The organism is Candidatus Omnitrophota bacterium (genome assembly GCA_040755155.1).
In the GTDB taxonomy this organism is placed as follows: Bacteria; Hinthialibacterota; Hinthialibacteria; order Hinthialibacterales; family Hinthialibacteraceae; genus JBFMBP01.
The window spans coordinates 1-52,161 of record JBFMBP010000027.1 but is presented as its reverse complement, the minus strand read 5'-3'; the positions used below and the strand labels follow the sequence as shown (position 1 = coordinate 52,161).

The window sequence follows — 52,161 nt, the reverse complement described above, 5'->3', positions numbered from 1 at the left end:
AACCTTCTTTCCTCTCGCCGATCCTTGCGCTTTGCTCGTCGTTCCTCGTCTTGCGTGGATGAGCTGCTTCGTTCGATCCATCCCTAATCAACTTTATTTGTTTAATTCAAGGGCAAAAACAAGCTTGCCCTTGCCACCCATCCATGCCGCCCTGCCACAAGGGATTGGTGGGCTACGCTTCACTTTGAGCCCACCCTACAAGTTAAAATCCCTCACCCTAACCCTCTCCCAGAGGGCGAGGGAATGGATTTGCGCAACATGAGTTCATCATTCATCATTCATCACTCATCATTTCAAATCACTCGCGGGAACTGATTGCCAAACCTCGCGGTTGGCCGCTGGTCATGGTGAAGGATTGGGATGGATTCTCCAGATTGATGAATCCCGTCAATTTGAATTCGAATTTATAGCAGTCTTCATCGATCTCGCCGTCGAAATCGTTATCGATGCCGTCTAGTTTCTCTTCGTCGATTCCCCACGATACCGCGCCATAGGAAATCCGCTGCGTCATACGCCGGTTTCTCTGATCGAGAGTATCGCCTAATTGGTAGGTGGATTGGGGATCGACGCGCGCCTTGGCGGAATCTCCATCGTTATCCTCGCCATCGCCTCCCCAGGAGATGACGATATCCACTCTGCGCCAATTCGGAAGCGGCGCCGCGATGCAATCTTCGTCCACCAATCCGTCAGACTGGGGCAATCCGGCGTAGTTCTTCAAGTAGGTCATCCCCTGCCGCCGATTGGACGCGATCGGGTAATCCAAATCCAAGCCGTCCGGCAATTCTTCATCGACCAGGCCATCGCCGTCGTTGTCGATGCCATCCCCCAAATCCGGCGAGCCGTCTCCGTTGACGTCTTCGATTCCATAACGGCCATTGTTGGGAATGCGGCCTACGAAAATCTGCCAGGAATAGCGGCTGAACGGGGCCGGGAATAGGGAAGGGCTGAACGGAAAGCGGGCGTTTTGACAGTCTTCGTCGATCAAACCATCCTTATCGTTATCGAAACCGTCCCAAATCTCTTCGTCGATGCCTTCGTCAATCATTCCATCGCCGTCATTATCGATCCCATCGGCAATGGCGGGCGTTCGCGGATCGTCGTCGTTATCTTCTCCATCGCCATCGTTATCCATTCCGTCTCCCGCCAGCAGAGGCAAAAGAACGTTCGTCCGCGAAATTCTCACCGACGCCAAACGGCAATCCTCGTCGATCAATCCGTCGCCATCGTCGTCTTTTCCGTTGCCAATCTCCTCATCGATATTGGGTTCGGGATCGTAATAATAATCTCCGTCCAACGCGCCGGATCGCAGATGGGCGAACGCCCGCCGCATCATCGTCGAAGAGCGGGAATAGCTGAAACTGTCGCCATTATCGTCCCCTGCGCCGTCGCCGTCGTCGTCGATTCCATTGGGCGGATTCGTCCGCAATCCCGCGCCGTCCTTTTCCGGCAGTCCGTCGAAATCCACGTCCGGCTTGCCGTTGTTGTTCAGATCGTAAGGATTGTTCCGCACCCGCCCCCTGTCGGCGTTGAACATCTCGTTATTGGTATCGTCGTCGTATCCGTTGCCCGGCATGGGAATCAATACGGAACTGGCGCCGGGCAGCAGTGGGAAATTGATGGGATCGCTCTTCATCCCCTCGAAAAGGTCCTGCGCCAGCAGCGTCGCCTGCGTCAAATCCTCCGCCCGGCGGGCCGCCTCAATGCCGTAAGGAAACACCTTCACGATCGACAACAGCCCCAAGCCCAAAATGGCGGCGGCGATGATGACTTCCAGCAATGTAAATCCTTCGTTCCTTTTCGCCCGATTCAGGCCAGGAATCGATTGTTTTATATTCATGACGTCCTCCCGGCTCCGCCGCCCGCTTATTTCGTTTCTTCCGGTTCGTCGAGCGGCCACGGATTCATCACGGCGAAATCGTAAAATCGCGTCTTTCCCGTCAATCGGACCACTTCCACCGTTTGGATTTTATACCGTTCGTTCTGGTCGTCGCCACCATCGAACAAAATGGCGGCGGAACCCGCCTGGCTCAACGCCCATTCGTAATCCCCGCTTTCTCCTTCGATGGCAAACGTTTCGTTGTCGCGGGTCAGGTGAATGACGGGCGCGATTTCGTTGTAATTCGTTTCCGCTTCTTTTCCTTGAAAATACACTTTGCTCACCGCGCCGCGGGGATTGAATTCGATATAGAAAATTTCCGCATTGCCGCCGTCGCCCGGTATCAGGCCGTCCACATCCGCGATGGACACTCCATCCGGAAGCGAATCGGGATCGCCGATCTCGTAGGCGTTGGGCACCGTAGAGGCGCTGGCCCGCTTCAATGGATTCTCGCATTGCGCCGGATCGCTGAAAAGATATTCCTGGCAGACTTTTCCTTCGATCCAGATCGTCGCCCGCCGGGTACGCCAATTTTTCGACTCTGTGTCGAACGCGCCTGCATCGATGGCCACCCGCCGGATCTGGCGTATGGCGATGGCCATCTGCCGCGCCTGCTGCAATTTCGCATTGATATACGATACGGCGGAATCGACGCGGCTTTGGTTCAATTGCTTCACGTATCCCACCGAGCCGATCGCCGCCAGGATGCCGATAATCCCGATCACGATCAGGATTTCCACCATCGTAAATCCTGAGGCCAATCGGCGATTCGCATCGCGTCCGGTTAGTCTTTGATCTTTCATGATGGCCGCCTTGTATTCCCTTTTCTGCCAGCGGATAACCGCTTGGAAGAAATTTCTTGTTTTTCCATTAACCATCGGCGCGGGATCGCATTTTCGCCTTTATTACGTACTTACAATATCGCGGCTCGAAAAAACGAGCGTATTTTAACTTTTCATCGCGAAATCGCATCGCCCGCACAGGCGAACTCGATGCGCATCCATCACGTCTCTAAAGTTTTGGGATTGTAACGTTCCCTGTTTTCATATGGCGAATTAACGTATTCCGGGCGCAATTCAACAACATAGGAGAAGAAGTTATCAGGTTTACATCATAACATCGCGCCCGCCGTCTCGTAACTCCCGCCAGCCGATCGAAATAAGAATGGCCGCGAGCCTACGCCGTTGCAGGGGTCCAACGACAAATAGCACAAGAATAACAACTTAGAAACGCATCTGCCTGCTTTCGAACATCATTATATCATGACGATTCAAAAACGTCACACAAAATGTTACATGATCCCATCAATCATGTCCCCCCCAGCGCCCTCCCGCCCTTTTTATCTCCTGCGTTTTCTTTTCCCCGAATTCATTACTCGTCATTTCCCAAGACGGGCGGCAAGGGCAGAGTTTTCCGCCCTTGAACAATCCATTGCCTAATCATCATATTCTGTTTTATACTCATCCTCGAAATGCGTTTATCGAAAAAAAAACGGCGAGGTGATGAAAGAATGAATTCCAACTATCTGTTATTATTGTTCTTAGGCATAGGCGCCCTGGCGTGGGGAGCGGCGGCGCAAATGAATGGCTTCCTGTTGAAAGACGGCGATTCCATCGTCTTTCTGGGCGACAGCATCACGCAGGCGGGCGGCGGTCCGGAAGGCTACGTCACGCTTTTTAAATTATTTTGCGACGTGAACGGTTACGAAGTCAAAACCGTCAACGCGGGAATCAGCGGCCATAAATCCAACCAAATGCTCGAACGCCTGCAAAAAGACGTTCTCGACCATAAGCCAACCTGGGTCAGCATCTCCTGCGGAGTCAACGACGTATGGCATCAATTCAATCCACAACTCCAAGGCGTTCTCCTGCCCGATTACAAGAAAAACATGATCGAAATGATCGACCGCTGTCAAAAAGCGGGGGCCAAAGTACTCCTCCTCACCGCTACTCCCATCTTAGAAAACCACACAAGCAAGGAAAACGAAACCCTGCGCCCCTATAACGAATTTCTACGCCAATTGGCTAAAGAGAAAAAGATCGTCCTATGCGATTTGAATAAAATTTTCGAGGATTGGTATCGAAAGAAACTGGACCAAGAAAACCTAATGACTACCGACGGAGTCCACATGAATCCAAGAGGCAACCGCGTTATGGCCGCATCCATAGCCAAAGCCCTAGGCGCCAAGCCCCGCGAAATCAACCAAGCCCAACAACGCTGGGAACTGGTTAATAATATGTGATTTAAGGTTTTTGCTGAATCAACGTATCCTCCATCAAATTTCAATCTTTACTCACCAATTCAATGAGGGAGGCCAAGGGCGTAAAACTTCGCCCTTGGCCGCCATTCATCATTCATCACTCCTCATTCATCACTATTTTCATCGCTTCCCGAACCATCGGCGCATAAACTTTACCCGCCATTTCGATTTCCGTAAAATACCACCGGCATCGCGCAATGGCTTCTTGTTCGGCTAACGATTCCCATCTCCAAAAACCGGGATGAGCGGCTTCCACCATGATCCTTTCCAAGGCGCTCTGCAACTCTTGGTAGAGGCGATAATCCTTTTCAATTTCAATTCGAAATGAAGGAATGGATGAGAGATCGTTCTTATGTAAACATTCCAACGCTTGCCGGGCGGTTTCGCCGCAATGTTCGATATGATCGGCGATGGCGGAGAGGCAGCGGCGGATAGCGGCGGCATCGCGTTGAGGTCTAGGAAGAGCGTATAAAACGGAATCGTCGATAGGTTGGATGCAATAACGATCCAACGCTTGCGCCAGCGTCATGATCTCCATCCCGGCGATCTTCGCCCCTCCTTCCGAAGCGTCGACGCAATGAACTCCCGATTGGGCGATCAACGATTCCAATAACCTCAATGCTTCGTAGAACGTGGACGTCGTTGGATATAGCGCGCCGTCGATTCCTTCCACTTCGATAGCCTCCACAGCGTCGCAAGCTTCGCCGCGCCGATAGAATAAACTTCCATCCTGCGGTGAATAATTCGTCTCCGAAACCAAGGCGGAACCGGAGGCGTGCGACGAGCCTTCCCCAACGGCGAAGCAAAGATCGAGGCCAACGAAAATAATCGGTTCGCAGCCCATGCAAACGGCGAGATTGAACGCCGCCAACGCCACGTTCGTACTCAGCGGCAAGAGATCGTCCGGCGTTAGTTCCAATCCTTTAATATGCGAATGCAACGCATGATTGCGGTTGGGCATCATAAGAAAGGCGCCGGGAAACATCGCCGGAATCGCGGGATCGATCTGGGGATCGAAGGCGAGGACGGGCGGATGCGATAAATCGACGCCTTGAAAATGGAGCAGATTGCGCTCCGTCGGGTCTTTAGTAACCACGATCTGGCAAGAGACGCCTCTCTGCTGCAATATGCTCAAGCTGGTATCGACGGCGAACAGCCAGGCTTTGCCTTGCGCCGACGGCAAAAGAGCGATGTTGCGGTCTAACGACGGTCCGGCGGCGATAATGACGGCGGGCTGCTTACGCGCCAGGTTCTTCACGTCGCGGGGCAGCCAGCTGCGGGCGGCGGCGGGCAGGTTGCGGATGATGTTGCGCTGGCAGAGGCCGCCCATCTCCGCCATGTGCCGCAGCATCACTTCCTTGGCGTACATAAGCCGCTGCATTTCCCCTCGCAGCGTATGCAAGAATTCCGGCGGGTAGATATCCGCGAATGGCGCAGAGATAACATAAAAACCGCCGGTGAGAATAAATTCCATTTGGCGCAGCAGCGCCTGATAAAGAGCGCCGCCTGATTCGCCAAGAACGATTTCTACTCGCGCCGCTTGAGCCAGCGGGCGCAGATCGGCGCATTGCAGCGAATGGAGAAACAGCGCAAGCTCCGGCTCGGCGATGACGACGGCCTGCATCTCCCCCCCATGCAAGCGCATCCATTCTAAGGCGTGATAACCCAATCCCCAGCCTAGAAACAGTACGACGGAATCCTGGCAAGCCGGCAATCCCGCCGCCCAGCGCCGCGCTTCGTTGACGGGATCGTAGCGGCTGTGCAAAAACCGCGGGCGGCCGCATCCCGTAACGCAGGCTGTAGCCGCTCCGCTTTTGCTTTCATGAAATTCGATGGAAAGCGAACCTTCTGGAATCGCGCCCGCCGCAATTTTTGAGCATAAATCCGGACATAATCGAGAGAGAATCTCCCAATTCGCTTTATAGCGGGGTTCACTCATCATTCCGCATTCATCATTCATCATTCCAAAATCGTTTTCTTCGCCGCCTCGATGGCCTTATTATCCGGTAAAACGCTGATTTCGACGAGATAGCGGCGCTCTTCGCCCGACTTCAAAAAGATGAGGGTTTTGTCTTCGCGGTCGTGGGCGCGGCCTTGCACGCTGCAATTGGCCGGTTCCAGCCCGCAGACGTAAGTCCCCGCTCCCATCATTTTCCATTGGGCGAAGCGATGCAGTTCCTTCTTGCGGTAGCGCACGCAAACGCCCAATCCTTGCCCATTGTTAAATTCGGGATTGACCAACGCGGCGCAGCCAAAGCCTTTCTTGTCCGGCTTAATGTCATGGTAATAAACCTTCTCCTTATATCCTGCTTTAGGCGCTTCAAAGCGGTCGTATTCTTCCTTGCCCGCTTCCGCCTCGGCGTCGCGGGGAGTAATGGCGGAATTCGCCAATAGCCGCGTAGTTTCATCGACGACGGGAAAGCCGATGTTGATGTGATAGAGCATCTGGTGCGGCGCAGGCGTAAAGCCTTCGTTGCGCACAAAATCTTCGATGCGGATCGTATGCGATCCCAATTCGATGGAAACAGTGCGGGTGGCAGCGATGTTGGGGCCAAAGAGATTGCACTCGCGGAACTCGCCGGAAATCCACAATCGGCGATTGTTTCCAACCCACTCATCGCCGATCTTCAATTGCCGGGCGGGCAGATGGGAATAACGGCCATGCAGCCCCAGCGCCTCGCCCCGATCGACGCAAGGCGCGCCCGCCCAAGTAAGACCGCACGTCGTCACCAAGCCGCTGAAGAAAGTCCGCAGCCAACCTAAACCTTGCGAATCGAAATAGGCGGGATGGGCTTCGCCCATCGGCGCGTCGAAGGAAAGCGAAGCGCCGCAAAACTTCGCCGAGGCGATATCCAATCCCCGGCTAGGAATGACGTTGAATGTCAACCCGTTGCCCGCGTCGAATTGGACGGCTTCCGTCCCTTCTTCCGGCCCCTCGGCGAAGCGCATCCGCCGAATTCCCCCCGCCTGCCATTTTGCGCCCGTATAGCGGCTCAATTGCTTCTCGTTCCAATTCTTGCCAAACAAATTCGCCACGTTTACTACTCCTTTATTTATCATTCATCACTCATGTTACGCGTGAAGAAAAAATAAAGGCGATATTGGGATCGTCGATTGAATCACGAAAACGCAAAGGGATAATGAAAAACACGAAAAAAATCATGCAATCAAATAAGCATTTGGATCACGCCATTAAAAGGATTCTTTGGTGAAGTCCCAAAAAATCCTTGATATCCGTGATGCAAAAAATTCGTGGAATTCGTGGAATTCGCGCCTTTTCGCGGTTTCGTGATTCGAAAACGCAACGAAAAATAAAACCCAAGCGCTGCGTTGGATCGGCTGCTCCTATCTGCGGGCGAGACGCCCGCGCTCCCAGGCTGCGTAATATGAGATTCATCAATCATCATTCATCATTCATCATTCAAAATAAAGGGACTTACCTCTTTCGCCACCCTTGTGATATGCTGAATTTTCCATTAACGCGATGATGATCTTGTTAAGGAGCGCCAAATGTCAGCACGAAAACTTCTATGGGGAATATCATTTTTCATTTTTATGTTGACGGCCATCGCAGGTTCCGCCGCAGCGGATCGCATTGCCGACGGTTTTCGATTGTTTCCTCCGAAAAAAATCGACGGCGTCTTCAACCGCAGCTATCAGCCGGAACGAACAGTCGATTGCGAGCATCTTACCCTGGAAATTAAGGTTTTCATGAAGGAGATGCGCATCGAAGCGACAGCTAAATATCAATTTCGCCCCCTCTATGATGGCGTTTCCAGCATTCGCTTCGACGCCAAAGATATGAAAATCGAAAAAGTCGAATGCGATGCGCCCGGCTCGATGGATTGGACCTACGCCGATAACGCGCTGCTTATTACCTTCTCCCAATCCCTGCCAATGGATCGCTCTTACAATATGAGCATCGCCTATTCCGCCGCTCCCAAAGAAGGGATGTATTTCAGCGACTCTCAACATGCCGCACCGGTCAATCCCGATCAACTATACACGCTCAACGAACCCAACCAGGCGAAAAATTGGTTTCCCTGCCTCGACTATCCCAACGACCGCATGGTGACGGAAATGATCGCTACGGTTCCCAAAGAATTCGTCACGCTTTCCAACGGTCTTCTCGTAGAATCGAAAGAGGAAGGTGAATGGCGCACGGACGTATGGAAGCAAAAGATTCCTCACGTCGTCTATCTCGTCAGTCTCGTCGTAGGCCATTTCGACATTGTGCGCGACGATTGGAAAGGGATTCCCGTCGAATATTACGTCGAAAAGGGCTTGGCCAAGGACGCCCGCCCCAGCATGGGCAAAACCCCCGCCATGATCGATTTCTTCAGCGATTTTTTCGGCTATCCCTATCCCTATGAAAAATACGCCCAAGCCGCCGTGCGCGACTTCCGCGCCGGAGGCATGGAGCATACTACGGCGACCACGCTGCACGAGTGGACCGTCATGGACGAAGAAGCGCGGCTGGACGCGGATCAAGACGGCCTCATCGCGCACGAATTATCCCATCAATGGTTCGGCGATTTAATAACCTGCAAATCCTGGCCGGAACTATGGCTCAACGAAGGCTTCGCCACCTATTCTGACGCCTTATGGTTTCAACATGCGGAGGGAGAAGACAGGTTTCTTGATGCGATGATGGGGAATATGGTGGAATATATCAACTCCAGCCGCAGTTACACGCGCCCTATCGTCGATAACCGCTTCGCTAATCCCGACGAGATGTTCGACTCCCACTCCTATCCCAAAGGCGCCTGCGTTCTCCACATGTTGCGCAACCAATTAGGCGATGACTTATACCGCAAAATCATGAAACGCTATTTGGAAAAATTCGCTCCCGGCTTAGTGGATACGGACGATTTTTTGGAAACGATTCAAGAAGTCAGCGGCCGGCCTATGGATCGCTTCTTCGAGCAGTGGATTTATACGCCCGGCCATCCCAAAATCAAAGCCTCGCACGAATGGCTGCCCAAATTGAAGCAAGTGCGGGTGCGGCTGCAACAAACGCAGGAAGCGGCGGACGGCGCTCCCGCCTATGCGTTCCCGCTGGAAATCGACGTCGCGACCAAATCGGGAATCCTCCATCATACGGCGGATATCGCCAAGAAAGACGAGACCGTTTCCATCCACTGCCAAGAGCCGCCCATTAGCGTCGATATCAATCCACGGCTCAAAGTGCTTATGGAATTGGCGCATGAGAAATCGCAAGAGATGCTGCTGGAGGAATTGCAAAACGGATCCACCATCGTCATACGCCTGCGCGCCCTGAGCGCCTTGAGCGGCAAGGACGACGAGCGCATCATCGACGCCTTAGCCAAGCGTCTGAACGAGGATTCGTATTGGAAGGTGCAAAGCGAAGCGGCCGAGGTGATCGGACGCTTCCAAACGGAAAAGACGAAAAAGATTCTGCTTGCCGCCTGCCATCATCCCAATCCCAAAGTGCGCCGCACCGTCGTTTCTCAGTTGGGGAAATTTTATAAAGACAAAGACGCTTTCGAAGCCGCAGCGGATCGCTTTAAAAACGATAAAAGCATTTACGTCATTGCGGCGGCGGCCGATTCGCTGCAACGCATCAAATTAGATGGCGTCTATTCCATCCTGCGCCCCGGCCTTGATCGTGAATCGTATCGAGATACGGTTCGTTCTGCTGCCTTGAATGCTTTGATCGAATTGGAAGAGCCGCGCATCTATTCCGAACTCGATAAATTTTCCAAGGATCCTTATTCTCGCGGTATTCGAATGACGGCTATGCGCGGTCTTGGCGAGCTCGCCGAGAAAACGAAGAAAAACGCAAATAAGACGCGGGAAATGCTATTGGAATATCTCCAATCCTCGTCAGACCGCATTCGCAGCGGCGCCATTTCCGGCTTGCAAGCATTGAAAGACGAGAAGGCCATTCCTCACTTGCACCGCGTCGCCAAAGACGACGCCTCGGAATCGCTCCGCAGCCAGGCGGATAACGCAATCAAGGAAATCCGGCGCGAGAAGGGTTCGCAACTCTCGGCGGACAACGCCAAGCGCCTCGACGATCTATTCGATCAGCAAAAGAAATTCGAAACGCGCGTTAAGGAACTGGAAGAAACCGTAAAGCGCTTGGAACAACAAGCGGAGAAAAGCGAAGCGAAAGAGGATTCGAAAAACTAATCGGGAATGATATGATTTTATGCGAGCCGAAGAACAGATTCAAATTCTCGGTTGAGACATACTTTAATCGGGAGAATCCGCAATGATGTTTAACGTTATCTTAGAAAAAGCGGAAGACGGATGGATCGTAGCCGAATGCCCTAGCCTTCCCGGATGCGTTTCTCAGGGAAAGGATGAGAGGGAAGCCCTAGAGAACATCAAGGAAGCGATCGCCGCATGGTTATGGGCGGAAGATCAAAAAGCTATCTCCACCCAATCCAGCAAACCTGGGCAACAACGAGTCCTGGTTTCGGTTTAACGATGGGCCGGTTAAAGAATATTTCAGGGAAAGAAGCCGTGAAAGCTTTTCAGCGGGCGGATTGGGAAGTTAAAGGCCAAGTCGGCAGTCATGTGGTTTTGGTAAAAGAAGGAATACGCGCTAATCTATCTATACCGCAACATATGGAATTATCCATTGGAACTTTACGCGTACTAATTCGCGTTTCCGGTTTGAGCGTAGAGGAATTTTTGGAATTGTTATGAAAGAGATATTTGTCTGAATCCGGATATCCTGGATGAAAGGATAACCAGGATTATTTTTTTTTATCCTGAGAATCCTGAAAAACCTGCCTATCCCGATTCTGACAAATAAGGCTAAAGAAAAGGTATAAAGCGAAGCGCAATCCGTCTTTTAGACTCATCATTCATCACTCATCATTCATCATTTAATATATTTGGGAGAATTTAGGATGAAGATTCACGAATACCAGGCGAAGGAAATTCTACGCAAGTTCGACGTCCCCGTTCCGCGCGGAACGGTCGCCGCCACGCCGGAAGAAGCGGAAAAAATCGCGAGAGACTTGGGTTCCAGCGTCTCCGTTGTCAAAGCCCAGATTCACGCTGGAGGCCGGGGCAAAGGCGGCGGCGTCAAACTGGCCAAATCGCCCGCCGAAGCCGAAGAACTCGCAGGCAAAATCTTGGGCATGAAACTCGTTACTCACCAAACGGGATCCGAAGGCAAAGAAGTTCTAAAAGTTTTGGTGGAAGAGGGGCTGCCCATCAAGAGGGAACTCTACATTGGCATCGTCATCGACCGCGCTTCGGAAGGCGTCGTCGTCATGGCCTCCTCGGAAGGCGGGATGGAGATCGAAGAGGTCGCCGCCCGCTCGCCGGAAAAAATCCTCAAAGCGAAGGTGGATCGCGGCGCGGGCTTCCAAGCGTTTCAAGCGCGCAGCCTGGCCTACGGCATCGGCCTGGAGGGGAAAGAAGCGCTCGCCTGCGCCTCCTTCCTTATGAAATTATACGCGGCGTTCGTCCAATGCGACGCCTCGCTGGCCGAAATCAATCCCCTCGTCGTCACGGAAGACGGCCGCGTGATTGCGTTGGACGCCAAGATCAATCTGGACGACAACGCCCTCTTCCGCCATCAGGATTTTTTGGCGCTGCGCGATCTATCCGAAGAGGAGCCGCTGGAAATCGAGGCGTCCAAATACGACTTGAATTACATTAAACTGGACGGTGAAGTCGGCTGCATGGTCAACGGCGCCGGACTGGCGATGGCGACGATGGATTTGGTTAAACTGGCTGGCTCCATGCCCGCCAATTTCCTCGACGTAGGCGGAACCGCCAGCGTCGAGCGCGTCGCGGCGGCCTTCCGCATTCTCATGTCCGATCCCAACGTCAAAGCGGTGCTGGTCAACATCTTCGGCGGCATCGTGCGCTGCGACCGCGTGGCGGGCGGAATTGTGCAGGCTTTGGAACAAGTGGAAGTAAAAGTCCCCATCGTTATTCGCCTGCGCGGAACCAACGCCGAAGAAGCTAAAGCCATGCTGGAAAAGGCGGATTTCCCCTTCATCGTCGCCAGCGGCCTCGCGGAAGCAGCGAGCAAAGTCGTCGCCGCGCTGCGCAATTGACAGTACTTTTCTTGAGAGCGTCAAGGGCGATATTTTTCCGCCCTTGAACGCTCCAAGCGCGGGAATAGCCGAATGGATAATAAATATGAAATCATCCTATACTGGAGCGAGGATGATCAAGCGTTCATCTCGGAAATTCCCGAATTGCCAGGGTGCATGGCGCATGGATATTCCCACGAAGAGGCTTTAAGGAACATCCATGAAGCGGCCCAACTTTGGATTGATACGGCGTTGGAGTTTGGAGACGCCATTCCGAAACCTAAAGGACGCCGCTTAGTTTTCGCATAACAGCATTGATTGGCTCTGCATATACCTTATGATCCGGCTTAAAATATCTTTTAGAATAGATAGAATCTTCTTCTTTACAAGAATTATTACACTCCATCATTCCCGGCATAATCGAATACAATCCGTTTTATCAACATAAACGTATGTAATTTTACTATCGAGGATCGACATGGCTTCCGTGGAATTAAAAACATCCGTCATCTCCGGCGTCAAGGATGCGCCGGATCATTACCCCTTTACCGATGTCGAGCGCAAATGGCAAACGCGCTGGTTCGAGGAAAAAGCTTTTTCCGCCCCCATGCGCGGCGATAAACAAAAATTCTACTGTCTCGAAATGTTCCCTTATCCTTCCGGCAAATTACACATGGGCCACTTGCGTAACTACTCCATCGGCGACGTCATGGCCCGCTTTTACCGCATGAAGGGATTCCGCATTCTTCACCCGATGGGCTACGACGCCTTCGGCCTGCCAGCGGAAAACGCCGCCATTAAACGCAAAATCCACCCCGCCGAATGGACCTACAACAACATCGGCGAGATGAAAAGACAACAACAGGCGCTCGGCCTCGCCTACGACTGGGACCGCGAAGTCGCCACCTGCCATGAAAAATATTACCAATGGGGGCAATGGCTTTTTCTGAAGTTTTGGGATAAAGGTCTCGTCTATCGCAAGGAAGGCTTGCTCAACTGGTGTCCCTCCTGCCAGACGGTGCTGGCCAACGAGCAGGTAATCAACGGCCTGTGCTGGCGCTGCGATTCCCTCGTCGCGCAAAAATACATGCCCCAATGGTATATCAAGATCACCGATTACGCCGAAGAACTGCTGCGGGATTTGGAAACGCTGACGGAATGGCCTCACAAGGTCAAAGTTATGCAGCATAACTGGATCGGACGCTCCGAAGGCGCCGAGATCGTCTTCCGCGTCTCCGGCGAACCGCTGGCCGGAACCGCCATCCCCGTTTTCACCACTCGCCCCGACACGATTTTCGGCGCAACCTATCTGGTTCTCGCTCCCGAACATCCCCTCGTGGAAAAACTGATCGCCGATACTCCGCAAGAAGCCGCTTGCCGCGCCTTCATCGAAGACGTCGCCCGCATGGACAAAGCCGACCGCACCGACGACGCCGCGCGCAAAGAGGGCGTCTTCACCGGACGCTTCGCCGTCAATCCCGTCAATGAGGAAAAAATCCCCATCTGGATCGCAAATTACGTCTTAGTGGAATACGGAACCGGCGCCATCATGGCCGTCCCCACTCACGACCAGCGCGACTTTCTCTTCGCCAAGGAATACGGCCTGCCCATGCGTCTGGTCATCAAGCCGGAAAACGCCCCCTTCGATTCCGCTGAAGAAATGACGGCGGCCTGGGTGGACGAAGGCGTCATGGTCAATTCCGGCCCCTTCGAAGGAACACCCAACGTAGAAGGGAAAAAAGCGGTTACCGCCTGGATGGAAACCAAGGGCGTCGGCCAGGGAACCGTCAATTACCGCTTGCGCGATTGGGGCATCTCCCGCCAACGCTACTGGGGCATGCCCATCCCATTGATTCATTGCGAGAAATGCGGCCAAGTCGCTGTTCCCTACGATCGGCTGCCCGTCGAACTGCCCACGGACGTGGAAATCACCGGCGAAGGCTCGCCCCTCGAACGGCACGAATCCTTCGTCCATACGGCATGTCCACAATGCGGCGGCGCCGCCCGGCGCGAGACCGATACTATCGATACCTTCTGGGATTCCTCCTGGTATTTTCTGCGCTACATCGATCCCCGCAACGAACAAAAACCCTTCGACACAGCTCTGGCTAACGAGTGGATGCCGGTGGATTTATACATCGGCGGCGTCGAACACGCCGTTCTGCATCTGCTGTATTCCCGCTTCTTCACCAAAGCGCTAAGGGATATAGGACTGCTTTCCTGTTCTGAACCGTTCAAAAAACTCTTGACGCAAGGCATGGTCACCAAGGACGGCTTTAAAATGTCCAAGTCCAAGGGCAACGTCGTCGATCCCGGCCCTATTCTTGAACAATACGGCGCCGATGCCGCCCGCCTCTTCATCCTCTTCGCCTCACCGCCGGAAAGAGACCTCGATTGGAGCGATGAAGGCGTAATCGGAGCTTCCCGCTTTCTTGATCGCGTCTACCGTTTGATTATGCGCTTTTCCCCCGCTTTTCGTTCGGCGCCTGTTTCTTCGGAAGCGCCAAGTGAAGCCGCGCTGCAATTGCGCCGCGCCTGCCACCGCGCCATCGAAGGCGTAGCCGCCGACATCGAACAACGCATAGCTCTCAATACGGCCATCGCCAAGATCATGGAGCTGGTTAATGAAATGTACCGCTTCGTCGGCGAAAGCGGCGTGGCCGCCGCCGATTTCCCCATCTTCCGCGAAGCGGCGGAAACCCTCATTCGCATCCTCTCCCCCTTCGCGCCGCATTTGAGCGACGAATTATGGGAAGCGATGGGCGAAACCGGCTTTGTACAAGATCAATCCTGGCCTGCGTTCGATCCTTCCGTCCTACAGACGGAAACCATCAGCATCGTAGTTCAGGTCAACGGCAAGGTGCGCGGCAAGGTTGAGGTTCCCGCTGAAGCCGACGAGGAAATGGCTTGGCAAGCGGCGAACCAAGACGCCATGATTACCCGCTGGATCGAAGACAAAACGATCAAAAAGCGGATTTACGTCGCCGGAAAACTCTTGAACATCGTCGCCGTGTAGATGTCAGTTTTAGGATAAAGGATGATAGGATGAACGGAATGGCGCGCTTGCGATTATTTAACCGCATTGCGAAATCTCATAGGTAACACTAGCGAGACGACTGTTTTACCCGGGGAATGGACATATCTCTGTGATATCCAAATCACTCATCATTCATCATTCATCACTCATCATTAGTTATTATCGCCTTGACTTCATCCCAACCTGGGCGATAATTAAAACCGAGCGGGCGATTAGCTCAGTTGGTTAGAGCGCCAGTATCACAAACTGGAGGCCACTGGTTCGAATCCAGTATCGCCCATTTTTTCTTTTACCCTTGATAAGGCGCCGCGATCGCCGGAGGGTAATTCGCCAACGGTTCGATTCCAGGGAAATGGCGCCGGTTCGTATTCTTTTCGCAAGAACGCCCTCCCGGAATCCGCTCTCCCGGCAAGCGCAGCCGCATGCGATCAGGCGGTTTCATGGCCAACGCAAACCCCTTCGTACAACATTACAGGCAAGGGATGGAGCTTTACTCCGCCGGCCATTACGAGCAAGCCCTTATTCCCTTAAAAAAAGTCCTCGTCATCCAGCCCGATTATCCCGATGTCTATTACCTCATAGCGCGCATTTACGACGAGATGCAGCGCTCCGCCGACGCGCTTTCCATGTATGAAAAGGTCCTTTCGCTGCTTCCCAACGACCAGGAAGCGCATTGGTCCTATGGCAAAAGCCTGATAAAAGCCGGAGAGGAAACCAAGGGCGTCAAGATCCTCAAAAAAGCCTTAAAAAAGAATCCCAAGGATCCCCGCGTCCGCAACGAATTGGCCAAGTACTACCTACAGGAGCAGAGTCCCAAAAAAGCCCTTTCCCTCCTCGAAGCGGGCATAAAGACGATGCCTCATTACGCCCCATTTTACGCTTCCGCCGGAGATGTTTTGCGAAAATTGAAAAAATTGGCGAAAGCCCAGGAATACTACGAACTGAGCCTGGAACTGGATCCGGAATACGAACCGGCCAAGCGGGGCCTCAACGCCGTCATCCACGCGCTGGAATATCAAGAGGAAGAATCCGCCGAGAAATCCCCCGAAGAAGAAGCCCGCGAAGAGTTGGTGGAAGCGGCCGCTCTTTTTCGCAATGAGCAATACAACGAAGCCATCATGCGCCTGCTGGAACTGAAAGACCGGCCCGGCGTCGAAAGGGACGCCGCCATGCTTCTCGGCATGGCCTTCGCCAAAAAAGGTTTGTTCAAGCGCGCTTACGACGTTTTCTTATCTTTTATGAAAGAACACTCCCCCGATATTCTGGTTTTATACAACCTGGGATTGGCGTCCAATCGAATGGGAAAGTATGAGGAAGCGATGGGTTTCCTGCAGGAAGCGTTGATGCGGGACGACGAATATGAAGAAGCCCTGCTCGAAATGGGAATCGCATGCCAGATGTCCGGCAATGCGGCGGAAGCTCGAGACTATTACGTCCGCGTCTTGAAAATCAACCGGGACAACCCACGGCCTTATGCCCAATTGGCTCAGCTGGCTTATGGCAAAGGCGACAAAGCTAAAACGGCGGAATTCCTTAAGCGCGCGCTGGACCTCGATCCTCGTTGCCCCGACATCGCTCTCGTCAAAGGCATAATTTCTGCGCATGAAGGCAAATGGCAGGCGGCGGAAAAAAACCTGGAACTCAGCTTGGAGCATTCGCCCGATCATTTCGAGGCGCTAAAATACCTTGGACGAGTGCGCATGGAATTGGATAAGCAAGACGAAGCCATCGATTGTCTGCGCTCCGCCGTCGCCCTCAATCCTTCCGATCCGGAATGCAATCGGATTATCGCCGAATTGACGGCAAGACGCGCTTAGCGAATAACGAATGAGAGCCTTGATTTATCCTTTATCATCAGCGGTTCTTGCAAAAATGGTTTAATTTTCTTTTCAATTCTCCCCCCAAGCTTGGGGGGAGTTAGAGGGGGGTTGATTTTGTTAGACTTATCTCAACCCCTCCTAACCTCCCCCAAGCTTGGGGGAGGAATAATATAGCTTTGCAAGAGGCTCATCATATAAAGATTACTATGCAAAACATCACTCCCGAATTTTGTCTTCGCTTGGCTATTGGTTTAGGCTTATTCGCTTTTGGCTGGACGCTTTTCCGCATGGGCTTGAACGCCGTCGGCTTCGGACTCGGCTTTCTCTTTGGCTTCAGTTTTTACCAAATGCTCATTACTCTGGCGCCCGAAATCAACCCTGATCTCATCCGATATTTTCCCACGCATCCGATTGCGCCTTATATTGCTGGCGCTGTGACCGGCGTCTTGGGCGTCATTCTCTCCAAGCGCCTATTCGCGGCGGCCATTTTCCTCGCCGCCTTCGCCGGTTCCCTATATATCCTCTACGCCGACAAAGGCCAGCGGGAACTCGTTGAACGGCTCTTCGCCGCCATAGGCGTCCTCGATTCGCTCAACCGCACGCTGGGAGAAGCCTGGCCCGCCGTCCTGGCTCTCATCATTTCCGTCCTCTTCATTCTAGCGCAGAAACAAATCGTCATCGCCCTCACCGCTTGCGCCGGAGGCTACTTCATCGCCGATTCCATCAACGTCCCCATCGCCTTCCTCCCCCTAAGCTCCATCGGTTATCTCATTCAGCAGAAGCAGAAAAAGCGCAAAGTAAAAATTGTCAAGGAAGAATGAAGCCGATTCCTAGCCACAATCCGCTATTCGTTGTTAATGCATAACAGCCCGCATCCCCAACCAAACCGCCGCGATGGCCAAAGTCAATATCGTAATGGGAATCCCCGCGCGCGCGTGTTCTTTCCAGCCGATGCGGATGCCGCATTGCGCCGCTTTGTCGACTACAATGATATTGGCGATGCTGCCGACGATGATGAGATTGCCCGCCAGCGTACTGCTCAACGCCAATACCGGACCAGCGAGCGGATGTGTGGCGGCGGGCATAAGCAGCATCACCGCCGGTACGTTGGAAACCAAATTGGAAAGGACAACCGTCGCGCCGAAAAGCCAGGCGGGATGGTGCAAATCGGCGCCGCTGTTCGCCAAGCGCAAAATCCCGGCCGCCGCCAAACCCGTCGCATTCAACGCATGATTCACCACGAACAGACCGATAAACAAAACCAACACATGCCAATCCACCAATCCCAGCATGTTCCGCGACTCCATCTTGCGGCTCGTCAACAGAATCCCCGCCGCCGCCAGCGCCGCCGCCTCCCTTGGCCACGGCGTAAAGAGAAAAACGGCGAGCAGCAGCGCAAGTATAACTAATCCTTTTCCGCTTTGCCAAAGATTGAAAACGGGCGCTACCACTTCCGGCAAGCGGAATTCGCATCGCCATCGACCCCGATAATTCCAACAGATAATCCCCCAAGCTCCGAAAAGACCTAACGCAGCGGGAATGGCGCCGTCTAGCAGATAGCCGCGGAAGGAGAGTTTCAATCCCTGCCCGATCAGCATATTTTGCGGATTGCCGATCAGCGTCGCCGCCGATCCTATATTGGACGCACAGGCCAGTGCGATCAGGAAAGGAACTGGATTCAGCTTCTTCTTCGCGCAGCCTTCAATCAGAATCGGCGCCATCGCCAAACAAACGATGTCATTAGCCAATAGAGCCGAGAGCAGCCCGGAAATATAGACCAACAACAAAAGAATCCGCTCCGGAGAATAAGGCGAAGCGGCGAGCGCCCGCGTCACGGCGACGTAAAATCCCCCCAACCTGAACTGGGACGAAACCACCATCAGCCCGAAAAGCAAGGCGATCGTCGAAACATCCACCGCATTCCACGCCTCGATGGGCGAAGCGGCCCCCGTCAGGATCACGGCGATCGCCCCGATCAAGGCAATCCCCGTGCGATCCAAAACCAAACCCGGAATCCCGCCCAAAATCATTCCGGCGTAGACGAAGATAAAAATGCAAAAAACGGGGATTTCCATGCGGCTCCATGCAGGTAGGGAAAAATTCGGTATGTTGTTCCGTAATGGAACTTAGTTGGATATGAAAAATTATAACTGAAGGCTGTTATTCCTGAAGATGGGGATTATGTCCTTAATAAAACCATAAAAAGAGTTTTTCTTATTCATGTTCACATTAAAAAGAAATCCCGTTATTAACGCGAACCAAGCTTCGCAGTAATAAGAGGAGTCCTCAATCTCCCTTCTTGATCCCCGTCATATAGAAATACTGGATATTGAAGAAAAACCAGGATAATTCCATCATCGTCCGGCCCAATGCGCCGCCGCCTCCCAGCAGCGCCATTGCTTTATCTATCCGCGCCGCTTTCATTCCCCTTAAAACAGCGCGGGCGGCGCGATGCTTTCCTGAACGTTGCAACGCTTCTTCGGGAAACAGCGCCTCTTCCAATTGAAAATATTCCGTGGGATGGATGGGATAATAGGACGAAGCGTATTCGATCCCATTTTCCCTAAACCATCGCATCACCTGCCCCCCCGTATGATAGGTTTCATGGGGATGCGCGTATTGATCGCTGATTAGACTGCGGATCCGCTCTTTTTCCGAATCCGGAGTCCCCAAAAAATACAACCGCTCCGCCGTCTCTACTCGCCTCTCGATATCCTCCCCCGCGATTCGCGCCACCCTTGCCCGCCGCAGCCGGTGCCGCAACCGCCCGTAGCGGTGATACAAGCTGACGATGATCCTCCCGCCAGGACGCAAGGCGGAAGCAATGCGGCAAAATCCCCGGTAGGCGTCTTCCGTATGATGCAATACACCACGCGACAAAACCAGGTCGAATTTCTGTTCGGGAAAGGGGAGATCGAAGACGGAGCCAAGGCGAAATTCGATGTTGAGGAAACCGCCGCGTTCCGCCCGTTCTTTAGCCATTTCCAGGGATGCGCTTGTCAAGTCTAACGCCTTTACGTCTTTACATCTAGAAGCCAAGTAAGCGGCGACAATTCCCGTCCCACACCCAGCGTCAAGGGCGGACGCATTACGCAATTCATCCGGCGATACTCGCAAGAACGCCAGCGCCCGTCGAAAATTCTCCACGACCTCTGTTTCCAATCCGGGACCGGGAAACGGATATCTCGTGTAAAGCCCCTTCACTTCCTGGGGTACATTGATTGCTTCGGACATAAGGCCTTCCGTCCTGTATTCATCGCTTTTCATTCATAAGAATTCTGTAAGTCCTTCATAATACGATAGATATCCGCAGCAATTTTTTCTACGTTATGGTTTTCCAGCGCAAACCGCCGCGCATTGGCGCTGTATTCCTTCCATTCGCGTTCGTCTTCCAGCAGCCGCCGCGCCGCCGCCGTCAAATCATTGAAATTATGTCCCGCTTGAATCCCCATCCGGTTGGATTCCAACAAACCGTCGGGATTGATATGCTGCGTTATCACCGGCGCGCCCCATTTGAAGCATTGCACATAGGTATTAGGATAACCCTCCCGCACCGAGGTATTCGCCATAATCCGGTGAGAGGCGAACAGCGGCTCCGTTTCCTCGTAAGGAATGCCGGGAATAAACGTCACGTTCGGCAAGCGCGCCGCCCGCGCCGATAGTTCTTCGAACATCTCCGGAACGTTCGACTTCTGGCAAACCATTGTGAACGAATGCTCCGGCAACGCTTCCGCCAGGTCGAGAAAAACCTTCGGCCCTTTCCAATACTCGCATCGCCCCACCCAAAGAACGCCTTTTTTATTCTCCGGAACCGCCGCCGGCATGGGATGCGCCGACCGCATGACGACGCTCTCTTTTCCGTAATGCTCCCGCAGTTTCTCCTTTTGCCATTGCGATTGAGCAATGACGAAATCGGCGCGCTTCATTCCTCGCCGCAACAACCATCCGCCGATTAGTCCCAGCCGCTTTTCATTCGTTCCGTCTACGTCCCAATCATGGCAGGTCATGAAGAGATACGGTTTTCGCTTCCGGCTCGCCGCCATGGCGGTCAGTCCCGACTCCACGCCCCCCCCGCGCTGCAAAAATAAATCCGTATCCAAGCCAACGAGTTGGCGATACAAATCCCGCATCCCCAAAACCATCCGCAGCGCCGGATTCTCGCGGTAGGGAATCTTATACACCCTTATCCCCTCGCTCTCGAACGTCTCCGCCGGACCATGCCCCCGCGTAATGAACTGAACCGTATTTTCGGGATTCTTCGCCAATTCCCGCGAAAGAAAATAAAGTTGCAATTCCGCCCCCCCAAAAAACTGAGTCTCTTCCGGCCGAAACAACTTAAACGCCCACAACGAGGCTACGGTGATTTTCATATTGATCCGTCATACCAACAGAATAAAGGCGGCTCTATGCAGCGAGCCGCGCCTAATTCCAACCATAGCGTAACAGATTTTTATTTTCAATCCGCCGCGCCGCTTGCCGATAGAATCATATCCGCATCCCAAAAATACGGCGAATCCATTCTCGCTTGCAAGGAGATGTCATCTATGGCCACGCCGGAACTACCCCCGCGCACTTGCAATATCATCATCGGCGCCTGCGCTCCTTCCTCCGTAAAAAGCACGGGGCACTCCACCCGCATCCACGCATCGCCGGGCAGGGAAGCGACGGGATAATCCACATACCCCACCGTCCCCGTCGCGCCGCTGAAAAGGGCGATGGAAAAAATCCCCTCCGTTCCCCGCACGCGCCGAACATACGCTTGAGCGTAAATCTTCACTGGATTGGTTCGCAAATCCATACTATTCGCCTTCAACGGCAGCGGCGCTAAAACCTGGATTACATCGTTTGGCGATTGCGTTCCCAACAAAAGCGCCTGCGCCGTGGATGCCGGAAAGATTGACCGATTAAAGTTAGCGTTTAGCAGTACTATGCCGCCTTCCGTCGATGGTGGTTTGTTGATTAATACGAAATCCATCCCCTTTCCGAAATCTTCCGTCGCCGTCAACGCCGTAGATCCTAACGCAAACTCCCGTTCGCTGAAATTGGAAAGCATACGCAACCGCTTCACAGTAATCGACGATTCCCCTTCCTTCGGCCCCACGAATTGCAGCAAGAGAATAGCTTGATCGGAAAGGCATTCGTACTCCAACGAATAATCACGCCCATCCATAGGAATATCCTTGCCATATGTCAGATTCACCCCCAGGCGGTTCATATCCACCCCATCCACTAAAGCCGCCGCTGCTTGTTCCGGCGTCGCTCCGGCGATGGCAACGTTGCAGGTAAATAGAACGGTGGAAGGCGAAACCGGTATGGGATCGGACCAAAATCGAATCGCTTCTCCCGCCTTCAACCGGATCGTCAGCTGATCGGCGGTAAACGTCAGTTCTACCATCCCCATTGGGTAATTATCCACCGGCAACAAGTTCAGCCCCATATCCTGGGGTATAGCAGCCGAGAAATCCTTCCCCGAAGCATGAGCCGATACTCCCACGGGAACAATGACGGCATCGAAATCCTCGTCCGATAAAGGCGTCTGCGCATAAACGAAGCCATTCCCCCCTAGCCATAAGGCGGCAAATAACACGAAAAAATATCTATAGCCAAATTTAGGAATATGTCGAAAGAATACGCGCAAAATCCCCTCTTCCTCTGGGAGAAGGCTAGGGTGAGGGATGTTAACGCCCAAATTACATTTTACCCTTCTCTTTTCTTTATTATGTTCATTAGAGAGAAGAGCAAACGCTTCCCGCATAAACAATTTTCTCATTGTTTCGAACCTCTTTTGACGCTAAACATGTCGACGAATATCCTCTAGCGCTCCTTTATCTTTTCCCATAAAAATAAAGATTAATCCGTGAGGTTTTTGCAAAAATAATAATATCCGCTTTTAAATTCCCCCCCAAGCTTGGGGAGAGTTAGAGGGGGGTTGATTTAGTTAGACTTAAAACAACCCCCTCCTAACCTCCCCCAAGCTTGGGGGAGGAATAATAGAGTTTTGCAAGAGGTTCCCGTGATAGTTGTTTTTCATCATTCATCATTCATCATTCATCATTCCTATCACCGTATCGCCGCGCTTTGATTTTCATATATGACGATATCGTTCATCAAACTGCGCGCGATCGAAATATCCACTTTTCCATCGCCGTTCATATCATGCAGCGCAACGGCGTAATCCTCCGTTTTGGAAGCGGAAACGCTGACTAGAATTTGCGCCGCTTCCGCGTAAACCATCGGCTCTCCGCCACATGCGATATTCAAAACCAATCCATCCTGGTTGCGTTGCAGAACCATATAATCCAACAAGCCATTCCCGTCGAAATCGGCGAATTCAATGGCGTCGACCAAGCCGGTGGGGAAAGGATGAATCTCGCCCGTCCGCTCGAACGTCCCATCGCCCAGGCCATGCAAAAGAAGCGTCGCGCCGCTGTAGAGTAAAAGACCCATATCGAGAATGCCATCGCCGTCGAAATCGTGAAAGACGGCTTCGCGGGGATAATTTCCCTTGTAATCCTGATCTGTTTTGATGGTATCGATCAACGTAAAACCGCCAGCAACAAAACGATATATGACGGCTTGCTCGACGCCATCGGCCGTCCGGACTCCCGCCAGCGTCTCCATTTTGCCATCACCGTCCAGGTCGCGGCCTTTAAGGAAATAGGTGGAGCCTAACGTATCGGTTCGCCCGGCGATCAGCAACGCTCCATCGCGATAGGCGACAGCCATCAAAGAAGTTCGAGTACGCGCCACCGCTTCCGACCGCCCATCGCCGTCGAGATCGCCCGCCGCCAGAGCTTGCAAACGGATTCCCCGATTCACGTCGAAGATAGTGGGAATATTTTCCTCGCTTAAATCCAACTCCACCTTTTTGACGAAATTCCCCTCTGGAGTGCGTAAGAAAAGCGAAAGCGTCTCTTCCGCCGTATTCAGAACGAAGACGTCCGCCAGTCCATCACCATCGGCATCTCCCACGGCCAGATTCGCCGCTCCATATCCGGCATCGAAAGCATACTCTGCCGCATAAGCCCCGCCCTCGCGCCGAAGCCACGCCGCTACGCCATCATCGTAATAAACAGTCAATAGTTCAGACGTTCCCTCTCCCTCTGGCGTTAAACCAGGATTCGGATATTTAACGATATCCATCGGCCCCGCAAAGCCGGTAACCGCCGCCGCCCGCGAAAAGACGAAAGCGCCGCTGCATTCGGGCGTAGGCGAAACCGTCGCCGTCCAAGTTGGTGTGGGCGTCCAATTGGGATTCGGCGTCGGCATCGGAGTCCGTGTCGGAGCCGGTGAAAAAGTAGGTGTGACTGTGGGAGTATAAGTCAACGTATTCGTCGGCGTAAATGATGGCGTAACCGTCGCAGTATGCGTTGGCGTCAAGGTTGAAGTCCATGTCGGCGTAACCGTTGGCGTCCAACTTGGGGTTGCGGTAAATGTCGCCGTCATTGTTGGCGTTGCGGTTGGAATTAAAGTCGGAGTCCGGCTGGGAGTACTTGTAAACGCCGCTGTTGGCATATGGGTAGAACTAGGCGTTGCGCTAAACGTTGGCGTAACCGTAGGCGACGGCGATGGCGTGTTAGAAGGCAGAGCCGTGGGCGCCGCAACGATTCGCCGCGCCCGGAAGGGAAGCGGAACCACTTCACCCTCCAGCGCTCCATCTCGATAAATCGTAAAAGACGTATTGGGATTAATGATGATGTTTTTAATCCCTTTCGGTAATGGCGTTCGCACTTCCCACACTAATTGCTCCGACGCGCCGCGAAACACAAAATCATTTAAACGATACGAACTTTGATAGACGTTCGATCCCGGAGAAAAAATCACCGGCGGGGCCATAAACGTCCGCAATAGAAAAGAGGAAACCTTCACCCGCAATTCCGCCGCCGCCGCATCCTTTCCATCCGTTACGATCAACTTCAATAAACCATAATCACCCGTCCGCTCGAACGCCCCGCAAGACAAGCGATGCTCTCCGTCGATCGCAAATTGGGGAGGCGAAGGCGATTCGATCCGCCATTGCAGTTGATCCACAGGCGTATCGGGATCGTAAACGAACTCGTCCAGATCGAGCAGAAACGGCGCCGCCACTCCTTGGAGCAAACGCAGATCGGGAAGAGGCTTCACAATCTGCAGTCCGGAAGGAGTAGGAGTACTCGCCGCTAATGTTGGCGTCTGTGTAGGACTCGCCGTGGCGGTAAACGTCATCGTAGGCGCAGGCGGCGTATTCGTCGGCGTAGGAGTAATTGTTTTCGTCGATGTCGGCGTCCGGCTGTGCGTCGCCGTCCGAGTTGGCACCTTTGTCGAAGTAAAAGTAGCCGTTCTGATTGGCGTAGGCGTCTTCGTCATCGTTGGCGTCGCTGTCAGCCAGGGCGTAAACGTATTTGTAGCCGTCCGCGTCGCTGTCGGCGTTCTTGTTGGCATAGGCGTTCTTTGAGGCGTTTGTATTAATGGCGTATCCGACGGCTCAGGGAAAAATGTCGGCGTTTCAACCGGTTCAGGAGTCGCCGTAGGCGTCGCCTCTACGATCTCTTCCGCCTTACTGACGTAGAGTATCTCGCTAGGACTAGCGTATCCCCACTGCGTAATGGCCGTATAGTGAAAAACGCCCGCACTATCCGTCTCCGCCCCCAACGCTAGCGCCACATCGAATCCATTCCCCGGATCCGTCACATTATCTTTATCTCCATCGCGAATCACGAAAGGAACTGCTTTATTGTTTGTAAATATCTCCTCTCCATATTTAACGATTTTATAAGGAAAGGAATCTTGATTTCCCATCCTCCATTCCGTGACTTTATAATCGATAACTTTCATATCCAGCGATTCGAATCCGATGCCGACGTAACGGCTCTTCTCCGTTGTCGCCTGCTTAATGTCATTAAAGACGTATAGAAATGGCTTTTCGGGATTATCGATCTTCAATGCCGCATAATAATACAATCCTTCGGAAGGATCCATTTTCGGATTGATATATCGGATAATCTTCGGCGGTTTGGAATTCGGCCCCAAGGGCGTAAACTCGTAATCCTGGCGTAGAACGTAAGAATGGGTGGCGTCCTCGACCAATTGTTGCGATAACGAAACGGAATAATCCCCGATCATAAAATAGCTGCGCCAGGAGTTTTCCGAAGCGTACTCCACATCCACTGTCGGCAAACGCCCTCCAGGCATTAGCCCTCCCGACGTCAAATTCTTTGCGGGAAAATAATCCATAGAAGATAGAAATACGCCTGGATCGTCCAGATAGAGAGCGGAATGGTACATGGTCCGGTTTTCTTTCGCATCTTCGCTGGATCGGAACTTCGCCCCCATCGCCGAACCGATGCTTTGATCACCAAAACAGCCATAGCCATCCGTTTGCAAGAAAATACTTTGCGTAGCGCTTTCAATTCGATAGGAAGTCAACTTCGCCAGATCGAATTCGATAGACCACGACGCTAAAGTACCGGAAACGGATGATTGATGGTCAGTGATATTCAAGGTCCACTCGCCTGAAAAATCACGGCCTGCGAAATTAGAAAAAGAACCTGTGAATGGAGTATAAGGATAATCGAATGTTCCCTGTATTCCAGAAAAACTAGCGGGAATCCCCGGCTGACCCATTGGATGCAAAGTCGCATAAGCCAAGTTGTTAGGGCTGCTCAACGTTACTTCTAAAAATTCCGGTTTCGGATGGCGAATATCGACGCTCACCGTCGCTTCAGCAACGATTCCGTAACTCAATCCTCCGATATTAATTGGAAAGGAATGTAATTTTCCGTCATTTAAGATGGAAACATTCGTATATTCGTAAGGGATAGTTAAATGAGAAGGCGCCTGACCGGCGCCATCAAGAGGAAAAAACCAAAAAGACAAAAAAACAATGAGCGATTGTCTCAATAATTCAAACAAACCGATAGCAACGGCGGAAAATTTACCCATGATTCCATTATCGGCATAACCCCGCAACGAATTGAATCCCTGCTCTTTCTGCGCTTTTTGATTATAGAAATAATCCCATCTCACTTCAGCGCGCAATAACAATATAGCATGTTCCCAGCGGTTCATCCGAGATTAGCGCCATTATTACAACTCAAAAAACGATCATCATCCTAAAGCCGTAACGAAGCAGATTGGCTTTGGCTAAATACGATCCAGTGCATTTCTATATTGAATCGAAAGCTTATGGCGTCGCCTTCTCAATATCCGCCGTAGCGCTCTGAACCTCTTTTTTGCTGGATTGAGCGGTATACCCTAAATGTTCTAAACTTTCCATAAATGCGGGATCGCTGATGGGAACGCTTCTCAACTCCAATTCGTCGAACGAAGATATGTCGCCCAGTTTTTTGATGCGATCGATAACCGGCGGCGGTTCTACGCGCTTTCTCATCTCCTCAAGCAGAGAAATTATCCTAGGTAAAAATGTTGCGTCTTCCAGCAGTTCCTTCTTAATAAAATGATCTTCATCGCTTTTTAGCAAGTAAGTTTTTAACTCTTCCGCATTCGGGATCATCTTCATGCGAGCTATGATTTCCGTGGGTTGTATATCATAATTGATTCCCGATTGTCTTTCGATTTCTTTTCCCCAGATAAAGCAACCGGCGGGAGATTTTTCATCCGGATCGTCGATAAGGTCGTAAATAAAAACGCGCGATTCCTTCAATTTGGCTTTTGCGTGATATTCCCGGTCTCTCAATTCCCATACCGTTTTAAATCGATCGTCCCACGCCGCTATCTCCGTATAATATAATCCCTCGGCATGATGAATCTTAGGATAATCGATTTTCTTCTTTTCCCATAACGGACGCAGCGATCGCCCCTCGAAGCAATTTTTCGCGATGAAATTATCTCTTTTCCCTAAGACATCTAGTATCGTTGGCGCGATATCGATTAACGAAACATACTTATCCACCACTTTCCCTTTCGGTAACTTTTTCGGATAGAAGAAAATCAAAGGCACATGCAAATCCGTCTTGCGTAAAAACCAATGATCGAAATAGATGCCATGATCGCCATGATTCTCTCCATGATCCACCGTTACTACGATTAACGTATTTTCATCGATCATTAACCTTTTCAAAGCATCCAACAAACGTTGGATGTGCGAATCCGTATAACTGATTTCCGCTCCGTATTCCTTTTTATAATAATCGAGGTCCGTGTACTTCCGACCCCATTCGAGGATCGTTCCGCTCCATTCGTTACGGAACAGGGCGTTTTTCATACTTGGATTTTCGGGATTCTTGGGATCTCCTTGATAATACATGCGGTGAAAATCGCCATCGGCGTCATAGGGAGCATGGGGATCGTAATAATGAATCCAGAGAAAGAATGGATCGTTATGAATGGATTCAAGCCACTGAATAGCGGCATTGGTCGTTACGGAGGCGGACCGGGTTAAGACGGATAACTCCTCGATTCCTCGTTCCAACCTCCAGGCGGGATCGTTTTGCATGTACGCATCGAATCCTTTTCCCAAACCGGACGTCTTATCGGCTAAATGAAATACGCTCACGGCGGCGCCCGTCTTATAACCCATCTCCAGAAAGATTTCCGGCAGCCTGGGAATCCTTTCCGCAAGATGATAGTCGTTATTGATAACGCCATGTTCGTAAGGATAAAGCGATGTCAGTATCGAGGCATGAGAAGGAGTCGTCGTCGACATGGGAGCGTAAGCATTATCGAATTTAATCCCTTCATTCGCCATTTGATCGATGCATGGCGTCTGTATCCATGTATTTCCATAGCTATGAAGATAATCGGCTCTTAGAGTATCGACTGTGATTAGAATTACATTCGTTTTTTTATTTTTCGTATGAGTCTCGGTTCTGCCATTCGACGTCAAAACCGGATTTCCCCATAACGCCCAGTCGTTTACGATATTTTTTGAATCATCCTCCGGTCCAGGAGTGGTTTCGAATATTATAGAAGCTGTAACGTCCTTGATTTCTCCGAATTCGATATGCCCATCCATCCATCTTCTTTCGCTAGCATTTTCTTTTGGATTGATGTATTGGCTAAATAATGTTTCCTTCGTCTTTCCTGGAATGATGGCGGATATTTTAAAAAGAACGCCATCGCCTTCCTTGTTCCAGCACTCTTCCCTTATTCCGTAGAAAAAATCGATCGAGGCTTTGTCGCCAATATAAATATTATTATAAGTAATCGAGCTTTTCGGATGCTGGAAAATGCAATTTCGCGGAATTCCATTTATTTCATAAAAGGCTGGAAAAACTCCAAATTTTATGGATTGTATTTCCGCTTGATCTAAAAGTAGTATGAAATCCTTCGTTCTATCCACAGATACTAGGGAACTGGATTTACCGAACTCTTGACAAGAGGCAAGAGTTAAAAACAGCAAATAGAGAATTATAATTCGATAGATTTTCATAATAAAGCCACCATCGCTCGCTTTTAAAAAGTCTGGGCGGGGTTCCCTTGCGAGTTCCCCGCCCAGTTTTCATTATACTAGATTCAATCTAGCAGTCTTACGGAGTGTCAGTATTGGCCGCGCCAACATACACAGCGCCGCTCGTCGGATTAGTTACGCCAACGAATGCGCTAACGCCTGCAAACCGGCCATAATCCACGCTGTTGATCTTAACGCCGCTGTAGGAACTAAGCGTCGTACCGCTAAATTGCGGCTTCACGATCTTGAACTTAGAAGCAGGAGCGGGGCTGACTGTAGTGATCGTAAACGAACCAATGTCTACAATATTTCCAATCTTCAGATCGACCGTATTCTCGCCGGAAACGGCATAGAGCGAACCAGTACCGATAATCAACTCGGCTCCATTCGCCGCAACGCCGTCAATCTCGCCTGCCGCTATGCTCAAGGCGCCGGATGGATTGACATCGGTTCCGAAGACGGTTTGCGTACCTTGTGTGGCGTAAGTAAATCCAGTAACGGTATTTACGCCGTCAACCTTCTCAATTGTCGGGAAGATAACATTCACGAAGCTTGAAATAACGCTGCCTTTCGCCGAAGTCACGCTGCCCGTATTGTCGCCGAGACTGGCGGCAACGATTTCCTTCGTACCATCGCCATTGATATCGGCTATGGCGTAGGAAGCTCCACCATTGCCTGCAAACTTGGGACCAAATCCAGACCACGGAGTACGTTTGGCTACATCGGCAACCGAGCCTGAGACTCCGCCCGTCTGCTGAATATCCAAGAGATGGAACAACGTCTGCGAGGTCGAGCTATTGCCTTGTCCAACGAGCAATTCGTCGACTCCATCGTTATCCACATCGCCTGCGGCCAAGGTAACCGAATCGCTCGCGTTCTTCGTCGAGGCATTGCCAGCCAAGCCAGAGAACTGTCCAACAATAACCCATCCATTAGGAGCGGGTTTACCCGTGTACATAAATAACCGGATTAGGCCATTGCCGTACAAACCTTGAGCGATGGCAATCTGCTTAGTTCCAGCGCCGATGAAATCGCCAACGGCGGCGGGCATATCGCCAAGCATGTATTCGACGGGTTTCGGAAGAACTCCTATCGTACCTGTCGGGAACGCATCCTTCGGGTGAGCGACAGGCAACCTTGTGGCTGCATCGCGCACCATAAAGTTGTTCGGGAATTTAGCATTAGCGGTAATGGCCGTATGAGTCGAAACGATATCGACCTTTCCATCGCCGTCAACATCGCCCAATGTTACGTAGGCGCCACGAGTCTGGCCGCCGCCGATTACGCCTTCATTGGGTATACCCTTAATGGAACGAATGATGTTTCCAACAGGAGTTGTAGAATTAGGATCGAAATTACGTATTGTTACTAACGTGCTTCCGCCTAAGCCTTGTGCTACGACGACTTCATCGATAGCTGCTGTTGGAGTAGGCGCCGTTGTCTTGATGGTGAATAACACCGTCGATTGCGTCGCCTTCAAATCGTTGGCGGAGAATTGTACAAGCAAATTCTCGGTAACATCGGTTGGAACCGTAATTTCCAAAACCGCAGTAATTGTAGTGGTGCCGAATTGCGAGAATTTAATGTACTTCTGATCGATAGGCGTATCACCGATTTTAACGCTTTGGTTGACGAATATCGCATCGCCATCCGGATCGGTAACGGTAAAGTTGAAGAGTACAATCTGACCTGCTTCTGCATTCACTGATTCGCCGCTCTTGATTACGGCTGCTTCGCCATCCGCAACTTTCACCGTGGCTGAAATGACAGGCGCCTGACTTACATTCACGATATCAATCTCTTTCGAACTGGAAACAATCTCGACTCCATTCGTAAAGGAGAAGTTAAGCGTGAACGGATCGCCTGTCTTATTGACGGCCGGCAGATCGGATTCTTCATAAGTCGGGGTATAAGACAAGGTTACTTTCAATGTACCTGCGCCCTCTTCCACTTTCTCGAATGTAGATAGCGGAGTAGGAGCGGTATTGTAGGCGAAGGTCAATGGATCATTACCCGGATCAGTCGCTTGCAACACTATGACTAGTTTCTTATTCTCATCAACCGAAACGCTATCCTTCAGGGTAGCCGATTGCGCCGCGTCGCCGGAGGTGATAGATACAACCGACAACTCAGGAATCGCTTTCTTGGGAAGAATATTGACGCGCAAGGTCGCATTGTCGGAAGCAATAGCATTACTATCACTATCGCTGCCATCGCTAGCTACTAGAACGAGATCGAAGGTGGCAGATGCGACAGAACCAGTAATCGCCGTGAATTTCGGTACGAAGGTGAACACCGATTGGCCTATGCCGTCGGCAAAGATCAACGAAGCCTGGCTGTCGACTACCATACTATCGAACTTGGCGATATAACTGTCGGCCGTAAGATTCGTGCTGATCGAAGCCGTTACGGTCAAATTGCCGCTGCGATTCGCATCGGAAGCGCTTACTACCACAGCCAAAGACGAACCTTCTTCAATGGTTACTTCGCGAATATCAGCGCCAGCTGTCGTATTCCAACCCAGCGTTTGCGCTTCAATCGTCGCACTGATGACATCGGAAACATAAGCGATCGTTTCCGTAGCGGGGAAGATTTCATCAAAGATGGCTGGCTGATTGAAGTTAACGGTAATCATGCTGCTGTTGACAATTTGATTGCTTATATCCGTGGCGTATGCTGTCGCCATCATAACATTCGTAGCGCTTGGATCGGTATTAAACGCCGGCGTAACGGAGAGCGACAGATCCAAAGTCTGAGTTGGATCTTCGGCCGTCTTCACGAAACCGAGACCATCCGTTTGCGCGGCATAACCTACAGCCGGATCAGGATTGATGATCCATTCCAGTTTTTGAATACCGCCAGCGTCAAAACCATCCGCTTCAACGGTTATCGTACTGTCGGCATTGACAGTAAATTGATTTGTTGTCAAAGCGATATTGTTACGCTTTAAGGTAAGTACAGGCGACGCGTCCAAATAAAGTGCGCTGGACGGTTGCGAACTCGTATTTCCAAGACTATCCGTAGCGCTAACGAGGAACGAGAAGGCGCTAATCGTAGTGCCGTCTTCCTGAGCAGGAATCGTTACGACAAAGTTTCCAGAGATGTACGATCCTGAGGATTGGATATTCTTTATAATTCTTTCCGATGTCGGGATAGTATATCCATCCGCCTTTATTGTGATATCGCCGAAGTTTTGGTTATTGAAGATATCCAATGGGCTGTCTACTGATTCCGTCATGCTGACGGCTACCTTTAACGACGCATTTGGCTCAACCACGGAATTGGCGGATAAGATGCCTCCAATCGCGATCTGTTCGCCGCTGGAATTACGAGCTACGCCCGAATTCAAGGATACGGATAAGGTGCTCAAATTCGGAGGATTATTGTCGACGCCAAGTTTGTTGTCGTTCGATGGATTCTTTCCGCCTTGATACAAGGTAGTAGCCGTATCCCATTTCGAACTGACGGGAATATTTCCGGCATCATCCATAATTGTCCCTGTAACTAAACGAATCACCTTCGATGTAGTCGCCGTCAAACCAACTTGATCTGAAATTACAATCTGGTACGTTGCGGATATTACAGTAGATTGATTTACGCCGCTTACATAATCGACGTATTGAGCGCTCAACAGGGTGGAATTGCTGCCTGTAGAATTGAATGGGGACAAATCGGCGGTAACGCTCTTCAACAAGTTCGCTTCTGCAGTCGCAACATCGTCGGTATTCAAGGTAATCAATCGACCGTAATTATCCGTAATATTGACAAACCGGTCGTCGCCAAATCCATCTATACGTGGATTTGTAAAGATAATGTTGAAATCGACCGTATCGCCGCTGCGGACGCGGTTTGGCACCGTCGCAAGATCCGTAGAAAGGTTCGGAGCAAAGGGGAATCCTACACGTAAAGGCTGATTGCTAGCTGAAAATCTCGTAATATTCGGATGAGAATCGTCTAAGGTCCGCTTTGTTACGATATACGAGGTTCTCGCCGTTGGCCTTTTTGAGTCTACGGCGAAGGTCGCAGACTTCGTAATAACCTCGTCAAATCCAGAACGATTGTCGAATACTCTGATAGAAATAAACGCTTGTTTTGAAGGCGAGGCGCTCGATTGGACGGCAATGTAAGGCAATCCTACGATTTCCGCCAACGAAGCATTGGTAACCTTGCCGTTGGCAACATCGCCTGAATTAACCAAATTGTAGGTAAACAAGCCTGTAGCCGTCGCAAGGGTAGCGCTGGCGGGTACGCCGTTCAATAAACCGAGCTTTTCCGAGTCGGTTATAACGGGAAACGTATTAAACGCGTCGGTAAAGTAGAAGATTTTATCCCACTGAGCCACGACTAGACCTTCACCCGTCAATTCCACCTTAGTCGGAACAATGCTGTTGAAGGAAGCCGCTATTTGAGAAGGATACAAAGCGCTCAGGTCAGCATAAATTTCTCGTGGAATCTCTCCGGAGTAAGGAGTAATCGTCGCGTCAATGACGATTCTATTACCCGGTTTCAATTCGAAGGAAGCGGAAGCGCCGTCTATGCTGTTCTGACCGATGCCAAGGTAAGCGGGTCCCATACTTTCATTGACGCCGTCAATAACGAGGCTCATTTCAGTAACGCTAGGACCTTTAGCATTGATCGCGAGCTGAATGGTTTCATTTTCGCCTACAAGAGCATTGCCAAATATGTCTGTAGCGGAAATGCCGACTTTCACAGGCAATTTAGAAAGCGGATTGCTTACGACTTGCACAACGTCCGTAACCAGATAGATCGATCTCGTAACGGATTCAACGAGTAACTTCTTTCCAGAGATTCCACCGTCCTCAAGACGTTTTACTCCTGTTTCGGGCTGCAATTTCTCGCGCCAACTCAATATCGGACCTACGAAATCTCCCGCAGAGGATCCATCAACGACCATCGTAGCAGCCCAAACAATATACTTTCCGGCGGGAACATTCTCAATGTAATTCGCGCCAGTCTGAAGCTTGTTATAGGTAGATACGCTTGAAGCGTCAATGGCGTTAACTTCCACTTCATTGTTGACGACGATAATCGCTTGTTGCAATACTCTCGGACCTTCCGTATCGATTTCGATCGGGAATTGGTTCACGCCAACGCCGCTAGCTACGCCGGCATTGTAGTTCTGATTGAGGGCGGTGGCGGAATAGTTCGTATCCGTCGCATAAACGGTGATGCCAGCCGCCGTTGTACCATTATAGTAATTCGCAATATTTACAGGATCGCCATTCGCCGCAGGCGACATGGTAAAGGTCGATGCAGGAGTCGTGCCATTCGATCCCACAGTGAAGGTTACAAGCAATGTCGTTGTACCGGCAGCGCCCGACGTCTTGAGGTGGAAATTGTTGGAAGCGTAAGAAGACAAATCCAAAACTCCATTGGATACTGAGACGCTATCCAGCGACGAAGCGTTAAAGCCTTTCGCGAAGCCGGAATAAAGCGATTGAATCGTGGTGAAAATTTGATCGCTGCTCTTCGGCGTATCGGCTACTTCGATTTTCGCCGTTACTTTCGTACCGTTTTTCACGCGCGTAGGACGAACGATCTGCCCAGCGGCGTTATACACGGCGCTGGTATAATTGACGCCATCGACTTGGCCTTCCTTCAAAACATCCACGTACGGAATTGCAATTGAAGGCGCGTTTGCATCGAGTTGCATCGATGTAGAAGATTTTTGCGTCTGATAATTGCCCAGTTGATCGAAGGCATAAACTAGGAACGAGGCGCTTTCGACATTAGCCGAGGAACTGATCTGCAAACCAGGTTGTTTTTGTTGCTGACCAAGTTCGCCGGCGACTGGATTGAAGCCGAAGTACGCCGTCAATGTCGTATTTGTACTTGCTACGATGCTGGAGAAGGAGCCGGTGGCATAAGCTGTTGGGCCAGCGCCTTCCAATTTCCAGAATGTCGGAACAACTTCTTGATTCGTCCCATTCGCCTGGAAGGTGGCCAGGTTAGATGGAGCAAACTGTCTCGCATCAATTTTCATGACGCTTCTCATCAGAGTGCAGGCGACGCCATCGGCTGCTGTCTGAAGAACATCGGTTCCGTATTTCTGTTGCTCACGCATTAACGCGCCGATCAAACTGCCGGGATAGCCAGCCGTATCGGAGGAATCAGGATAGGTGGCAACGACAATAATCGTAGCCGTCGCTTTGTTGATTGTTCCACTTGGAGCGGGATCGATCTCGCCATCCGTTTCCAATACGCCATTCTGGTAATAATTGACGGAGATAGAGTCAACAGAAGGAGCCACTTGATCGACGTGAATCCCCGGCGCAACCTTCGTATCCGTCTTGTCCGTAGGATCGGTGACGGTAATCGTAACTCCCGCCAAGCGCGCATCGGCGATAGGAGCGTCGCCTACCGTCGCTTCGAAGGTAACTCTCACAATACCAACGCCCGCAGGAACGATCTGCGTCGGATTGGCTGCAGGAGTTAATGTCAGAACACCAGCGCCAAACGCTGTAAAGTCAGCTTGGGCTTGTTTAATATTGGTGAAGGCGGCGTCTGACAACGATACCGTTGTTAAGATGCGCAGCTTGTCGCCTTTCTTAACCGAGGTGGTAACCAGAGAAATATCCTTAGCAATGGCGCCTAGACGGTCATCCGAACGATCCGTGCTGCCGCCGACATTAAGAACGGCGATCCAGGTACCGGTGCCATCCGCTTCGTATTTGCCTACTATGCCTTTCGTATCGGTTGCATAGTTGATAACGCGATTAGCATCGATAGCGATATTCGTAATGCTCACCGCGCCTTGAGTAATGAACATCGAATTGCTTGAAGAAGACGAACCCGTCAGCTTCGAAGCATCCGTTGCGCTAAACGTAACATTACCTCCGACAGCGTCAGAGGAAACAGTATTGTTCCATACGGCGACGACTCTATTAGCCGCTACAAGGGGAAGGCCTGTAGTTTTGGGTCCCATATACACCGCCGTTGGCGAAGCCGCGGTCAAGCCAGTCGTAAAGTTACTCAGATTGGCCGTATAGGAAGTATTGACTTCCGTATCGTTGTTATCGCGCGTAAATTCAGCGGTAACGGTATAAACGGAGCCTGCCCGTAAGAATGGATCGATAAGACTATCCAGCGAACCAGCAGGAGACGAAGTTTCTGTAATAGCATACGTCGTCTGTCCCGATGGAGCCGTGCCATCAACGTCAACCTTCACCGTGCTGGCCGTATGCTCCGCTAAGCTGCTGCCAATTACAGTTACAACAGCCTGAGCGCTCTTAGCGCCGTTCGTATCTTTCGCCGCAACGTTCGTCAAGCTAGTTTTCGGAATTTCGAAGGTAGCGTAAATAATTGAGCCCGCTGTGGCATCGGTTCTGATGGTTGAACTGCTTGTATAGGTCGTCGGTACTCCTAAATTGCTGGAAACCATCGATATGGAGGATGGACCAACTAACGTCGGCGCGCCCAAACCGGAGAAATCACCAGAGATGTAATCGCCGGAAGTCTTAAATGGCCCGCCGCCCGTCGTACCATTACCGATTTTCACGACAAGCGTAATCGTCGAATCGGAAATGATGGTAGCGGAATTAATCGCCGTATTAGCATAGGTTGTAGGTACGGTATCCCACGCCGTGGATCCTTGCAGCGTCAATGCCGCCGTATTTAACTTATTCGTAATCTTATAGTCGTAAATGGCGACCTTCGGCTGATTGAAGTCGCCGTATGCTACAGGTATTACTCGTTTTGTAACATTTCCAGACAAATCTCTTGCTGCAAAGGTAACTTGACGTACTTCTGTTGCCGTCATATTTGTATTGAGCGACGATGTCTTATTGATTAGGTAATACCATGTAGCTTGGATAATGTCGTTCGCAGTAGCGTTACCCACGACTCTCCCTGCCTGAGAGTAACCTAATAATGCAGTTGCATCGGGAATAACATCTTTCGCGCCAATTACAAAGTCGGAAAAATCGGCGCTAATAGTTTTAAAGAATCCTCCGTAGTTCGTAGCGCCTGAAACCATCGTACCAATCGAGTAAGTAGATACCGTAGCCGTAGCATCCAGAAGATACGGGAAAGCAACATCATTACTTAGGACATATTGCTCAAAAGGCGCAAATTCAGGATTGGGCAAACTCGATGGCTCAGAGAACGTAGCGGAAATAATTAACATGTATCCCGCTTTGACTGATGGCGTAGAACCATTGATATTCCCCGCAGCTAAAGTTGAAGGATCGATAGCATCGGCGTCTCCAGCTAGTTTCGCGGTGGAATTAAGGAATTGGTAGAAGTAGAAGGAAGAACCGTTAAATCCCTTATTGGAATTTCCTTCCAAAGCCAACGTCGTTACGGGGTGGAGAAACGGATTGTATTTAACCGTTGTAGCGGTAGAATTAGAAGCTTCTCGAATCGTCAAATTCGCCAAACTCGTGTTATTCGTATCGGTAACGATGACGACGCAATTAGAAATTTGTTTACCGCCGCTGTAATTGGGAACAATCAATCGATTCCACGTATCTGGTGTATAATTGAAAGCAATCTGCGGACGGCTAACATCAAGAATAATGGTATTACTGTATTGTCCAGGTTTACCGCTATTAAGATATTGGTTGTAAACGCTATCTTGCAAGTCGACAACCATACTGGCATTATCGATGCTAAGATCAACCAATCTAAAATCAGCGGTTAACGCCTGGGTTGTTGATCTAGGAACGCCTATCAAACTGTCAAACGTAGCATAAGCCACCTGTCCAGTTCCCAAGGAACCACTTACAAAGCTCCATGTCGTGCTGGAACCGATATTCTGATAATTTCTAACATCCATTCGGTTATTGGAAGCCGTAACAAAGCCAATAAACGGATTAGCCAATGAGAATTTGAAGTTATCTTTCACGTAATTGCTGGCCGTATAGCTGGGCGGCATCTTTGAATCTATATCCGTCGTCGAAGCCGTAGTCGTATTGAACTGAACAATGACGCGAACCTTGCTGCCGTTCTGATAACCCGTCGTCGTTGCAGAAGCGGGGAAGCCCGCATAGGCCGTATCAGGAATCGCGGCAGTACCGCGCGTTACCCAAATGATATTGGGATTTGCGGCAATCGCGCTTCGCAGGACGCTGCTGCTAAACGAATTTACCACAAACTTATTCATTGTCGTACTAAGAATCTCGGTTTGATACGCCAAATTCTTGAACGCATCCGACGTGCTGGTTGAACCGTCAAAGTAACCATCCGGCAACGCGCTGACAACAAAAGTAACCGCCTGGATTTCGGGCGCCACGGCGTCGATGGCCACTGTCGCCGGACCGACCAACTTTCCTTTGAAGGAAGACGAAGACAAGTCGGTAACGGCGGCGTACTTAAATACGGAGTTAATATAGGAGGTGGAAGAAAGAGGCGACTTCAGATCGCTTAAGCCGATAGACCCCGTTTTCTTTTGATCGTTGATTTCGTAGACCAATGCCGGGTTGCGCGCATCGTCTGAAACCTTGAGAATAACGCCGGCGCCAGGATTCAACTGAGTGGTCGGATTCACAGCCGCCAACAATCTCACGGTTACGGAAGCGCCGGGAATGGTTCCGCTCGGAACGTTGGGTACTGTGGCGATGAAGGAAGAAGCGTTACCGACGCTACTGCCGCCGGCGGCGGTATAAGTAGTGTTATACGCTTTATTAGCAATAACACTATCGTCGTTCGCCCACTCGCTCCACGGATTTGTTCCTGCGGGATCGGTCAGAACTTGAATATTCAACCAACTCAAGGTATTGGCGTTCTCGTTGCCGCCGATGATCTTCATTGCGAGGAAGGCTTCGTCGTTCCACTCGTTCAACGTGGTAGTATACCCAGGACCGACCTTATGGTTCTGCGGCAGACTGCTGACGAAGTTCTGGTTATGCGGTGAGGTGGAATCTTCGCCGTACATGGCCAGTTCCGTAACCAATACGCCGGTCGTATCCGCAAAGAAGGCATCGTTGCTATTGGCGTAAGTTGCCGTTGTACCTTGATTGCCCGCATAAACGTAAGCTGTTCCTTCCGTGCCATAGCCATCGCCCAGCGCCGTATTCGTCGCTGCGCCGACATCGTCGGAAATGGCCAGCGTAAAAAGCAGATTCTCGTATTCGCCGAACGTGACCAAATCGTCCTTCATCTGGCCGGTAACATAAAGAATCATGTTGGCGCCAGATGGTTGGGTATACGAGAAGATATTGTACATGCTGGAGAAATCGACGATCGAACGATTCTTAATGGTCATTGAGATCGTCACTTCGCCGGTAGCCGTCTTTACATAAGCGGTCTGACCGCTCGGCGTCAAATTGACGTGCGCCTCGCCGGCCGTTTTATTGGGACTGGACGAATTGAGAACATAAAACGGGTCGCTGTTAGCCGCAAAATAAGCGTCCGGCTCGCCGTCTTTATCCGCATTCGGATTAATCACCGCTTTAAACGTAACAATATCGCCCGCGCGGAACTGGAACGGCAGTTCAGTCGTCAGTCTTTGATTGGGATTCAATTCCGTCCACCGAGCCGCATGATCCGGCGTATCCACCGCCGCTGGATTCGCGAGAAGTTTAGAGACGGTATCCGTGGCGTCGTCGATTTGGATGGTGGAAATTTCCGGCCCTGTCATCTTGCCGGAAGAACTCGTGATTTCGTAACCCGTCAAGTTTGATACGCCGGTGGAAGCGTCAGCGATCAAACTTCCGACGATTTGCAAGTTGGCTGTAAGACCGCTGCCGTACATCCTGGCATCCGGATCGGTCGCCGCCATCACTAGTTGGGAAATATTCCACGAGCATACAACCGTGTTCGCCTTCAAGCCCGTAATGCCGTATACGTTATCCGCCGTGATGCCTGTAACGCTGGTGGGGCTGACGTTCGCATAAAGGCTGGAGGGAACGGTGGTTTGATCCCATAACGGCAGAATCGATTTCAAATTAGCGGGATCGACGCACAACGTCGCTTTAATGACGCTTTTCACCGCCGCGATGGCGTCCGCATCTGCGGTATTCTGAATCGCCGTAACGGAAGCGGAGGGAACGCCGGTTACAACGGCGAACAATTGCAACAAATCTCCGTTCTCGATGTTCGCCAGAATCGGCTTATCGCCGCCGGCCAAGAACTGACCCTGCACGGCGGTGACGTCGATCTTGCCATCGCGCGTCAGATCGTAAATCCGCGTTCCGGAATCTTTCGCGTAAAAGATACCGCTGACGTATCGCACCGTTTTGCCCGCGACGGTGGAATAACCCGTCGAACCTTGACCGTTGTAAAACGAAACGTCGAGGTTGACGAACTTCATCGCCGACGCGTCGAGAAGAGGCTGGGCCATGGCCGAACCGCTTGCAAGCAACGCCAAAGCGAAGATTAGTCCCAGTATCGATCGAACTCTCATCAGATTGCCGATGATTACTCTCTTCATGATCTCTCCTTTTCCTCTATGATCGCGATTTAATTTTCGAAAGTGTGAAAACACTGTATCTCCTTGATTACGCATTTCTCCCTCCTGAGGCACGCTGCTTGAAGCTTTCTCACAAGACATTCTGGCCATAACTCGCTTTTCCTTTCATTGCAGTCGCGATATCGAACCTTGACGATTCCCACGCATTTCATTCAATAGACACGCATTCCGTTTTATTTAGCATAACTTATGCCAAATAAAACCCCTCGGGCTCGATTTATATTAAGTCCTGTAAAGTCAGGACATTACACCCAAACTGCTTTTCTCTCGCCTTACAGCGTCTTTTTTCTATCGGAACATCCTTTCCACTCAGCCAGCGAAGATTTCCACATGCAAACGCCTGACATGAATGTTCTTACGTTTAGCTCGGCCTCTTGTCCCAATCGTTCCATCCTGGGGAATAATGCTCCCTCGGAAATCACGCATTTCAGCCGATTAAACTCAACTTAGATAGAGCGAATTTGCTTGCAATCTAGCACAGTCCAAAACGCTTGTCAACGCTAAATTCAAAAAATGTACACTTTGGGAAGAGGTTTTTTTCATTTTTTTTCAATTATTTTTTGGAAGATTAAAACCCTCCGCCCAACGTTCGTTAAATTCTTCCACGGGCAGCCTTCCATTCATAGCGTCTATCGCTGTTTTTTGGTTAATGATCGCTTCATTATCCCTCACGACAAAATAAACTCCCGGCGCGAATCGCAGATCGGCTTTCCCATTTTCCGCTTCATGCAGCGTACAATATCCTTGCGCTTTGGCTACAACGTCTATATGAGACAACAAAAAATTTAAAAAGTCCATCCCTCTCTTAGGATTCGACGCCTCCATGGGAAGAGCGCCCGCCGCAACTTGGCAGGGAATCGTCATTTTTTTCTCATCGCATGGCGGAAGCAGAAGGTAGAGTTGGTCGCGTTCGTTTGACGGCAGCGACATAACGCTGGAATAGCGCGTAAATGCGATTAAAGATTTCGATTGTACGAATTCCGATACATTGGAAAGTTGCGGAATCTCTTCGACGGGACCCTCGGACTCTTTCAAATACGTCTTCAAATTCAAAATCGCTTGCCCAAAAGCTTTCACGCCAAACATTTCATATTCTTCTTTATTCACAGCGATCTCCCGCACTTGATCCTGATAAAATCCAGCCGCCATTTGAAAAGCCGCCAGGCTGTCCGTCAATCCATAGGGCGAATCCGTAATAAAGACAAGATGCGGCATCGTCGTTCCCTCGCTGCGCTTCATGCCGCTGATCATGCTTATTTTGGCCCAATCTCTCGGCGGCTTATTCTCTCCAATGATCTCCGACGCCGCTTTTTTGAAAGCGATCACCACGGGATCGATCAACAGCGGCAGCGCCCAATTCGACGTCCCATCGGCGGCGATATACGCCTTATCGATTAATGGAGGCATAACCGTCATGGTGGCGGAAATGGGATAATAAGCGTCCGGCCGCGAACGCAACGCCGCATTGAACGCCGATGGAAACAGAATAACATCCGCCTGGCCGATATAGAGGGCGGGATCGTCTTTCACTTTGCCGGGATCCGCCGTTTCCACAGTGGCATTTACGACCACGCCCCCATGAGCCGCCTCGAATTCCTTGAAAATAGGCTCAAACGCCTTCACCTTTAAATTCGTTCCCGATAGAAAAATCTTGACGTTTAATTTCTCCACCGGCTTTTTTTCCTCTTTTTTCCCGCAGGAAACGAATACAACGCTTGCGCACAAAAAAAGAAGGCCAAAACGAACTGCGCTCTTTTTTCCATTGGACGAATTGCAACCGAAAACCGTCATGTTTAATAATCCTTTCCTCAACGATTCGATTATTTTTTAGGGGTAAAAACGAATGGAGTTATCGCATCTTCATTTTAACGATTAAACCTCTTGATGCGTTACGGGTGAAGAGAAAGGAATTCATTCAACCGCGAATATATCGCTTTTCGATACCCTCATCCATGATGCTCAATCTTAACTCTCGCCTATTGCGCTCCCAATTATCTATTTGATCTTTTTGCGCCAATATTTTTCTTTCTTGTATTCGCTGCTTAAAAAGAGGTTTGGTTTCTAGTATAAAATTCCCGCCATCGCGAATCGAACGTTTTTCATCATTCATCACTCCTCATTCATCATTTATTTCCGTCTCCCGCCGCAATTCCAGACTATGCAAATATACCGCAGGTTCTTCATCGCTCCCCGCCTGCCGATTTGCACGGATTTCTATGAGATTCTTGCCTTCGTCCAATTCGATCGTTAATGCGCAGCTTCTCGATTCGGCGCTTTCGACAACGAGAATTTTTTCATTCTTTCCCCGAATCGCCGCCTGCGGCAATGCTATACCCGTCGCTGCGCTTGACAATCCCGCCGTCAATAGAAACTTACCCGATTGCGCCGCGTATAAGTCGAACCACGCGGATCCCAGCTGCCGCGGCGCCTCATTCTTCGACGGAAAACACTGCTCCAATCCGATCGCTCCCTCATCCTCGGGAAAAGGCCGATCCGAAGCCTCTGCCAACAAATATTTTCCAAAACGGTCGTCCGCCCCCGCCGCCGTATACTCTTCTAGTAAACTGAGCGCCCGACTTTTTTCTCCCAGCAACAACAACGCTCCGCCTACAACCGCTTTCCAATGGGGATTTCCGCTCTCCGGCAGCGCCGCGATTCTTTCCAATTCATTCTTGGCGATTCCATTGCTATAGCGCAAGAAAAAATGCCAATCGTCCGCTGCTCTTTCCGGTGAATTCATTTCGGCGTAACACACTCCCCGACCATAAATCGCCCTCAAGGATGTTTTCCCTCGCCCCCTCTCGATCGCCTCGGTGTAAGACGCCGCCGCTTCCTCATAACGCTCCAGCTGCAACAGCGCATCTCCCCGCGCCAGATATGGCTGGCCTTCGCTCATTCCCCGCTCCAAAGCGATAGCTTCGTCATAATAGCGAACCGCCTGCGCCAAAGCTTCCGTTCCCCTTTTAACGCAGCAAGCGTTCGCCAATCGAAGCATCCCTGACGCTATCTGCTTGCGATGGCCGTCGAGCCGGTCCTTCTCGTACAACTCCTTGAAATAATCCCGCCCCCTCTCATACTCCCGAATCGCCTTCGCATATTCTCCCTTGCGCAGCCATTCGTCTCCGGCGCCGTAAGCGGCGGAAGGATGCCCAGTCTCGATCCACAACATTTTCCGGGGATTCGCGGCCAAATATCCCAGCAAAATAAACGACGCCAGCAAAACCAGCCCCCAAACCGCCAAAGCGCCCGCATCGAATCGATCGATCGTTTTCATCCTATAAGCTTTCTCTCAGCGTTATGAAAAAACAGCGCCGATCTTATAAAAAATCACATCTATTTTTCTGTTTTTCAAGAAGAAGTGGAAGCCATTGAAGAGTAATTATATTTCTACTCACTCCATATTCTCCCAATTCAAAACGCGCCGGTCGCCTTCTCCCTAAAAATTGTGTATTCTCCTGTTCCAGGCGGTTTAACGATTCCTATCAAACAGGGAGAACCACTATGCGTCTAATCGTTCCGATTTTTTTCTTCGTCCTCGCCGCATTCTCGCCTTGCGTCATCGCTCAAACGCACTCCATCCCCCAATTCCAAACCTATGTAACCGCCGATCAGGTCGATCATTATCTCTCCTCCCCCGAAAACCGGCAAAAAGCCATCTCCGTTTTTCGTGATTTGGGCGTCGAGAAAGTCTACCTCGAATCGATCCGCACGGGCTATGCGGCCTCTCTAGACAATTTGGCGGCGGCTAGAGATTTCTTCCGCCAGCAAAGCTTGCAAGTTTCCGTCGGCGTCGCCACCCTCGCCGGAAACGGCTTCGGCGTTGCCGCCAATGATAAGGAGATTTGGATGAATTACCAAAATCCAAAAACCCAAGAAGACTTGGCCGCGCATTTTCAAAAAATCGCAGCGATGTTCGATGAAATCATGATCGACGACTTCTTCGCCACCGACGACGAGACCGAGGAATCCATCAAAGCCAAAGGCGATCTTTCCTGGCCCCAATACCGCTTGGATTTGATGATGCAAATCGCTGACGAGTGCGTCTTTAAACCCGCCCGCGCCGCCAATCCTTCCGTCCACGTCATCCTCAAATTCCCCCAATGGTACGACCGCTTCCATTGCTACGGCTATGACGTGGAGCGCGCCCCGCAGCGATTCGATCGCATCTGGGTGGGTACGGAAACCCGCAGGCCCGACACGAAGCGCTACGGTTACGTCATGCCCACGCAAGGCTATATCAATTACAGTTGGCTGAAATCCATCGCGGGCGATAAAATCGGCGGCGGCTGGTACGATTTCGGGGATTGCAGCCCGGAACTCTACCTCATGCAAGCCTATCAAAACGTCCTGGCAGGCGCGCGCGAAATTGTTCTCTTCGAGGCGGGAAGCCTCCTCCAGTCGCACGAATGCCTGCGCGATTTCCGCGCCCGGCACGATGCCGTCTATGCCCTCGGCAAACTCCTTAAGGATCGACATCCCCTTGGAATGCCCGCCTATAAGCCTCCCCAAAGCGATGGCAGCGGTCCCGGCGGCGCCGCTAACCTTTATCTCTTCGATTACGCCGCCGCCCTCGGCCTATCGCCTTTGCCTTGCGCTCAATTGCCCCAAAATCCAGCCAGCGTCTTTCTGCCATGCCAAGCGGCGGACGATCCAGCCATCGGCGACGCCGTCAAACAATGGCTGAAAAACGGCTCAACAATCATCGTTACTCCCGATTTTCTAATGAAACTGCACGATTCCGAACTCAACCAGGCGGCGGGCTTCGCACCCTTCGCTTCTCTAACGATGGATACGGTAAAAGCCGAAAAATTCCTCCTCCGCGGCCAGGAAATCGTCAATTTAACTTCTATTCCCCCCAACAATTTTCGGCCTCTTCCCCTACCAACTCAGGCCAAAATTATTTTATCCGTCATGGCGCACGGCCAAGAAATTCCTATTCTCACCCAAAATCAACCAGCTGAAGGAGGAAAAATTCTAGTACTCAACCTGCAAACCTTCACTCATGAAGAATTCTCCCCCGATAAAGAGCAATTTCTCCCGCCGCGTCCCCTTATGATTCAGGATTGGACGGCGAAAACGCAATGGTCCGCCATGTTAGGACAGGAAATCCGTCATGAAATCCCCAATCCTTACAATATTGAAATCTCTTGTCTTACAAATCTTGGCGTCTATTTTTACGATAGTGGAATTATGATCCTCGCCAACTTTAGCCCTCATCCCGCTTCCTGCGAACTGATCGATAGAGACAAAAAGAGGTTGATTCAATTGCACAAAGTCTTTCCCCACGCCGAAAATACGCAATTCCATTCCCGAAAAGACGGCGCCAACCTGCAAATCCCCCCTTGGGAACTCGCCGTCTTGAAAATGAAAGGCTAACTCGCTAAACGGACTGTCAATTCCCTATCCATCATGGAAAGGGTAGGGTAGGGATGGAGGCCGCGGGTAAGTCTTCCCGCCCTTGACAATTCCGCGCTATCCAACATCATCCTTAAATTCCTGCGATTCAATGGATCGAGGAATCCGCGTTTTTTTATACTTTCGCGGCGCCAAAGCCATAATTACGCGAACTGCCGCGCATCGATTCGCGCAGGGCAATAACGATCACAATTAAGCCTAGATTTGCGCCCGTAAACAATGAATTCGAATAAAACCTTGCGTCCATCAAAGAAAAAAACGCCGTCCGCCGCTCCCATCACATCCATCCCCGCGCCCATCGGACGATGGACCCAACCTCTCATACTTAATTCAACCTACTATAAAACCGGTTCACGCATAGGTTTTTTTCTCGCCTTGGCCGCCATATTCGCATTCGTCCTATTTGTTGTTCAATGTTATTCGAACAAAATTGCGCTTCTTGAATCCGATCTTTTGCAAAAAATCTACGCGGAGTCGTCAAAAGAAAACTCTCCCATCCAGATGTTCGGCCAAATGGAAAAGATCAATTGGTTCCAAAAAGAAAAAAACCAAAACAATGTGGGACTTCACATCCAATTGAACCAAAATGGAGCCGTTTTATTTAAAATACCCAAACAAATGATCGCCTCTCCTCATAAGGAAAGAAGAATCGCCATCCTGCCTCATATCACCTATAAAGGAAGTCCCAAGTTGATCTTTGGTTTTGGAAAAGAAGAATCTTCCAACATTCAAGAATTAATTGCTAATTTGCGCCAACCTGGAATTGAATTTATGCCGAAGAACGATTATTTCAACGGAATTCCTAATCCTGTTTTCTTCGCCGAAGACCAATTTTTATACTCTTGGGAGCAAGCGGATTTTTTCTACATTACTTTTTACGCCTTGATTCCCACTGATTTATTTTTAGTCAAACTCGCGCTCATTGAGGGATGATCGATGAAGCTGCCGCCATTCCTAAACGCTTCCCCCGAACCTATTGCGAATAACATCGAAAATATTTCGCGATCCAGCTTCTTTTTCGGCGCGGCGGTCTCTCTTCTCTTAACGCTCTCCTCATTCTATTTCCACCCTTTAAGCGGCAATAACACCGTTACTATTTACGTGCAAATGGCGAAATCTCCTTATCAATATTACGCCATGCCTCACGGCAGCCGCCTCCTCACGCCGTTGATCGTACATTTCCTGCCCTTCGCTTACGATACAGGCTTCCGGGCCGTGGCGTTTGTCTCCTTTTTTGCCAGCGGCCTTCTCATTTTTTCTCTTCTGAAACTTTTTAAGCTTTCGGATGGAATCGCGGCGGCGTTTCTGCCGGCGTTTTTTTTCGCTCCGGCGGCGCGGTTTATCATTGCTCACGCCTGGTTTCCCGACCCTATGACCTATTTATGTCTATCTCTCTTTTTCTTTGGCGCGATTACCGCCAATCTCGGCATTACGACGGCCGGCGTCACCCTCGGCGCTTTGAACCGGCCCGAATCTCTCGCCATCGTTCCCGTACTCGCCGCCGCTTGGTGGGTGAGAAAACAACCGTTGCGATCTCTGGCTCCCGTGGTTCTCAGCTCAATCCCTGGTATTCTAATTTACGGCTTTTTTTGGGATTTATGGCCTAAAATCCATTCCGATTTTTTCGCCATAATGAACACCCCGCCCGAATCGCTGTCATTAACCGGCGAAGATTTAAAGGGCATTTTTCAACAACATGGCTTTTCGATTCTTCTATCTTCTCAAATTTACCGCGAAATGCTTCCCTGCTTATGGGGACCGGCCGCTGTCGGAATTATAAGTGCGCCAAAACGTTTAACTTGCGTATGTCTAACGCACGTATTCTTTTCCACCCTGCCTATGCTGGTAGCCGTAGATTTCTTCCGGCTGCCTTTCCTGGCTTTTCCCGCCGTTTTCCTCCTCGCCGCCGCCGGATTCGCCGAATTGCGGAAAATTAATCGCTGGCTTCCAATGCTCGCTATTGCCGCCGTCTGGCTGCATCTCGCTCTCGTTCCCCTAGCGATATGGCCAGGAATCGTCAGCGCCATTCTATTCGTCATCCTGATTTACAAATGGCGAACCTTATCTTTATCGGCGGCGGAAAATAGAGGTAAATATAGGGGGATTATCAATCGTATTCCAATAATACTTTGATATGGCTCTCCGGCTCTTGTTCGATCTTTTGCAAAGCCAGTGAAACATTCTGAAAAGAATAAACGTGCGATAGGATCGGCCAAACGATCACAGTTTTATCCGCCAAGCTCTTCAGAACGATGCGCTCCAAATCCGCCCGCACGGGATAATTCTCGGCTTCTATAAAGCATGTTCCTTTTTTCAAACATTCTCTCCGCGCCTCCTCCACCGCTTCCGCCGAATAATGCAATCCTCCCGCCGTTACGGTTCCCCCGCATCGCGCTGCCTGAATGCACTGACTCAATCCCCGGTCTGTTCCCGATAGTTCCACGACAGAATCCAGATCGGCCAGCTTTTCCCATCGATCTCCCTCACCCAACGAATTTTGAATCGTCGTATGCGCTCCTAAATTCTGCGCCGTTTTGAGGCGCGAAGGCAACGGATCCACGGCGATCACCTCGCCCGCCCCGCTCGCCAGAGCGTATTGCGCCGCCATCAGCCCCACCGCCCCCATCCCGAAAATCGCCATCCGGTCTCCATACTTCAATCCACTGGCATGAATGCAACGCAGCGCCGCTGCTCCCGGATCGGCGAAAACGGAAAATTTCTTTTTCAACCACGCCAAGGGATAGGCTTCATCCTGCTGGAAAATGTGATAATCCCGGTGCGGCATCGGCCCATGCGCCATATCTCCCGCCGCAAACCGATCCACTTCCGATCCCACCTCCACCACTTCTCCCACGCCCCACGTTAACGGAGCCACGGGAGCGGAATGATCGTTCCAACCCGCCATTTTCCATAGGAACAGATCGTCCCCATGCCGAAGTCCCGTCAATTGCGTCTTGATCCGAATCTCATTCCGGCGCAGAGGCCGCTGCTCCACCTGACGAAAACCAGCCTTCCGATTCTGGATGCAAAGCTCCACCGGCATTTTCCAGCTCCCAACTTGCCGCAATTTCCTCTTCTCTTGCGTCCGTGTATAATTATACCTTCGGAACGGAACAGGATGACATAAGATAACGCAGGATAGGCCGAGCGAAGCGAACGCCGCCGCTATTTATCTTCTCATCCCGGAAAGGCGCGGAATTTTTCCTTACCATGCGCCTCCGCATGAATACCATCTCAAATTCGATGAAAAGAATCAATAGAATTATACCAACCTGCATTGAGATTGTTGGTTTTAAATCCCTCTCCCAAGATGGGGAGAGGTTAGGTGAGGGTTGATATTATTAAACTTATAATCCCCTCACCCTAGCCCTCTCCCAGAGGGCGAGGGAATTTTAAGTCACATTCTTAAAAATACTTGGTATTATTCCGCGATTCGTCATTTTGGAGAACATCCTATGTCTCCCAGTTTAGGAAAACTCTTTCTGGTCATCGGCGCACTATTTATCTTGATCGGATGCGTCTTCCTCCTGGCGCCCCATATTCCCTTCCTGGGCCGCCTTCCAGGCGACATCGATTACAAAGGCGAAAACGTCCGTTTCTATTTTCCTATCGTAACCTGCATCGTTCTCTCCATTCTTTTAACGATTCTATTGAATATTTTCGGAGGATGGCGTTGACGTTGCTTTATGTTTTTTAATTCTGCGAAAACAATTCCTCTCTCCAGGATATGGCTCGCGCGGGGGGAAATGAACGAAAATCTTGACGATCGATCCTAAAAAAACCAAATGGAACTTAACCAATTCGATTACCATCTGCCTCCCGAACTGATCGCCCAATTCCCCGCCGAACGCCGCGACGAATCCCGCTTGCTCGTCGTCAAACGGGCTGATGGCGGCATACATGAATCGCGCTTTCGATCATTGCCCGATTATTTGTCTCCCGGCGACGTCATCGTCCTCAACAATACCCGCGTCTTCCCCGCCCGCTTATTCGGAAAAAAAGTACCCGGCGGCGCCGCCATAGAGATGCTGCTTCTTGAACGCATTGATCGCGAGAATTGGCGCATTATCGCTTACCGCGCCTCCCGCCTCAAAGCCGGAACCCGCGTCGCCTTTTCCGTTTCCTTCTACGCCGATGTTATTCAATCCCTCGGCGACGGCGAATTCATCGTCCAGTTCTCATGGCAGGGCAATTGGGAAACCGCCCTCGCCGCCCACGGCCATATTCCCCTGCCGCCATATATCGCTCGCCAGGACGGCGAGTTCTCCGATCTGGACAAAGAACGCTATCAAACCGTTTACGCCCAAGCGAACGAACGCCTTGACTCCGCCGCCGCCCCCACGGCGGGACTCCACTTCACTGCGGAACTCCTCGCCGCTCTGCAAGAAAAAGGCATCCAAATTCATAAGGCCACTCTTCGCGTAGGACTGGACACCTTTCTTCCCATGCGCTGCGAGCGCGTCGAAGATCACCGTATGCACTCCGAAGCCTACTTTCTGCCCCAAGAAACGGCGGACGCCGTCGCAAACGCCTTAGCCCAAAACCGCCGCGTCGTCGCCGTCGGCACCACCGCCGTCCGCATCCTCGAAAGCGCCGCCGCCGCTCCGGGAAAACTCACCGCCGGAGCGGGAAACGCCGACATTTTCCTCTATCCCGGCCGCCCTTTCCACATCGTCAACGCCATGATCACCAATTTTCACCTCCCCCGCACGACGCTCCTCCTCCTCGTCTCCGCCTTCCTGGGAAACGACCTGCGCCGAAAGGCTTATGAATTCGCCATAGCCAACCGCTTCCGCTTCTATTCCTACGGCGACGCTATGGTTATTTTGTAACGTATATCATTCAAAAATGCTTTCTTACCGTATCATTATTATTTCGAAAGCACTAAAATAAAACGTGATGAATAAATCATGTTCAATCTTTTTCAGATGAAACGTCATTACGAGATGAGAGAAATCCGCGATCCTATACATGGCTTTATCGAGCGAACCGAAAAAGAACAACAAATCATCGATACGAAAGTATTTCAACGCCTTCGAAGGATTAAACAACTTGCGATGGCATTTCTGGCCTATCCAGGAGCCATGCATACCCGTTTCGAACATTCGCTCGGCGTTAAACACATTGCTGGAAGAATGGCGAAAAATCTTCTAAAAGATGAAGAAGAAATCGAATTAATTCGAATTGCCGCTTTATTGCATGATATTGGTCATGGCCCTTTTTCTCATGTCTCGGAAAATATCTTAGAAAAATTTTTTGACCCCCGAAAAATCGGGAAAAAAGAAAAATTTCACGAACAAATCACTCGCGATATTATTTCGAAGAATGCTGAACTTGCAAAAATTATAAGTGAACGAGAACGTGAGAAAATCATTAGTATATTGTCAGGAGATTTATGCGATCCAATATTGAAAGGAATTGTATCGGGCCCTTTGGATGCCGATAAACAAGATTATTTATTGCGAGATAGTTACTATTGCGGAGTGAAATACGGCGTTTTTGATATTGAACGAATGATCGACACGATTAAAAAATACACCGGAATAGATGAAAAATTTTTAGCCGTCTCTCGTGACGGAATTTACACGCTTGAACAATACATCATTGCAAAGTATCACATGACGACTCAGGTTTATCGACATAAAGTTAGATTAGTTTCTGACGCCATGATTGTTCGCGCCATCGAATTGGGAATTGATAAAGATAAATTGGATTGGCTGATTCAACTATACAAATACGATGGGACCGACGAATATATTTGTAATTTTTTAGAATGGGATGGAGTTATAACCTAAAGGTGTGGATTGGAAAGAAAAAGCAGCGTACCCTTTCCTTAAGCGAAGAAGGCTGAAAAGCCCAAAAGAAAGGATACGCGCTTATGTTCAAGTTTACTCAGGAAGAAGGATT

General features: G+C 50.7%; 31 protein-coding genes and 1 tRNA gene. 16 read left to right on the top strand and 16 right to left on the bottom strand.

The window, feature by feature from the left end; translation table 11 throughout:
• Positions 1–298 precede the first annotated feature (298 nt).
• Both AB1656_02790 and AB1656_02785 read right to left on the bottom strand, forming a co-directional pair.
• A complete protein-coding gene (locus tag AB1656_02790) occupies positions 299–1,837 on the bottom strand; it encodes a type II secretion system protein (GenBank protein MEW6234290.1) in 1,539 nt (512 codons plus the stop codon).
• A 26-nt stretch (positions 1,838–1,863) separates the two neighbouring features.
• A complete protein-coding gene (locus tag AB1656_02785; GenBank protein MEW6234289.1) occupies positions 1,864–2,679 on the bottom strand; it encodes a prepilin-type N-terminal cleavage/methylation domain-containing protein in 816 nt (271 codons plus the stop codon).
• Between the two features lie 707 nt (positions 2,680–3,386).
• On the opposite strand from AB1656_02785, the gene AB1656_02780 reads away from it, so the two are divergent.
• Positions 3,387–4,118 carry an SGNH/GDSL hydrolase family protein gene (locus AB1656_02780; protein ID MEW6234288.1) on the top strand — a complete coding sequence of 244 codons (732 nt, stop codon included), beginning with the start codon at positions 3,387–3,389 and terminating at the stop codon, positions 4,116–4,118.
• A 115-nt stretch (positions 4,119–4,233) separates the two neighbouring features.
• On the opposite strand, the gene AB1656_02775 is transcribed toward AB1656_02780, so the two are convergent.
• Both AB1656_02775 and AB1656_02770 read right to left on the bottom strand, forming a co-directional pair.
• Positions 4,234–6,078 carry a 6-hydroxymethylpterin diphosphokinase MptE-like protein gene (locus AB1656_02775; protein MEW6234287.1) on the bottom strand — a complete coding sequence of 615 codons (1,845 nt, stop codon included), beginning with the start codon at positions 6,076–6,078 and terminating at the stop codon, positions 4,234–4,236.
• Positions 6,079–6,095: 17 nt separating this feature from the next.
• Positions 6,096–7,172 carry an aldose 1-epimerase family protein gene (locus tag AB1656_02770; protein MEW6234286.1) on the bottom strand — a complete coding sequence of 359 codons (1,077 nt, stop codon included), beginning with the start codon at positions 7,170–7,172 and terminating at the stop codon, positions 6,096–6,098.
• Between the two features lie 474 nt (positions 7,173–7,646).
• Here AB1656_02770 and AB1656_02765 point away from each other — a divergent pair, with 474 nt between their 5' ends.
• The 7 genes from AB1656_02765 to AB1656_02735 all read left to right on the top strand — a co-directional run bounded on the left by AB1656_02765 (position 7,647) and on the right by AB1656_02735 (position 15,480).
• The gene (locus AB1656_02765; protein ID MEW6234285.1) at positions 7,647–10,292 is read left to right on the top strand and encodes a M1 family aminopeptidase; all 2,646 of its coding nucleotides are present in this window, start codon (positions 7,647–7,649) and stop codon (positions 10,290–10,292) included.
• An 82-nt stretch (positions 10,293–10,374) separates the two neighbouring features.
• Positions 10,375–10,590: a type II toxin-antitoxin system HicB family antitoxin gene (locus AB1656_02760; GenBank protein ID MEW6234284.1), complete on the top strand. Its 216-nt coding sequence runs from the start codon at positions 10,375–10,377 to the stop codon at positions 10,588–10,590.
• 2 nt (positions 10,591–10,592) lie between these two features.
• Complete coding sequence (locus AB1656_02755) at positions 10,593–10,814, top strand: type II toxin-antitoxin system HicA family toxin (GenBank protein ID MEW6234283.1); 222 nt, start codon at positions 10,593–10,595, stop codon at positions 10,812–10,814.
• A gap of 206 nt (positions 10,815–11,020) precedes the next feature.
• Entirely contained in the window at positions 11,021–12,184 is a 1,164-nt protein-coding gene (gene sucC / locus AB1656_02750) for an ADP-forming succinate--CoA ligase subunit beta (protein ID MEW6234282.1), read from the top strand.
• 72 nt (positions 12,185–12,256) lie between these two features.
• Positions 12,257–12,472, top strand: coding sequence for a type II toxin-antitoxin system HicB family antitoxin (locus AB1656_02745; GenBank protein MEW6234281.1), 216 nt, complete (start codon positions 12,257–12,259; stop codon positions 12,470–12,472).
• 169 nt (positions 12,473–12,641) lie between these two features.
• Positions 12,642–15,179 carry a leucine--tRNA ligase gene (leuS, locus tag AB1656_02740; protein MEW6234280.1) on the top strand — a complete coding sequence of 846 codons (2,538 nt, stop codon included), beginning with the start codon at positions 12,642–12,644 and terminating at the stop codon, positions 15,177–15,179.
• Positions 15,180–15,406: 227 nt separating this feature from the next.
• A tRNA-Val gene (locus AB1656_02735) sits at positions 15,407–15,480 on the top strand.
• A gap of 9 nt (positions 15,481–15,489) precedes the next feature.
• Here AB1656_02735 and AB1656_02730 read toward each other — a convergent pair.
• Positions 15,490–15,642 (bottom strand): hypothetical protein, encoded by a 153-nt coding sequence (locus tag AB1656_02730; GenBank protein MEW6234279.1) that lies wholly within the window; start codon positions 15,640–15,642, stop codon positions 15,490–15,492.
• Between AB1656_02730 and AB1656_02725 the strand changes: the two genes are divergently transcribed.
• Both AB1656_02725 and AB1656_02720 read left to right on the top strand, forming a co-directional pair.
• A complete protein-coding gene (locus tag AB1656_02725; GenBank protein ID MEW6234278.1) occupies positions 15,641–17,017 on the top strand; it encodes a tetratricopeptide repeat protein in 1,377 nt (458 codons plus the stop codon). The genes AB1656_02730 and AB1656_02725 overlap by 2 nt on opposite strands.
• 179 nt (positions 17,018–17,196) lie before the next feature.
• A complete protein-coding gene (locus AB1656_02720; GenBank protein ID MEW6234277.1) occupies positions 17,197–17,841 on the top strand; it encodes a hypothetical protein in 645 nt (214 codons plus the stop codon).
• Between the two features lie 33 nt (positions 17,842–17,874).
• On the opposite strand, the gene AB1656_02715 is transcribed toward AB1656_02720, so the two are convergent.
• The 10 genes from AB1656_02715 to AB1656_02670 form a co-directional block, all read right to left on the bottom strand.
• Positions 17,875–19,095 carry an anion transporter gene (locus AB1656_02715; protein MEW6234276.1) on the bottom strand — a complete coding sequence of 407 codons (1,221 nt, stop codon included), beginning with the start codon at positions 19,093–19,095 and terminating at the stop codon, positions 17,875–17,877.
• A gap of 211 nt (positions 19,096–19,306) precedes the next feature.
• Positions 19,307–20,254, bottom strand: coding sequence for a class I SAM-dependent methyltransferase (locus AB1656_02710; protein ID MEW6234275.1), 948 nt, complete (start codon positions 20,252–20,254; stop codon positions 19,307–19,309).
• 29 nt (positions 20,255–20,283) lie between these two features.
• Positions 20,284–21,390 carry a glycosyltransferase family 4 protein gene (locus tag AB1656_02705; GenBank protein ID MEW6234274.1) on the bottom strand — a complete coding sequence of 369 codons (1,107 nt, stop codon included), beginning with the start codon at positions 21,388–21,390 and terminating at the stop codon, positions 20,284–20,286.
• Between the two features lie 86 nt (positions 21,391–21,476).
• The gene (locus AB1656_02700) at positions 21,477–22,607 is read right to left on the bottom strand and encodes a hypothetical protein (GenBank protein MEW6234273.1); all 1,131 of its coding nucleotides are present in this window, start codon (positions 22,605–22,607) and stop codon (positions 21,477–21,479) included.
• Positions 22,608–23,080: 473 nt separating this feature from the next.
• Entirely contained in the window at positions 23,081–27,067 is a 3,987-nt protein-coding gene (locus AB1656_02695; protein ID MEW6234272.1) for an FG-GAP-like repeat-containing protein, read from the bottom strand.
• A gap of 115 nt (positions 27,068–27,182) precedes the next feature.
• Entirely contained in the window at positions 27,183–28,973 is a 1,791-nt protein-coding gene (locus AB1656_02690; protein ID MEW6234271.1) for a sulfatase, read from the bottom strand.
• A gap of 514 nt (positions 28,974–29,487) precedes the next feature.
• A complete protein-coding gene (locus tag AB1656_02685; GenBank protein MEW6234270.1) occupies positions 29,488–40,875 on the bottom strand; it encodes a hypothetical protein in 11,388 nt (3,795 codons plus the stop codon).
• A 513-nt stretch (positions 40,876–41,388) separates the two neighbouring features.
• On the bottom strand, positions 41,389–42,630 hold the full coding sequence (locus tag AB1656_02680; protein MEW6234269.1) for a hypothetical protein: 1,242 nt from the start codon (positions 42,628–42,630) through the stop codon (positions 41,389–41,391).
• 124 nt (positions 42,631–42,754) lie between these two features.
• Entirely contained in the window at positions 42,755–42,949 is a 195-nt protein-coding gene (locus AB1656_02675; protein ID MEW6234268.1) for a hypothetical protein, read from the bottom strand.
• A gap of 6 nt (positions 42,950–42,955) precedes the next feature.
• The gene (locus AB1656_02670) at positions 42,956–44,113 is read right to left on the bottom strand and encodes a hypothetical protein (protein MEW6234267.1); all 1,158 of its coding nucleotides are present in this window, start codon (positions 44,111–44,113) and stop codon (positions 42,956–42,958) included.
• 227 nt (positions 44,114–44,340) lie between these two features.
• Here AB1656_02670 and AB1656_02665 point away from each other — a divergent pair, with 227 nt between their 5' ends.
• The 3 genes from AB1656_02665 (at position 44,341) to AB1656_02655 (ending at position 48,387) form a co-directional block, all read left to right on the top strand.
• Complete coding sequence (locus AB1656_02665; GenBank protein ID MEW6234266.1) at positions 44,341–46,215, top strand: hypothetical protein; 1,875 nt, start codon at positions 44,341–44,343, stop codon at positions 46,213–46,215.
• Between the two features lie 258 nt (positions 46,216–46,473).
• Entirely contained in the window at positions 46,474–47,187 is a 714-nt protein-coding gene (locus AB1656_02660; protein ID MEW6234265.1) for a hypothetical protein, read from the top strand.
• A gap of 3 nt (positions 47,188–47,190) precedes the next feature.
• Positions 47,191–48,387, top strand: a complete 1,197-nt coding sequence (locus AB1656_02655) for a hypothetical protein (protein ID MEW6234264.1) — start codon at positions 47,191–47,193, stop codon at positions 48,385–48,387.
• Here the strand turns inward: AB1656_02655 and AB1656_02650 are convergent.
• Entirely contained in the window at positions 48,362–49,297 is a 936-nt protein-coding gene (locus AB1656_02650; GenBank protein ID MEW6234263.1) for a zinc-binding dehydrogenase, read from the bottom strand. The two genes, AB1656_02655 and AB1656_02650, sit on opposite strands and share 26 nt — an antisense overlap.
• Before the next feature lie 412 nt (positions 49,298–49,709).
• On the opposite strand from AB1656_02650, the gene AB1656_02645 reads away from it, so the two are divergent.
• From AB1656_02645 to AB1656_02635, 3 genes are all read left to right on the top strand, one after another.
• On the top strand, positions 49,710–49,931 hold the full coding sequence (locus AB1656_02645) for a DUF2905 domain-containing protein (GenBank protein MEW6234262.1): 222 nt from the start codon (positions 49,710–49,712) through the stop codon (positions 49,929–49,931).
• A gap of 108 nt (positions 49,932–50,039) precedes the next feature.
• Entirely contained in the window at positions 50,040–51,086 is a 1,047-nt protein-coding gene (gene queA, locus AB1656_02640; GenBank protein ID MEW6234261.1) for a tRNA preQ1(34) S-adenosylmethionine ribosyltransferase-isomerase QueA, read from the top strand.
• A gap of 78 nt (positions 51,087–51,164) precedes the next feature.
• Entirely contained in the window at positions 51,165–52,049 is an 885-nt protein-coding gene (locus AB1656_02635) for an HD domain-containing protein (protein ID MEW6234260.1), read from the top strand.
• The last annotated feature ends 112 nt before the right edge of the window (positions 52,050–52,161 follow it).

Coding starts and splice junctions, on each gene's coding strand:
- AB1656_02730 (MEW6234279.1), bottom strand. CDS start 15,642: ATGAAACCGCCTGATCGCATGCGGCTGCGCTTGCCGGGAGAGCGGATT.
- AB1656_02645 (MEW6234262.1), top strand. CDS start 49,710: ATGTCTCCCAGTTTAGGAAAACTCTTTCTGGTCATCGGCGCACTATTT.
- AB1656_02685 (MEW6234270.1), bottom strand. CDS start 40,875: ATGCGTAATCAAGGAGATACAGTGTTTTCACACTTTCGAAAATTAAAT.
- AB1656_02635 (MEW6234260.1), top strand. CDS start 51,165: ATGTTCAATCTTTTTCAGATGAAACGTCATTACGAGATGAGAGAAATC.
- AB1656_02710 (MEW6234275.1), bottom strand. CDS start 20,254: ATGTCCGAAGCAATCAATGTACCCCAGGAAGTGAAGGGGCTTTACACG.
- AB1656_02665 (MEW6234266.1), top strand. CDS start 44,341: ATGCGTCTAATCGTTCCGATTTTTTTCTTCGTCCTCGCCGCATTCTCG.
- AB1656_02785 (MEW6234289.1), bottom strand. CDS start 2,679: ATGAAAGATCAAAGACTAACCGGACGCGATGCGAATCGCCGATTGGCC.
- AB1656_02725 (MEW6234278.1), top strand. CDS start 15,641: ATGGCCAACGCAAACCCCTTCGTACAACATTACAGGCAAGGGATGGAG.
- AB1656_02780 (MEW6234288.1), top strand. CDS start 3,387: ATGAATTCCAACTATCTGTTATTATTGTTCTTAGGCATAGGCGCCCTG.
- AB1656_02760 (MEW6234284.1), top strand. CDS start 10,375: ATGATGTTTAACGTTATCTTAGAAAAAGCGGAAGACGGATGGATCGTA.
- AB1656_02705 (MEW6234274.1), bottom strand. CDS start 21,390: ATGAAAATCACCGTAGCCTCGTTGTGGGCGTTTAAGTTGTTTCGGCCG.
- AB1656_02660 (MEW6234265.1), top strand. CDS start 46,474: ATGAATTCGAATAAAACCTTGCGTCCATCAAAGAAAAAAACGCCGTCC.
- AB1656_02680 (MEW6234269.1), bottom strand. CDS start 42,630: ATGACGGTTTTCGGTTGCAATTCGTCCAATGGAAAAAAGAGCGCAGTT.
- AB1656_02775 (MEW6234287.1), bottom strand. CDS start 6,078: ATGATGAGTGAACCCCGCTATAAAGCGAATTGGGAGATTCTCTCTCGA.
- AB1656_02650 (MEW6234263.1), bottom strand. CDS start 49,297: ATGCCGGTGGAGCTTTGCATCCAGAATCGGAAGGCTGGTTTTCGTCAG.
- AB1656_02715 (MEW6234276.1), bottom strand. CDS start 19,095: ATGGAAATCCCCGTTTTTTGCATTTTTATCTTCGTCTACGCCGGAATG.
- AB1656_02790 (MEW6234290.1), bottom strand. CDS start 1,837: ATGAATATAAAACAATCGATTCCTGGCCTGAATCGGGCGAAAAGGAAC.
- queA (MEW6234261.1), top strand. CDS start 50,040: ATGGAACTTAACCAATTCGATTACCATCTGCCTCCCGAACTGATCGCC.
- AB1656_02690 (MEW6234271.1), bottom strand. CDS start 28,973: ATGGATGGGCATATCGAATTCGGAGAAATCAAGGACGTTACAGCTTCT.
- AB1656_02765 (MEW6234285.1), top strand. CDS start 7,647: ATGTCAGCACGAAAACTTCTATGGGGAATATCATTTTTCATTTTTATG.
- AB1656_02670 (MEW6234267.1), bottom strand. CDS start 44,113: ATGAAAACGATCGATCGATTCGATGCGGGCGCTTTGGCGGTTTGGGGG.
- AB1656_02675 (MEW6234268.1), bottom strand. CDS start 42,949: ATGAATGATGAAAAACGTTCGATTCGCGATGGCGGGAATTTTATACTA.
- sucC (MEW6234282.1), top strand. CDS start 11,021: ATGAAGATTCACGAATACCAGGCGAAGGAAATTCTACGCAAGTTCGAC.
- AB1656_02695 (MEW6234272.1), bottom strand. CDS start 27,067: ATGAACCGCTGGGAACATGCTATATTGTTATTGCGCGCTGAAGTGAGA.
- AB1656_02745 (MEW6234281.1), top strand. CDS start 12,257: ATGGATAATAAATATGAAATCATCCTATACTGGAGCGAGGATGATCAA.
- leuS (MEW6234280.1), top strand. CDS start 12,642: ATGGCTTCCGTGGAATTAAAAACATCCGTCATCTCCGGCGTCAAGGAT.
- AB1656_02655 (MEW6234264.1), top strand. CDS start 47,191: ATGAAGCTGCCGCCATTCCTAAACGCTTCCCCCGAACCTATTGCGAAT.
- AB1656_02755 (MEW6234283.1), top strand. CDS start 10,593: ATGGGCCGGTTAAAGAATATTTCAGGGAAAGAAGCCGTGAAAGCTTTT.